This window comes from Nocardioides sp. B129/18 (genome assembly GCF_055282735.1).
Genome location: NZ_JBUZJI010000019.1, coordinates 1,311 through 58,784 on the forward strand (window position 1 = coordinate 1,311; position 57,474 = coordinate 58,784).

General features: G+C 74.7%; 48 protein-coding genes (1 of these 48 cut by a window edge). 19 read left to right on the forward strand and 29 right to left on the reverse strand.

Annotation, left to right across the window (positions count from 1 at the left end):
- The 4 genes from ACZDWJ_RS13625 to ACZDWJ_RS13640 all read left to right on the forward strand — a co-directional run.
- Positions 1-517 (forward strand): hypothetical protein (locus tag ACZDWJ_RS13625; protein WP_463521541.1); only part of this gene is annotated, 517 nt, incomplete at its 5' end.
- The gene (locus ACZDWJ_RS13630; protein ID WP_463521543.1) at positions 514-1,548 is read left to right on the forward strand and encodes an NAD(P)-dependent alcohol dehydrogenase; all 1,035 of its coding nucleotides are present in this window, start codon (positions 514-516) and stop codon (positions 1,546-1,548) included. The genes ACZDWJ_RS13625 and ACZDWJ_RS13630, both read left to right, overlap by 4 nt.
- Positions 1,549-1,620: 72 nt before the next feature.
- Entirely contained in the window at positions 1,621-1,767 is a 147-nt protein-coding gene (locus ACZDWJ_RS13635) for a hypothetical protein (protein WP_463521545.1), read from the forward strand.
- Complete coding sequence (locus ACZDWJ_RS13640; protein ID WP_463521547.1) at positions 1,764-2,399, forward strand: hypothetical protein; 636 nt, start codon at positions 1,764-1,766, stop codon at positions 2,397-2,399. Before ACZDWJ_RS13635 ends, ACZDWJ_RS13640 begins: the two co-directional genes overlap by 4 nt.
- Here ACZDWJ_RS13640 and ACZDWJ_RS13645 read toward each other — a convergent pair.
- The 3 genes from ACZDWJ_RS13645 to ACZDWJ_RS13655 form a co-directional block, all read right to left on the reverse strand.
- The gene (locus ACZDWJ_RS13645; RefSeq protein ID WP_463521549.1) at positions 2,335-3,273 is read right to left on the reverse strand and encodes a GNAT family N-acetyltransferase; all 939 of its coding nucleotides are present in this window, start codon (positions 3,271-3,273) and stop codon (positions 2,335-2,337) included. The two genes, ACZDWJ_RS13640 and ACZDWJ_RS13645, sit on opposite strands and share 65 nt — an antisense overlap.
- A gap of 74 nt (positions 3,274-3,347) precedes the next feature.
- Positions 3,348-3,947, reverse strand: a complete 600-nt coding sequence (locus ACZDWJ_RS13650; RefSeq protein WP_463521551.1) for a YceI family protein — start codon at positions 3,945-3,947, stop codon at positions 3,348-3,350.
- A gap of 286 nt (positions 3,948-4,233) precedes the next feature.
- Entirely contained in the window at positions 4,234-4,374 is a 141-nt protein-coding gene (locus ACZDWJ_RS13655) for a hypothetical protein (protein ID WP_463521553.1), read from the reverse strand.
- 207 nt (positions 4,375-4,581) lie between these two features.
- Here ACZDWJ_RS13655 and ACZDWJ_RS13660 point away from each other — a divergent pair, with 207 nt between their 5' ends.
- The 5 genes from ACZDWJ_RS13660 (at position 4,582) to ACZDWJ_RS13680 (ending at position 13,508) form a co-directional block, all read left to right on the forward strand.
- Positions 4,582-6,693 carry a phosphocholine-specific phospholipase C gene (locus tag ACZDWJ_RS13660; RefSeq protein ID WP_463521555.1) on the forward strand — a complete coding sequence of 704 codons (2,112 nt, stop codon included), beginning with the start codon at positions 4,582-4,584 and terminating at the stop codon, positions 6,691-6,693.
- A 214-nt stretch (positions 6,694-6,907) separates the two neighbouring features.
- The gene (locus ACZDWJ_RS13665) at positions 6,908-8,755 is read left to right on the forward strand and encodes a DEAD/DEAH box helicase (RefSeq protein WP_463521557.1); all 1,848 of its coding nucleotides are present in this window, start codon (positions 6,908-6,910) and stop codon (positions 8,753-8,755) included.
- Between the two features lie 125 nt (positions 8,756-8,880).
- On the forward strand, positions 8,881-10,764 hold the full coding sequence (locus ACZDWJ_RS13670; RefSeq protein WP_463521559.1) for a penicillin-binding transpeptidase domain-containing protein: 1,884 nt from the start codon (positions 8,881-8,883) through the stop codon (positions 10,762-10,764).
- A 234-nt stretch (positions 10,765-10,998) separates the two neighbouring features.
- On the forward strand, positions 10,999-12,474 hold the full coding sequence (locus ACZDWJ_RS13675) for an NAD-dependent succinate-semialdehyde dehydrogenase (protein WP_463521561.1): 1,476 nt from the start codon (positions 10,999-11,001) through the stop codon (positions 12,472-12,474).
- 29 nt (positions 12,475-12,503) lie between these two features.
- Positions 12,504-13,508 (forward strand): DUF2332 domain-containing protein, encoded by a 1,005-nt coding sequence (locus ACZDWJ_RS13680; protein WP_463521563.1) that lies wholly within the window; start codon positions 12,504-12,506, stop codon positions 13,506-13,508.
- A 50-nt stretch (positions 13,509-13,558) separates the two neighbouring features.
- On the opposite strand, the gene ACZDWJ_RS13685 is transcribed toward ACZDWJ_RS13680, so the two are convergent.
- From ACZDWJ_RS13685 to ACZDWJ_RS13695, 3 genes are all read right to left on the reverse strand, one after another.
- A complete protein-coding gene (locus ACZDWJ_RS13685) occupies positions 13,559-14,578 on the reverse strand; it encodes a helix-turn-helix transcriptional regulator (protein ID WP_463521565.1) in 1,020 nt (339 codons plus the stop codon).
- A 61-nt stretch (positions 14,579-14,639) separates the two neighbouring features.
- Positions 14,640-15,287, reverse strand: coding sequence for a maleylpyruvate isomerase N-terminal domain-containing protein (locus tag ACZDWJ_RS13690; RefSeq protein ID WP_463521567.1), 648 nt, complete (start codon positions 15,285-15,287; stop codon positions 14,640-14,642).
- Positions 15,284-16,309, reverse strand: coding sequence for a sigma-70 family RNA polymerase sigma factor (locus ACZDWJ_RS13695; RefSeq protein ID WP_463521569.1), 1,026 nt, complete (start codon positions 16,307-16,309; stop codon positions 15,284-15,286). The genes ACZDWJ_RS13690 and ACZDWJ_RS13695 overlap by 4 nt, the downstream gene beginning before the upstream one ends.
- Before the next feature lie 124 nt (positions 16,310-16,433).
- On the opposite strand from ACZDWJ_RS13695, the gene ACZDWJ_RS13700 reads away from it, so the two are divergent.
- Positions 16,434-17,354, forward strand: coding sequence for a diacylglycerol/lipid kinase family protein (locus ACZDWJ_RS13700; protein WP_463521571.1), 921 nt, complete (start codon positions 16,434-16,436; stop codon positions 17,352-17,354).
- Between the two features lie 61 nt (positions 17,355-17,415).
- On the opposite strand, the gene ACZDWJ_RS13705 is transcribed toward ACZDWJ_RS13700, so the two are convergent.
- Positions 17,416-18,090: a pirin family protein gene (locus ACZDWJ_RS13705; RefSeq protein ID WP_463521573.1), complete on the reverse strand. Its 675-nt coding sequence runs from the start codon at positions 18,088-18,090 to the stop codon at positions 17,416-17,418.
- Positions 18,091-18,106: 16 nt separating this feature from the next.
- Between ACZDWJ_RS13705 and ACZDWJ_RS13710 the strand changes: the two genes are divergently transcribed.
- Complete coding sequence (locus ACZDWJ_RS13710; RefSeq protein ID WP_463521575.1) at positions 18,107-19,471, forward strand: glycoside hydrolase family 1 protein; 1,365 nt, start codon at positions 18,107-18,109, stop codon at positions 19,469-19,471.
- A 168-nt stretch (positions 19,472-19,639) separates the two neighbouring features.
- Here the strand turns inward: ACZDWJ_RS13710 and ACZDWJ_RS13715 are convergent, their stop codons facing one another.
- From ACZDWJ_RS13715 to ACZDWJ_RS13770, 12 genes are all read right to left on the reverse strand, one after another.
- Positions 19,640-20,803 carry an acyl-CoA dehydrogenase family protein gene (locus ACZDWJ_RS13715; RefSeq protein ID WP_463521577.1) on the reverse strand — a complete coding sequence of 388 codons (1,164 nt, stop codon included), beginning with the start codon at positions 20,801-20,803 and terminating at the stop codon, positions 19,640-19,642.
- Complete coding sequence (locus ACZDWJ_RS13720) at positions 20,800-22,704, reverse strand: acetyl/propionyl/methylcrotonyl-CoA carboxylase subunit alpha (RefSeq protein WP_463521579.1); 1,905 nt, start codon at positions 22,702-22,704, stop codon at positions 20,800-20,802. The genes ACZDWJ_RS13715 and ACZDWJ_RS13720 overlap by 4 nt, the downstream gene beginning before the upstream one ends.
- Positions 22,701-24,314 (reverse strand): acyl-CoA carboxylase subunit beta, encoded by a 1,614-nt coding sequence (locus ACZDWJ_RS13725; RefSeq protein ID WP_463521581.1) that lies wholly within the window; start codon positions 24,312-24,314, stop codon positions 22,701-22,703. The genes ACZDWJ_RS13720 and ACZDWJ_RS13725 overlap by 4 nt, the downstream gene beginning before the upstream one ends.
- Positions 24,311-25,477 carry an acyl-CoA dehydrogenase family protein gene (locus tag ACZDWJ_RS13730; protein ID WP_463521583.1) on the reverse strand — a complete coding sequence of 389 codons (1,167 nt, stop codon included), beginning with the start codon at positions 25,475-25,477 and terminating at the stop codon, positions 24,311-24,313. Before ACZDWJ_RS13730 ends, ACZDWJ_RS13725 begins: the two co-directional genes overlap by 4 nt.
- Positions 25,474-27,216, reverse strand: a complete 1,743-nt coding sequence (locus ACZDWJ_RS13735; protein WP_463521585.1) for an acyclic terpene utilization AtuA family protein — start codon at positions 27,214-27,216, stop codon at positions 25,474-25,476. Before ACZDWJ_RS13735 ends, ACZDWJ_RS13730 begins: the two co-directional genes overlap by 4 nt.
- Positions 27,213-28,028: a TIGR03084 family metal-binding protein gene (locus ACZDWJ_RS13740; RefSeq protein ID WP_463521587.1), complete on the reverse strand. Its 816-nt coding sequence runs from the start codon at positions 28,026-28,028 to the stop codon at positions 27,213-27,215. Before ACZDWJ_RS13740 ends, ACZDWJ_RS13735 begins: the two co-directional genes overlap by 4 nt.
- Positions 28,025-28,654, reverse strand: a complete 630-nt coding sequence (locus tag ACZDWJ_RS13745; RefSeq protein WP_463521589.1) for a TetR/AcrR family transcriptional regulator — start codon at positions 28,652-28,654, stop codon at positions 28,025-28,027. Before ACZDWJ_RS13745 ends, ACZDWJ_RS13740 begins: the two co-directional genes overlap by 4 nt.
- 156 nt (positions 28,655-28,810) lie before the next feature.
- Positions 28,811-31,780, reverse strand: a complete 2,970-nt coding sequence (locus ACZDWJ_RS13750) for a S8 family serine peptidase (protein WP_463521591.1) — start codon at positions 31,778-31,780, stop codon at positions 28,811-28,813.
- A gap of 267 nt (positions 31,781-32,047) precedes the next feature.
- The gene (locus ACZDWJ_RS13755; RefSeq protein ID WP_463521593.1) at positions 32,048-34,705 is read right to left on the reverse strand and encodes an FtsX-like permease family protein; all 2,658 of its coding nucleotides are present in this window, start codon (positions 34,703-34,705) and stop codon (positions 32,048-32,050) included.
- A 1-nt stretch (position 34,706) separates the two neighbouring features.
- Positions 34,707-35,429, reverse strand: coding sequence for an ABC transporter ATP-binding protein (locus tag ACZDWJ_RS13760; RefSeq protein ID WP_463521595.1), 723 nt, complete (start codon positions 35,427-35,429; stop codon positions 34,707-34,709).
- Entirely contained in the window at positions 35,426-36,244 is an 819-nt protein-coding gene (locus ACZDWJ_RS13765) for a phosphatase PAP2 family protein (RefSeq protein WP_463521597.1), read from the reverse strand. The genes ACZDWJ_RS13760 and ACZDWJ_RS13765 overlap by 4 nt, the downstream gene beginning before the upstream one ends.
- Positions 36,241-36,861 (reverse strand): PadR family transcriptional regulator, encoded by a 621-nt coding sequence (locus ACZDWJ_RS13770; protein WP_463521599.1) that lies wholly within the window; start codon positions 36,859-36,861, stop codon positions 36,241-36,243. Before ACZDWJ_RS13770 ends, ACZDWJ_RS13765 begins: the two co-directional genes overlap by 4 nt.
- A gap of 257 nt (positions 36,862-37,118) precedes the next feature.
- Here ACZDWJ_RS13770 and ACZDWJ_RS13775 point away from each other — a divergent pair, with 257 nt between their 5' ends.
- On the forward strand, positions 37,119-37,898 hold the full coding sequence (locus tag ACZDWJ_RS13775) for an SDR family oxidoreductase (protein WP_463521601.1): 780 nt from the start codon (positions 37,119-37,121) through the stop codon (positions 37,896-37,898).
- Positions 37,899-38,023: 125 nt separating this feature from the next.
- On the opposite strand, the gene ACZDWJ_RS13780 is transcribed toward ACZDWJ_RS13775, so the two are convergent.
- From ACZDWJ_RS13780 to ACZDWJ_RS13825, 10 genes are all read right to left on the reverse strand, one after another.
- A complete protein-coding gene (locus ACZDWJ_RS13780) occupies positions 38,024-38,704 on the reverse strand; it encodes a histidine phosphatase family protein (protein WP_463521603.1) in 681 nt (226 codons plus the stop codon).
- A gap of 8 nt (positions 38,705-38,712) precedes the next feature.
- A complete protein-coding gene (locus tag ACZDWJ_RS13785) occupies positions 38,713-39,819 on the reverse strand; it encodes a phosphotransferase family protein (protein WP_463521606.1) in 1,107 nt (368 codons plus the stop codon).
- Positions 39,816-40,595, reverse strand: a complete 780-nt coding sequence (locus ACZDWJ_RS13790) for an SDR family NAD(P)-dependent oxidoreductase (protein WP_463521608.1) — start codon at positions 40,593-40,595, stop codon at positions 39,816-39,818. The genes ACZDWJ_RS13785 and ACZDWJ_RS13790 overlap by 4 nt, the downstream gene beginning before the upstream one ends.
- Positions 40,592-41,890 (reverse strand): acyl-CoA dehydrogenase family protein, encoded by a 1,299-nt coding sequence (locus ACZDWJ_RS13795; RefSeq protein WP_463521610.1) that lies wholly within the window; start codon positions 41,888-41,890, stop codon positions 40,592-40,594. Before ACZDWJ_RS13795 ends, ACZDWJ_RS13790 begins: the two co-directional genes overlap by 4 nt.
- A gap of 147 nt (positions 41,891-42,037) precedes the next feature.
- Positions 42,038-42,943 (reverse strand): transglutaminase family protein, encoded by a 906-nt coding sequence (locus ACZDWJ_RS13800; protein WP_463521612.1) that lies wholly within the window; start codon positions 42,941-42,943, stop codon positions 42,038-42,040.
- The gene (locus tag ACZDWJ_RS13805; protein ID WP_463521614.1) at positions 42,940-45,528 is read right to left on the reverse strand and encodes a circularly permuted type 2 ATP-grasp protein; all 2,589 of its coding nucleotides are present in this window, start codon (positions 45,526-45,528) and stop codon (positions 42,940-42,942) included. The genes ACZDWJ_RS13800 and ACZDWJ_RS13805 overlap by 4 nt, the downstream gene beginning before the upstream one ends.
- A gap of 7 nt (positions 45,529-45,535) precedes the next feature.
- Positions 45,536-48,850, reverse strand: coding sequence for a transglutaminase family protein (locus ACZDWJ_RS13810; RefSeq protein WP_463521616.1), 3,315 nt, complete (start codon positions 48,848-48,850; stop codon positions 45,536-45,538).
- Positions 48,851-49,014: 164 nt separating this feature from the next.
- Positions 49,015-50,094, reverse strand: a complete 1,080-nt coding sequence (gene hisC / locus ACZDWJ_RS13815; protein ID WP_463521618.1) for a histidinol-phosphate transaminase — start codon at positions 50,092-50,094, stop codon at positions 49,015-49,017.
- 36 nt (positions 50,095-50,130) lie between these two features.
- Entirely contained in the window at positions 50,131-50,751 is a 621-nt protein-coding gene (locus ACZDWJ_RS13820) for a VanZ family protein (protein WP_463521620.1), read from the reverse strand.
- A 115-nt stretch (positions 50,752-50,866) separates the two neighbouring features.
- On the reverse strand, positions 50,867-51,814 hold the full coding sequence (locus tag ACZDWJ_RS13825) for a dimethylarginine dimethylaminohydrolase family protein (RefSeq protein ID WP_463521622.1): 948 nt from the start codon (positions 51,812-51,814) through the stop codon (positions 50,867-50,869).
- A gap of 77 nt (positions 51,815-51,891) precedes the next feature.
- Here ACZDWJ_RS13825 and ACZDWJ_RS13830 point away from each other — a divergent pair, with 77 nt between their 5' ends.
- From ACZDWJ_RS13830 to ACZDWJ_RS13860, 7 genes are all read left to right on the forward strand, one after another.
- The gene (locus tag ACZDWJ_RS13830; RefSeq protein ID WP_463521624.1) at positions 51,892-52,590 is read left to right on the forward strand and encodes a GntR family transcriptional regulator; all 699 of its coding nucleotides are present in this window, start codon (positions 51,892-51,894) and stop codon (positions 52,588-52,590) included.
- A gap of 95 nt (positions 52,591-52,685) precedes the next feature.
- Positions 52,686-53,078 (forward strand): phage holin family protein, encoded by a 393-nt coding sequence (locus tag ACZDWJ_RS13835; RefSeq protein ID WP_463521626.1) that lies wholly within the window; start codon positions 52,686-52,688, stop codon positions 53,076-53,078.
- A 2-nt stretch (positions 53,079-53,080) separates the two neighbouring features.
- Entirely contained in the window at positions 53,081-53,635 is a 555-nt protein-coding gene (locus tag ACZDWJ_RS13840) for a low molecular weight protein-tyrosine-phosphatase (protein WP_463521628.1), read from the forward strand.
- Entirely contained in the window at positions 53,632-54,507 is an 876-nt protein-coding gene (locus ACZDWJ_RS13845) for a fructosamine kinase family protein (protein WP_463521630.1), read from the forward strand. The genes ACZDWJ_RS13840 and ACZDWJ_RS13845 overlap by 4 nt, the downstream gene beginning before the upstream one ends.
- Positions 54,508-54,560: 53 nt before the next feature.
- On the forward strand, positions 54,561-55,265 hold the full coding sequence (locus ACZDWJ_RS13850) for a response regulator transcription factor (protein ID WP_463521632.1): 705 nt from the start codon (positions 54,561-54,563) through the stop codon (positions 55,263-55,265).
- Positions 55,262-56,665 (forward strand): sensor histidine kinase, encoded by a 1,404-nt coding sequence (locus ACZDWJ_RS13855; RefSeq protein ID WP_463521634.1) that lies wholly within the window; start codon positions 55,262-55,264, stop codon positions 56,663-56,665. The genes ACZDWJ_RS13850 and ACZDWJ_RS13855 overlap by 4 nt, the downstream gene beginning before the upstream one ends.
- Positions 56,666-56,674: 9 nt before the next feature.
- On the forward strand, positions 56,675-57,474 hold the 5' portion of the coding sequence (locus tag ACZDWJ_RS13860; protein ID WP_463521636.1) for a thioesterase family protein. Its footprint extends 79 nt past the window's final position; the window shows 800 of its 879 coding nt (coding positions 1-800); it begins with the start codon at positions 56,675-56,677; its stop codon lies beyond the right edge, outside the window.

A 57,474-nucleotide genomic window follows, 5' to 3' on the forward strand; every position in this document is an offset into this window, starting at 1 on the left:
CCCCCCCCCCCCCCACGACTCCGAGCTCATCAACACCGGCCTGGCCACCGACGCCGGCTACCGCGGCACCTTCCGCCACGAGGCCGAGAAGGACCTCGACGAGCTGCGCGAGACCTTCAAGCGCAAGGCCCACACCGCGGCGATGGAGCGCTCGCTCACGGCGCTGCTGCGCGCCGAGCCCGACCGCGACGTCGCCACGCTGGTGGAGGTGCGCCTCGGCGACCTCCCGGACGACGCCACCACCGGCGGGCTGCGTCGCCGCCGCGAGGCCCTCGGCCTGCGGCTCGACGACGACGCCCCGGTGCTGGTCGACCACGCGGGCGCCGCCTACCCGGCCGAGCAGGCCGACGCCGTGCTGCGTCGAGCCCGCTCCACCCGGGTCTCGATCGAGGGCAACGCCCACTTCTGCCGGGGCCTGCTCGGCACCCGCTACCCCGACGAGGAGGCGTTCGTCCCGCTCTCCTCGCTCACCGCCACCCGCCCGCCCCACACGCACCCCTCAGAGGAGTCCGCATGAGCACCATGCGCGCCGTCCAGGTCGTCGGCTACCACCAGGGCCTGGAGATGACCGAGCTGCCGATCCCCGAGGCCACCGGCCCGCTCGACGTCGTCGTGCGGATCGGCGGGGCCGGGGTCTGCCGCACCGACCTGCACATCCTCGAGGGCCAGTGGGCCGAGAAGTCCGGCGTCACGCTGCCGTACACGATCGGCCACGAGAACGCCGGCTGGGTGCACGCGGTCGGCTCGGCCGTCACGCACCTGCGCGAGGGCGACCCGGTGATCCTGCACCCGCTGGCCACCTGCGGCCTGTGCCGGGCCTGCCGCCGCGGCGACGACGTGCACTGCGAGACCAGCGCGTTCCCCGGCATCGACACCCACGGCGGCTACGCCGACTACTTGAAGACGACGGCCCGCAGCGTCGTGCGCATCGACGACCGGCTGCATCCCTCCGACGTCGCCGCGCTCGCCGACGCCGGCCTGACGGCCTACCACGCGGCGGCCAAGGCGGCGCGCCGGCTGACCCCGCGCGACCGCTGCGTCATCATCGGCGCCGGAGGCCTGGGCCACATCGGCATCCAGGTGCTCAAGGCGCTGAGCCCGGCCGAGCTGATCGTCGTCGACCGCAACCCCGAGGCCGTCAAGCTCGCGCTCTCGATCGGCGCCGACCACGGCGTCGTCGCCGAGGGCGGGCAGGTCGAGGAGGTGCTCGGCCTCACCGGCGGCTTCGGCGCCGAGGTGGTCGTCGACTTCGTCGGCGAGAACGGCTCGACGTCCGAGGGCCTGGCGATGACGCGTCGCGCCGGCGACTACCACGTGGTGGGCTACGGCGAGAACGTCGACGTCCCGACGATCGACCTGATCTCGGAGGAGAAGAACGTCATCGGCAACCTCGTCGGCTCCTACGACGACCTGTGCGAGCTGATGGCGCTGGCGGCCCGGGGCGCCGTCACGCTGCACACCCAGAAGTACGCGCTCGACGACTTCGCCACCGCCGTCGGCGACCTCGACGCCGGCCAGGTCCGCGGCCGCGCGATCCTCGTGCCCTAGTCGCCTCGCGCGAACGACGGGGGCCCGGTGCGTCTGCGCGCCGGGCCCCCGCCCACGTGGGATCCTCGGGCGGTGAGCACGACCCGGAGCACCACGGACGCCTACTTCGCCTGTCTGGCCTGCGGCCACGAGTTCGACCCCATCGCCACCCGGTGGTTCTGCCCGCAGTGCAAGTTCAAGGCCAACTGCTGCGAGGGCGAGGCCCTGCCGTTCGCGTGAGCACGCGGCACCGGTTCGGCGGCGCGATCGCCGGCGTCGGCTCGACGTCGGGCGTGCGCGTCGTCGTCGGCCGCTGGGACGAGGGCCCCTGGGGGCCGTTCGCCGACGTCATGGTGGCCACCGCCGAGGGTCGACGCGTGCTCCTGGCTCCCGACGCCCGGGTGCGCGACTTCGTCGCGGCCACCTACTCCTTCGACGAGGTGCGGCTCGAGCCCGTCGAGGTCACCGCGACCCCCGACGGCTGGCGGGTGCGCACGACGTCGCTGAGGCTCGACCTCACGCTCGGACGCCGCACCGCGCTCGGGTGGCTGCTGCGCCTGGTGCCTGCGCCGCTCGCCCGGGCGCCCTGGTTCTGCGCGCTCACCGACCCGGTCGCCCGGCTGCTGGTGCGCGGCGTGCGCACCCGCGGCTCGGCCGGTCAGGGGCGTCGCGAGTGGTACGGCGCCACCGACCTGCGCGCCGTCGTCGCGATCGAGGGCGCCTGGGACGGCGTCCCGCTCGGCGCGCTGACGCCGGTGCGTCCGCAGCCCGGCTTCGGGTTCTCCTCCACCCCCGAGCGGCCCGGCGTCACGACGGTGACGACGACGGTGGAGGTGCCAGGCGCGCCGCCCGGTGGCGCCAGGTCGAGCTGACGACCATCCCGACGCGCTCGTAGAGGCCCAGGGCGCCCGTGCGCGAGTCGGTGGACAGCGAGCAGCGAGGGGCGCCGGCGTCCCGGGCCAGGCCGAAGGCGTCGGCGAGCAGCGCCTGCGCCAGGCCGAGGCCACGGCGGTCGGCCCGGGTGGCCAGCCGGTCGACGTATCCCTCGGCCCAGCCGCCGTCGGCGTCGGGCACGCGGACGAGCAGGGCCAGCGCCAGCACCTCGCCGTCCCGGTCGACGACCACGCGCAGGTGCTCGGGCTCGAAGCCGGGACGCTCGACGGTGCGTGCGGCCCAGTCGCCGTAGGGCTCCGGCCCGCGGTCGGGCCACTCGCCGAAGGCGGCCTCGGTGAGGCGCCAGCAGGCCTCGTGCTCCTCGACGCGGGCAGGGCGGAGCGTGCAGCCCGGCGGCAGGTCGCGGGGCGCGATCCGGGCCTCGGGGGGCAGGTCCAGCACCCAGCTCTCCCAGCGCACCTCGTGTCCGAGCGCCGCCAGGAGCCGGTCGCCCGCAGAGCCGGCGGGCACGGGCATGCCGGCCCAGGCGGCGCCGGCCGCACGGGCGCGCTCGGTGCGCCAGTGGGCCAGGGCGGTGCCGAGGCCGCGGCCCTCCCAGGCGGGGTGCACGCAGGCGTCGCCCCGCTCGCCGTCGGTCTCGGCGTAGGCCACCAGGACGTCGTCGACGAGCACGCCGACGCTGCCGGCGGCCAGGTCGAAGGAGGGACGCTGCCAGTCGGCCTCGATGTCGGCGAGCTCGATGACCGTCTCGCCGAGGTCACGCTGCTGCTGGGCCGCCATGACGGCGACGACCGCTGGAGCGTCGGCCGGCACGAGCGGGCGGGCGTCGAAGCCGGCGGGGAGGTCGATCATGATCCGCATCCTGGCCCGCAGGCACGAGGGGCCGCACCCGGATATCCGGGTGTGGCCCCTCGGGGGGTCGTGCGTCAGGCGTTCTTGATCGCCGAGATGTCGAACTCGAGCTTGACCTTCTCCGAGACGAGGACGCCGCCGGTCTCGAGGGCGGCGTTCCAGGTGAGGTCCCAGTCCTTGCGGTTGATGGCGGTGGCGCCCTCGAAGCCGACGCGGGTGTTGCCGAACGGGTCCTTCGCGGAGCCGGTGAAGTCGAAGTCGATGGTGACCGGCTTGGCGACGCCCTTGATGGCGAGGTCGCCGGTGATCGTCCACTCGTCGCCGTCGCGGGAGACCTGGGTGGAGACGAAGGTGATCTCGGGGTTGGCCTCGGCGTCGAAGAAGTCGGCGGAGACGAGGTGGCCGTCGCGGTCGGCCACGCCGGTGTCGATGGAGGCGGTCTTGATGGTGAGGCTCACCGTGGAGGCGGCGGGGTTGGCGGCGTCGATGTGGGCCGTGCCGCTCCACTCGCCGAACTGGCCGCGGACGGTGGTGACCATCGCGTGCCGGGCGCTGAAGCCGAGGCGGCTGTGGCTGGCGTCGATGGTGTAGTCGCCCGAGATGTCCTCGAGGACGGTGGTGCCGGCGTCGAAGACGTCGGTCTCGGCGGTGTTCTTCTTGCTGAAGATGCCCATGGTGCGCTCCCTGGAGGATCGTGGTTAGTAGAAGTTTCAACCACCGTAACGGATCGGTGGGCCTGCCGCATTCCCGGCTCAGCCTGCTGGCCCGGGTGTGGTCTGGACCACCCTAGGTCGGGGAGCCCTGGATGAACGTCGGGCGACGGCCCGGGAGAGCGCGGCACGGTCCTGAGGCGCCCCGGGAACGCCGAGAGCCGCATCCGACGTCTCGGATGCGGCTCTCGGCGGCTCGTCCTCGGGGACGAGCGGGGGTCGGACGCGCGGGGCGTCGCGACGGCTGTCGTCAGGCAGCGTGCGTGGCGTGCAGTGCAGCGGCCATGTCCGGAGTCACCCAGCGGGACTCCAGGCGGCTGCGGCCGTCAGCGTCGGTGACGTTGATCCAGACCTGCACGATCTCCGTGGTGATCACTCGAGAGTGGGCCATGAGACACCTCCTGTTCACTTTCCGTTCACCAAAGGTAGCACGGCTCCACCTGCGCGGGCTCTTTTTGGCGGAATCCTGACGGCTCGCTCCACCCGGACCCGCGCCACGCGGGCTCAGAGCGCCACCGCGCTCCACCCCGGGGGGCGAGGGTCGTCGTGACACCCGCCGTTCAGCCGCCGGACGCCCGGAGGTGCTCGGCTGCGCGCCATGACGTCCCTCTCGGGTCCCGCCCGTCCGTCGCGCCGCGCCGTCCTCGCCGCCGGCGGCGTCGGGGCCACCGCCTCGCTCCTGCCCGACAGCCTCCACCGCGCCATGGCCGCCCCGCCCCGGGCCGGTGGCCTGCGCGCCGTCGAGCACGTGATCCTGCTGATGCAGGAGAACCGCTCCTTCGACCACTACTACGGACGCCTGCGCGGCGTGCGCGGCTACGGCGACCGCCACCCCCTCCCGCGGCCTGCGGGCAGTGCCAGCGTGCTGCGCCAGCCCGACGGCGCGGGGGAGGTGCTGCCGTTCTCCCTGCGCGAGGCGGCGGCCGCGGCCGGGCGTCCCGCCGGCGACATCCAGTACCTCGGCGCGCTGCCGCACGGCTTCAGCGACGCCACCGCGGCCTGGGCCGACGGCTGGTGGGACGGGTGGGTGCCGGCCAAGGGCCGCGCCACCATGACCTACTACGACCGCACCGACGTGCCCCTGCAGTACGAGCTGGCCGAGACCTTCACGACCCTCGACGCCTACCACTGCTCGGTCTTCGGCTCGACGAACCCCAACCGCAACTACTTCTGGACCGGCACCACGGGCGTCGAGCCCGCCGGCGGCGGCCGCGCCGTCACCAACGCCGCCTACTCCTACGACCACCCCGGCTACGCCTGGACCACCTACCCCGAGCGCCTCGAGGCCGCCGGCGTCGACTGGCGGATCTACCAGGAGTGGGACAACTTCACCGACAACGCGGTGGAGTACTTCGTGCCGTTCAAGCGCATCGGCGCCAAGGCGCTCACGTCGGTCTCGGAGACCTTCCGCACCACCGAGGAGCTCTACGACTCCCTCCACGACCGCACCCCGGCCGAGCAGGACCGCGTGCTCGCCGAGCTGGAGCGCGGCCGCGCGTCGCTCACCACCGCCGAGCGCTCGCTGTTCGACCGCGGCATGGCCCGCAGTCGTCCCGGCACGCTGCTCGAGCGGCTGCGCGCCGACATCGAGGGTCGCACCCTGCCGCGGGTGAGCTGGATCGTGCCGCCGGCCTCGCTCTCGGAGCACCCCGGCGCCTCGACGCCGGTGGGCTCCGCGCACCTCGTCCACGACCTGCTCGACCTCGTCGCCTCCGACCGGCACACCTGGGAGCGCACGGTCGTGCTCATCAACTTCGACGAGAACGACGGCTTCTTCGACCACGTCCCGCCGCCGGTGGCCCCGCGCCCGGCGTCCGGGGAGGGCGAGGACTGGACCGCCGGACGCCCCATCGGGCTCGGCCCGCGGGTGCCGATGACGATCGTCTCGCCGTGGACCGTCGGCGGGTTCGTCGACTCCGCCACCGCCGACCACACCTCCACGCTGCGGTTCCTCGAGCAGGTCACCGGCGTGCGCGAGCCCAACATCTCCGCCTGGCGCCGCGAGGTCTGCTCCGACCTCACCGGCGCCTTCGACTGGGACGGCCGCCACCGCCCGCCCGTGCCGGCCAGCCCCGGCCCGGTGCCCGAGCCGATCGACCGCTGGAAGCCCACCCCGCCCGTCGACCAGTCCCTGCCCACGCAGGAGGCCGGACGCCGTCCGGCGCGCGCCCTGCCCTACCAGCCGTCGGTCTCGGCGGTGCTCGACGGCGACGCGCTGCGCCTGCGGCTGGGCAACGCGGGCCGCCGGGCCGCCTCCTTCACCGTCTACCCCTACGCCGGCACCCTCGAGGGGGCCGCGCGTCCGGTGGCCCGTCCCGTGCGCGGCCGGGAGGAGCTCGACGTCGCGCTCGCCGACGGCGCCTGGGACGTCCTCGTCCAGGGCCCGGCCGGGTTCTGGGCCGGCTTGCGCGGACGCCGCGACGGTGCCGCCGCCGGCGTCGACGTGCTCGCCGCCACCCGCCGCTGGCGCGGCGGGCTCGGCCTGACGCTGCGGACCACCGGCGCCCGGCCGGTGCGCCTCGTGCTCGCGCCGCGCGCCTACGCCGGCCGGCGCACGGAGGTGCTGGTGCGCCGCGGCCGGGCCGTCGAGCTCACCTGGCCCACCGACCACGGCTGGTACGACCTGGAGATCACCAGCCCCGACGACCTCGCCTTCGCCCGCACCCTCACCGGGCGGGTCGAGACCGGACGGCCCACCCGCACCGCCTGAGCCGCAGCCCGAGCGTCGCGACGGCCCCGGGTGACCACCCACACACCGCGCCCCGCAGCGCGGTGTGGGGGGTGGCATCGGCGCAGGTCAGCGCCGATGCGGTGTCGATCGCGCTGCGTCATCGCAGGCGCGACGCCGTCCCTCGACTCCTCCCGGAGCGCCTCCGCGCCCGCGGGGAATGCGCCGGGGGCCCCTGCGCCACTACCGTTGTCGGGTGAGCGACCCCGTGGACCAGACCGACGACCGCCCCGAGGACCGTTCCGACGCCCCCGAGCAGACCACGACCTTCGCCGACCTCGGCCTGGGTCCGAAGGTGCTCAAGGCGCTGCGCGACGTCGGCTACGAGACCCCGTCGGCCATCCAGGCCGCGACCATCCCGACCCTGCTCGACGGCCGCGACGTCGTCGGCCTGGCGCAGACCGGCACCGGCAAGACCGCCGCGTTCGCCCTGCCCGTGCTCGACCGGCTCGAGGTCTCCCAGAAGACCCCGCAGGCCCTCGTCCTGGCCCCCACCCGCGAGCTCGCGCTCCAGGTGTGCGAGGCGTTCGAGCGCTACGCCGCCCACCTCACCGGCGTCCACGTGCTGCCCGTCTACGGCGGCCAGGGCTACGGCGTCCAGCTCTCCGCGCTGCGCCGCGGCGTCCACGTCGTCGTGGGCACCCCCGGCCGCATCATGGACCACCTCGAGAAGGGCACCCTCGACCTCTCGGCGCTGCGGTTCCTCGTGCTCGACGAGGCCGACGAGATGCTCAACATGGGCTTCGCCGAGGACGTCGAGACGATCCTCGCCGAGACCCCCGTCGACAAGCAGGTGGCGCTGTTCTCGGCCACCATGCCCGCGCAGATCCGCCGGCTCTCGCAGGCCTACTTGCGCGACCCCGCCGAGATCACCGTCAAGGGCCGCACCTCCACGGCGTCGAACATCACCCAGCGCTACCTCGTCGTCAGCTACCCGCAGAAGGTCGACGCCCTCACGCGCATCCTCGAGGTCGAGAACTTCGACGGGATGATCGTCTTCGTCCGCACCAAGAACGAGACCGAGACCCTCGCCGAGAAGCTGCGCGCCCGCGGCTACTCCGCCGCCGCCCTCAACGGCGACGTCGCCCAGGCGCAGCGCGAGCGCACGGTCAACCAGCTCAAGGCCGGCAAGCTCGACATCCTCGTGGCCACCGACGTCGCCGCCCGCGGCCTCGACGTCGAGCGCATCAGCCACGTCGTCAACTACGACATCCCCACCGACACCGAGTCCTACGTCCACCGCATCGGCCGCACCGGCCGCGCCGGACGCAGCGGCGACGCCATCTCCTTCATCACCCCGCGCGAGCGCTACCTGCTCAAGCACATCGAGAAGGCCACCCGCCAGCCGCTGGCCGAGATGCCGCTGCCCGGCGTCGACGAGGTCAACGCCACCCGCCTCGCGCGCTTCGACGACGCCATCACCGAGGCGCTCGCCCAGACCGAGCGGATCACCGCCTTCCGCGACATCGTCGACCACTACGTGCGCCACCACGACGTGCCGCAGGCCGACGTCGCGGCCGCGCTGGCCGTCGTCGCGCAGGGCGACACCCCGCTGCTGCTCGACCCCGCCGCCGAGCCGCCGCGCCGCACCGAGCGTCCCGAGCGCGCCGACCGGGGCGAGCGGCCCGCGCGCGGCGAGCGCTCCGAGCGTCCCAACCGTCGGGCCGACGGCCCGCCGCTGGCCAGCTACCGCATCAGCGTCGGCAAGCGGCACCGCGTCGAGCCCCGCCAGATCGTCGGCGCCATCGCCAACGAGGGCGGCCTGCGCCGCGCCGACTTCGGGGCCATCTCCATCCGCCCCGACTTCTCCCTCGTCGAGCTCCCCGCCGATCTCGCCCCCGAGACCTGGGCGGCGCTCGCCGACACCCGCATCAGCGGCAAGCTCATCGAGCTGCGGCTCGACGACGGCCCGCCCGGACGCTCCGGCGGCCCCCGCCGCTCGGGCGGTCCGAAGCGGTACGACCGCGACGGCTCGGGCCCGGCCTCCGACGGCGGCTCCGACGGTGCTCCCCGCAAGCCGCGGCACCGCAAGAGCCACGACTGAGCGGGCCCGGGACGCGCCAGAAGTTCCCCGGCTGACAGGGGAACTTCTCAAAGGTCAGGGAAACTTCGGGGCCCTGACGCCCAAGTTCCCCTGACCAATCGCGGCGCGCTGATAGAAACGGCACGGTGAAGCGTCTCGGTGCCGTCCTGCTCTCCGTCGCCGTCGTGGGGGGCCTGCCGGCCTGCTCGGGCGACGACGATCCCGACCCGCGTCCGGTCGCCGAGGCGTGGGCCGAGGGCCTGGCCTCCGGCGACCTCGCGAAGGTCGCGCTGAGCCCGTCGAGCAGCGGCGCCACCACCGGTGCGGCGCTGACGAAGGACTACGAGGCCGCCGTCAGCGGCATGGACGGCCTGACGCCGAAGGTCGCCGTCGGCTCGATCAGCGAGGGCGAGCGGCCGGCGGCGACGCTGCGCTGGACCTGGCCGATCGGGCCGCAGGGCTGGACCTACGAGACCACGCTCCCGTTGAAGGAGGCCGACGGCGCCTGGACGGGCGTGTGGAGCGAGGCCGTCGTCGAGGGATCCCTGAAGGACGGCGAGCACCTCGCGGTGCAGCGCACGGCCGCGACCCGCGGCGACATCGTCGGCGCCGGCGGCACGACGCTGGTGACCGACCGCGAGGTCACCCGCTTCGGCATCGACAAGGCGCGGGTCAGCGCCGCCACCGCGCTCGCCTCGGCCCGCCGCCTCGCCGCGCTGCTCGACATCGAAGCCGCCGGGTTCGTCGCCCGCGTGAAGGCGGCCGGCGCGAAGGCGTTCGTCGAGGGCATCGCCTACCGCACCGAGGACGTGCCGAGCCGCGTCGGCGCCGGGTACGCCGACATCGACGGCGCCGGGGCGGTGCGCGACGAGGTGCCGCTGGCGCCGACGCGCACCTTCGCCGCGCCCATCCTCGGCAGCGTCGGGCCCGTCACCGCCGAGATGGTGAAGAAGGACCCCGACGCCTACCGGTCCGGCGACGTCGCCGGGCTCTCGGGCCTGCAGGCGCGCTACGACGAGCAGCTGCGCGGCACGCCCGGCGCCGTCGTCACCGCCGTGCCGCAGGGCGAGGACGCCGAGTCCCGCGAGCTGTTCAGCGTCGAGCCGAAGGCGGGGTCCACGCTGCGGATCAGCCTGCAGGAGCGGCTGCAGCGCGAGGCCGAGACGGTGCTCGCCGGCGTGCGTCCCGACAGCGCGATCGTGGCCATCCGACCCTCCGACGGCGCGATCCTCGCGGCGGCCACCGGCCCGTCGAGCAGCCAGAACCTCGCCACCTACGGCCGGTTCGCGCCCGGCTCGACGTTCAAGATCGTCAGCAGCCTGGCCCTGCTGCGCGCCGGGCTCACGGCCTCGAGCACCGCCAGCTGCCCCGCGACGCTGACCGTCGACGGCAAGCGCTTCAAGAACTACTCCGACTACCCCGCCTCCGGTCTGGGACGCATCACGCTGGCCCAGGCGGTCGCGAACTCCTGCAACACCGCCTTCATCGGCCAGCGCGGCAAGGTGAGGGGCACCGCCCTCGCCGACGCCGCCGCCTCGCTCGGCCTCGGCGTCGACCACGACCTCGGCTTCCCCGCCTACTTCGGCCAGGTCCCCGCCCCGCGAAGCCAGACCGAGGCCGCCGCCGACCTCATCGGCCAGGGCACCGTGCTGGCCTCCCCGATGGCCGTCGCGACGACGATGGCCTCGGTGGAGGCCGGACGCACGGTCGTCCCGTGGCTGGTCGACTCCGCGAAGCCGAAGGCCGGGGACGTCACGCCGCTCACGAAGGGCGAGGCCGCCACGCTGCGCTCGCTGCTGCGCGGCGTCGTCACCCAGGGCTCCGGCCGCGCGCTGGCGAGCCTGCCGGGCCCCGAGGTGATCGCCAAGACCGGCACCGCCGAGTTCGAGCGGGGCGGGAAGGTGCTCACCCACGCGTGGATGGTCGCGGGCCAGGGCGACCTCGCCGTCGCGGTGTTCGTCGACGAGGGCGAGTCCGGGTCCGGCACGGCCGGACCCCTGCTGCGGCGCTTCCTCGCCGCGGCCCGCTGAGCGGTCCGACGGGCGCCGGAAAAGGCGTGAGCCCCGCGCTGCATGGGGTCAGCGGGGGCTCACCGTCGCTTCTGAGTGCTCCCTCCGAAGTGACGTCGACGATCATGCCACGTCGTGCGAGGCGTCGTGACCGAAACGCGGCAAGCACAGGGCCGGCTCCGGCGCGACGAACCCGGGTTGACCCGGGAGGGGGGTGCGTCGACGGCGCCGCGGGCCGGTGACAGGATCGGCTCCATGAGCCGACTCGACGCCCTCACCGACCTGCTCCCCGCCGACCACCGCGGCCTGCTCATCGGCGGCCAGTGGCGTCCGGCCTCCGACGGCGCCACCTTCGACGTGCTCGACCCCGCCGACGGCTCGGTGCTCACCGCCGTCGCCGACGCCAGCGTCGAGGACGCCGTCGCCGCGCTCGACGCCGCCGTGTCCGCTCAGGCGTCCTGGGCCCGCACCGCGCCGCGCGAGCGGGGCGAGATCCTGCGCCGCTCCTTCGAGGCGATCGCCGCCCGCGCCGACGACCTGGCGCTGCTCATGAGCCTGGAGATGGGCAAGACCGTCGCCGAGGCCAAGGGCGAGGTCGGCTACGGCAACGAGTTCTTCCGCTGGTTCTCCGAGGAGGCCGTGCGCATCGCCGGCCGCTGGATGCAGGCCCCCGCCGGCGGCAGCCGGCTGCTCACGATGAAGAAGCCGGTCGGCCCGTGCCTGTTCATCACGCCCTGGAACTTCCCGCTGGCCATGGGCACCCGCAAGATCGGCCCCGCGATCGCCGCCGGATGCACGATGGTCGTCAAGCCGGCCGCCCAGACCCCGCTCACCATGCTGGCCCTGGCCGGCATCCTCGCCGAGGCGGGACTGCCCGACGGCGTGCTGAACGTCGTCCCCTCGCTGCGGGCCGCCGACATCAGCGAGCGGCTCCAGGCCGACGACCGCCTGCGCAAGGTGAGCTTCACCGGCTCCACCGGCATCGGCAAGGTGCTGGTCAAGCAGTCCGCCGACCAGCTGCAGCGCGTCTCGATGGAGCTCGGTGGCAACGCGCCGTTCCTCGTCTTCGAGGACGCCGACGTCGACGCCGCCGTCGAGGGCGCGATGGTGGCCAAGATGCGCAACATGGGCGAGGCCTGCACGGCCGCCAACCGGTTCCTCGTCCATGAGGACGTCGTCGAGGAGTTCGCCGAGAAGCTAGCCGCCCGGATGGGCGCGCTCGTCGTCGGGCGCGGCCAGGACGACGGCGTCGACGTCGGCCCGCTCATCGAGGCCAAGGCCCTCGACGGCGTCCGCGCGCGCGTCGAGGACGCCGTCGCGGAGGGCGCCCGCGTGCTCACCGGCGGCAGCGACGCCGAGGTCCCCGCCGACGGCTACTTCTACCCGCCGACCGTGCTCGTCGACGTGCCGGCCGACTCCGCGCTCAACCGCGAGGAGATCTTCGGGCCCGTCGCGCCCGTCCTCGCCTTCCGCACCGAGGAGGAGGCGATCGCGCGCGCCAACGACACCGAGTACGGCCTGGCGTCCTACGTCTACACCCGCGACCTAGCCCGCACGATCCGTCTCGCCGAGGCGCTGGAGTACGGCATGGTCGGCGTCAACACCGGCCTGATCTCCAACCCGGCGGCGCCCTTCGGCGGCGTCAAGGCCAGCGGCTTCGGCCGCGAGGGCGGCTTCGAGGGCATCGAGGAGTACCTCGAGACCACCTACGTGGCGCTCCCCGCCACCTGACCCACCCCAGAGAGGTCCGTGATCTCGGCATGGATCCCCACGGAGAGACCCGCCAGCAGTACCGCGACTTCGTCGACCACGCCCGCGACTCGCCCGCCCTGTCCGCCTGGGCGGCCGGCGTCGTCGACGACGACGAGGTGCTCGCCTGGATCGGCGCGCTGCCCGGCATCAAGACCCAGCCGAACCTGGTGTTCGGGGCCGCGCGTCACCACGGCGTCGCCGCACCCGGCCCCTACGCGGCGCTGCGCGAGGCGCTCCTCGGCGACGACGGCACGATCCGCACCACCATCCTCGAGCGCTCCACCCAGACCAACGAGGCCCGCCGCAGCGCCACCCTCCTCCCGGCGTTCTCCCTCCTGGCCGACCAGCTGGACGACGGACCGGGCGACGGAGCCGCGGTCTCGCTCCTGGAGGTCGGCGCCAGCGCCGGACTCTGCCTCTACCCCGACCGCTGGGACTACCGCTGGAGCACGGCCGACGGCGACGTCGTCCTCGACGCCGGGCAGGGCCGCGAGCTCGCCTGCGTCGTCGAGGGCCCGGCGCCGCTGCCGAGCCGTCCGCTCCAGGTGGCCTGGCGCGGCGGCGTCGACCTCAACCCCCTCGACGTCGCCGACGCCGACCAGGCGGCCTGGCTGGAGACGCTGATCTGGCCCGAGCACGACGACCGGCGCGCGCTCCTGCGCGAGGCCGTCGCCGTCGCCCGGGCCGAGCCCGCGATGATCGTCGCCGGCGACCTCCTGGAGGAGACCGAGGCGCTCGTCGAGCGGGCCGCGGCCCACGGCCCGGTGATCGTCTTCCACACCGCCGTCATCGCCTACCTCTCCGACGCCGACCGCGAGCGGTTCCACGCCCTCATGACCGGTCTCGTGGCCCGGGGGGCGTGCCACTGGGTGAGCAACGAGGCGCCGCGGGTGCTGCCGGCCGTCACGGCGACGGCGCCGTCCGGTCCCGTCGACGGCTCGTTCGTGCTCGGCATCGATGGCGTGGCCCGGGCCTTCGCCCACGGTCACGGGCGCCGGCTGACCTGGCTCTGACCGAGCTCTGAGCCGGCTCTGAGCGCCCGCTCCGCGGCGGCGCGCGGTCCTCAGGCCAGGCCGAGGGCGCCGGCGAGGCGGGCGCGGGAGGAGATGCCGAGCTTGCGGTAGACGTGGGAGAGGTGCCACTCCACGGCCTTGACGCTCACCGCGAGCTCGGCGGCGACCAGCCGGTTGGTCAGACCGCTGGCGGCGAGGTCGGCGACCCGGCGCTCGGTGGCGGTCAGCGTCGCGACGCCGGCGCTGGGCGCCATCATCGGCTGCTCGCCGGCCCGGGCCAGCAGGCGCTCGACGCGCTCCTGCAGCGGCCGCAGGCCCTGACGATGGGCGTAGCACTCGGCGCCGCGGAGCAGGGTCACCGCGCGGGCCCGCTCGTGGTCGGCGAAGCCGAGGAGCAGCAGGCCGGCGAGGTCGGCGTCGAGCTGGGCCTGCAGGCGTGCGGCCGGCACGTCCTCGACGAGGACGCGAGCCTGCTCGAGGAGGTCGACGCGGTGCTCGCCGGCGTCGACGGCGGCCAGGGTGCGCAGGGCCTCGGCCCGCACGCGCGGGGACGCGTCGGCCACCGCCGCGGCGTGCTCGCGGGCGACCGCGCGGGCCTCCCCGCGCTGTCCGTCGCGCAGGAGGGCCAGCGCCAGGGCGGCACGCCAGGGCACCTCGGCGGCGTCGGCGCCCGCGGCGAGGAGTCCGGCGGCGGTGCAGTGGCCGATGGCCTCCTCTGCGGCGCCGTAGGCCGAGGACAGGTCGGCGCGCACCAGCTCGAGGCGGGCGGCCTGCACGGGCGCCGACGGCGTCCCGAGGGCGACGAGGAGGCCCTCCGCGGCCTCGACCTCGCCGCGGGCCAGGCGGACCTCGGCCAGCGCGAGGGTGGCGCGGTGCCGCACCGGCGCCTCGGCGGAGGCGTCCGCGGCGAGCGGGATGAGCCCGACGAGCGCGTCGATCAGGCGCCCCTCGACCTGCGCCTCCAGGGCGCGGGCCAGCCGCTCACGGGCACCGGCCGGCCGCGCGGACCGGGTCCGCGGGCCCGGGGGTGCGACTGGGGAGGACGGGACGAGGGCCCCGGCGGCCTGCATGCGTCCATCCTCGCGGGCCGGTGCCCGCGCCGAGGCGGGTTTGCCCGAACTCGTGGACCCCTCACCCGTCCGGTCCAGTCCGCGCCGGCGGCCGCTCGACGCGGCCGAGCCGGGCCAGCAGCCGGGCGGGCGCGGCGGCGTCGGGACGCACCGCCAGGGGGGCGGCGAACTGAGGGGATCGATCCCCGTCGGCGCCGGTGTCGACGAGGAGGCCCGCGATCGGGAGCAGGTCCGCGGCCAGCGCGGGGGCCAGACGGGGGCCGCCGACGACGCCGGCGAGGTCCTGACCGTGCACGGCCAGCTCGAGGGCCGCGGTCGAGACCACGAGCGGGGCCGCGAGATGCAGGTCCGCGAGCGCGACCGACGTCGGGGCCGGGGCGTCGAGACGGGCCACCCAGGTCTCGAGCAGCCGCCGGGCGCGCAGCGTCAGATCGCCCGCGACGCCGTGCGCCGGCGGGACGCCCGCCCGTCGGGTCGGAGCGCCCATGCACCCGGTCGCGGCCTCGGTGAAGGCCTCGATCCCGTCGTCGAGGTGGTCCAGGAGCGTCACGACCGACCAGCCGACGCAGGGCGTCGCGCGCGGCAGGTCGTCGTCGACGACGCGGGCGAGCACCGCCGCCAGCGGCACGAGGGCGCGCTCGAGCAGCTCCACCGCCGCGGCGAGGTCGACCAGCGCGCCCGGGACGGGGGTCCCCGGGCCCGCGCTCATGGCCGGTGGACGGCGGGGAGGCGGGTCGGCAGGCCGAAGGTCGCGAAGAGCCGGGGGTCGAAGAAGGCGTCGACCTGGGAGACCTCGTCGCCGGTGAAGGTGAGCACCTGCAGCTGGAAGGGCACGAACCCGCCGGCGGGGTCGCGCATGTAGAGGCCGAAGGCGGACTGGCCGTTGGCGCGCGTCGGCAGCATCGGCATGTCCTCGCTGCCGCCGGGGCACTCGTTGCCGATGAGCCAGGCGATGTTCGAGCGGCCCTGGAACCAGCTCGTGAACGGCGGCATCTCCCAGACGGCCTCGGCGGTCAGCAGCGAGACGATCGTGTCGACGTCCTTGCGCCAGAACGCCTCGACGTAGCGCTCCAGCAGGCGCTCCTGGCCCGGCGTCAGGTCGGCCTCGACGGTGTCCTCGGTGAGGCCGCGTCCCTGCATCTGGGCGTGCGCGCGCTGGAGGGCTGAGTTCACGGCCGCGACGGTGGTCTCGAGCGCCTCGGCGGTCTCGGCGGCCGACCACCGCAGCACGTCGCGCAGGATCAGCACGGCCCGCTGGCGCGCCGGGAGGTGCTGCAGCGCGGCGACGAAGGCCAGCCGGATGGAGTCGCGCTCGCCGACCAGCACGGCGGCGTCGGGCACCGGCTCGAGCCAGGTGATCTCGAGGTCCTGCTCGAGCGCCGTGCCGGCGGGCTGGTCGGGAGCGCCGAGACCGGCCGGCAGCGGGCGCCGGGGGCGGCCCTCGAGGTTGGTCAGGCAGACGTTGGTGGCGATCCGGTAGAGCCAGGTGCGCACCGAGGAGCGGCCCTCGAACGCGCCGGCGGCCTTCCAGGCCCGCAGCAGGGTCTCCTGGACGAGGTCCTCGGCCTCGTGCACCGAGCCGCTCATCCGGTAGCAGTGGGCGAGCAGCTCGCGCTGGTAGCGGCCGGCGAGAGCGTCGAAGTCGTGCAGCTCGCCTGCCGCGACGGGACTGGTGGCGGGGCTGCTGGCGGGGCTGCTGGCGGGGCTGGTGGCGGGCGTGCTGGTGCTCATGGTGCTCCCTGGGTGCCGAGACGTCGGGTCGATCCTGCCGTCTGAGGGGGTGGACCCCGCAAGACCCCCGGACTCATCGCCTCGCCTCGACGCGGGGGTGCGGCGTCTGGGATCGTTCGGCGCGATGACCCCCGCCTCGCGCTCCTTCGCCGTCCTCCTCAACCCCGCCGCCGGCGGGGGCGATGCTGCCGCGAGCGCTGCCGCGGTCGTCGACCTGCTGCGACGTCGCGGAGCCGAGGTGCGCCTCCTCGACTCGCCCGGCCCCGACCGCCTCGCGCCGCTGGTGGAGGAGGCCGCCGCCCGGGGCGAGGTGGTGGTCGCCGCCGGCGGTGACGGGATGATCTCCCACCTCGTCGGACCGGCGTCGCGGGCCGGGGCACTGCTCGGCCTGCTGCCCGCGGGCCGCGGCAACGACTTCGTCCGGATGCTCGGCCTGCCCACCGACCCCGAGGGCATCGCCGACACCCTGCTGCGCGCGCCCGAGCACGCCGTCGACCTGCTGGCCTGCACCCGCCCCGAGATCGGCGAGGAGCGCGTCGCGGGCTCGGTCTACTGCGGCATCGACGCCCACGCCGCCGCGCTCGTGCACCGGATGCGGCGCACGCCCGGACCGCTGCAGTACCCGACCGCGGCGATCCGCGCGATCTGGTCCTACGCGCCGGGGCGCTTCCGCGTCGAGATCGACGACGTCGTCCACGAGGTCGAGGCCGGCATGGTCGTCGTCGCGAACTCCGGCTACTACGGCCAGGGCATGCGGATCGCGCCGCACGCCTCGGTGACCGACGGGGTGCTCGACGTCGTCGTCGTGGCGGCCACCTCGCGCACCACCCTCCTGCGGGCCTTCCCGAGCATCTACGCCGGACGCCACGTCGAGCGGCCCGAGGTCAGCCTGATGCGCGGACGCCGGGTGCGGATCAGCGCCGACGCCCGCCCGCCGGTGGAGATGGGCGCCGACGGCGAGCCGCGCGGCGTCCTGCCGCAGCGCGACGCCGAGCCGGTCGTCGTCGAGGTGCTGCCCGGCGCGCTGCGGGTCGTCGGGGGCTGATGCGCTGGTTCCACGTGGAACCAGCGCCGGTGGATCTCGGAGCAGACCTCAGGGCCAGATCTCAGGGCAGGGTCAGCACCAGCAGCTCGGTGTCGACGGCGGCGCGCACCTCGTGGGCCGGCTCGTCGGCGAGCAGGAAGGCGTCCCCGGCCTGCAGCGGCTCGGCGAGGGAGGAGCGCAGCAGGGCGCCGCGGGTGAGGGCGGCGTAGACCCGGGGGCCGGTGGCCAGGGTCAGCGTCTCCTGCGGGCCGAGCCGGGCCAGGCGGAGCGTGACGCCGGGCAGCCCGAGGTCGGGGGAGTCGACCCAGGTGCCGCGGGCGGCGTCGAGGGCGGTGCCGAGGTCGGCGACCTCGTGGATGACGCCCTCGCGGTCCTCGGGATCGGAGATCCACAGCTGGACGAAGCGGGTGCCGGTGCGGCCGATCTCGCTGTGCTCCGCGCCGTCGCCGGGGCGGAACACCCCGAGGGTGCCGGCCGGCAGCGCCACCGGCTCGCCGTCGTCGTGGCGGTGCTCCAGGACGCCGTCGAGCACCCAGGAGACGATGACGACGCCCGCGTGGTGGTGGGTCTCGAAGCCGGTGCCGGCGGCGAGCAGATGCTCGTCGTGGCAGACGAGCGCGCCGAAGCCGAGGCGCTCGGGGTCGTAGTGGGCGCCGAAGGAGAAGGCGTGACGGGTCTGGCGACCGACCTCACGGGTGAGGAAGCGCGCTGAACCTCTGCGGATCTCCACGGTCATGGTGGACGATCGTGCCATGCCCTTCCCCGCGGCCGATCTGCCGCTGCCGGTCCTGCGACCGGTGCTCCCCCCGGGCTTCCGCTTCGGCGTCGCCACGGCGGCCTGGCCCACCGAGGGCGCGGTCGACGGGCGGGGCACCTCGATCTGGGACTCCTTCGCGGCCCAGGGCCTCGTGCGCGGCGGCGTCGGTGCCGAGCCCGCGGCCGACGCGCTGCGCCGCTGGCCCGAGGACGTCGCCCTCCTGCAGCGGCTCGGCGTCCAGGGGCACCGCCTCTCGATCTCGTGGCCGCGGGTGCAGCCCGGCGGCAGCGGGCCCGTCTCCGCGGCCGGCCTCGACCACTACGAGCGGATCGTCGACGCCCTCCTCGCCGCCGGCGTCGACCCGATGGTGACGCTCTACCACTGGGACCTGCCCGAGGAGCTCGAGCAGCGCGGCGGCTGGCTCGACCGCGACACCGTCGACCGGTTCGCCGCCTACGCCGAGACCGTCGCCGCCCGGCTCGGCGACCGCGTCGCCCAGTGGGTGCCGGTGCACGAGCCCGGCGTGGCCGCCCTGCTCGGCTACGGCGTCGGCATGCACGCGCCGGGCCGCTCCCTGCTCTTCGACGCCCTCTACGCCGCCCACCACCTGCTGCTGGCCCACGGCCGGGCCGCGATGGCCGTGCGGCAGCACAGCCGCGGCGAGATCGGGTGCGCCAACAGCCATGCCCCGATGTGGCCGGTCAGCGAGGACGCCGCCGACGTCGGCGCCACCAAGCTCTTCGACGCCCTGTGGAACGGCTTCTTCCTCGAGCCGATGCTGCTGGGCCGCTACCCCGCCGACCTGCTGCCGCTCATGGAGGACGTCGTCGCCGACGGCGACCTCGCCACCATCCGCCAGCCCCTCGACTTCTACGGCGTCGACTACTACGCGCCGATGCGCATCGGCGCCGCCCCGCTCGAGGCCGACCTGCCCTTCGAGCTGTGCGACACCGTCGGCCACCCCGTCACCGACGCCGGCTGGCCGGTGGTGCCCGAGGCGCTGCGCGAGTGGCTGATCATGCTGCGCGCCCGCTACCGCGCCGCGCTCCCGCCGATCGTCATCACCGGCAACGGCGCGTCCTACGTCGTCGAGCCCGACGCCGACGGCCGGATCGTCGACACCGAGCGGGTCCGGTTCCTCGACGGCCACCTGCGCGCCGTCGCCGACGCCGTCCAGCGCGGCGTCGACATCCGCGGCTACTACGCCACCTCGCTGCTCGACGGCGTCGAGTGGACCGAGGGCTGGACCCAGCGCTTCGGGCTCGTCCACGTCGACCCCGCCACCGGCGTCCGCACGCCCAAGGAGTCCTTCGACTGGTACGCCTCGGTGATCGGGGCGCAGACGCGGTCGGTGGGGTAGGGCTCCCGCTGGGCTGGGCGGGGGGACAATTACCCGGCTGACCGGGTAACTGTCCCCCGTGTGACGTGTCCGGCAGGTTCGCGGGCCTCAGAACCTGCGGGACACGCCCCACGGGAGCAGCTTCCCCGGATGTCCGGGGAAACTGGCATGCCCCCGGGGCACCCACCCTCAGTACGACTTCGGCAGCCCCAGCGAGTGCATGGACACGAAGTTGAGGATCATCTCCCGGCTGACGGGGGCGATCCGGCCGACGCGGGTGGCGACGAGGAGCGAGGCCAGGCCGTACTCCTGGGACGCGCCGTTGCCGCCGTGGGTCTGGATGGCGCGGTCGACGGCGTCGCAGGCGGCCTCGGCGGCGGCGTACTTGGCCATGTTGGCGGCCTCGCCGGCGGCGAGCTCGTCGCCGGCGTCGAAGAGGGCGGCGGCCTTCTGGTTCATCAGGCGCGCCATCTCCAGCTCGATGTGGCTCTGCGCCAGCGGGTGGGCGATGGCCTGGTGGGCGCCGATGGGGGTCTTGAAGACCGCGCGCTCCTTGGCGTACGCCACCGCCTTGTCGAGGGCGTAGCGGCCCAGGCCGGTGTTGAACGCCGCGGCCATGATCCGCTCGGGATTGAGGCCGGCGAAGAGCTGGGCCAGGCCGCCGTCCTCGTCGCCGACGAGCGCGTCGGCGGGCAGCCGGACGTCGTCGATGAAGACCTGGAACTGCTTCTCGGGGCTGATCAGCTCCATCGGGATGGCGCGGGCCTCGAAGCCGGGGCTGTCGGTCGGGACGACGAACAGGCAGGGCTTGAGGCGACCGGTCTTCGCGTCCTCGGTGCGGGAGACGACGAGGACGTTCGAGGCCTCGTCGACCCCGGAGATCCAGATCTTGCGACCGTTGAGGATCCACCCGTCGCCGTCCTTGCGGGCGGTGGTGGTGATGTTGTGGGTGTTGGTGCCGGCGTCGGGCTCGGTGATGGCGAAGGCCATGGTGCCGGTGCCGTCGCAGATGCCGGGCAGCCACCGCTGCTTCTGCTCCTCGCTGCCGTAGCGGGCGATGATCGTGCCGCAGATCGCGGGGCTGACGACCATCAGCAGCAGGGGGCAGCCCTGCGCGGCGAGCTCCTCGCAGACCGCGGCGATGTCGCCGATGCCGCCGCCCCCGCCGCCGTACTGCTCGGGCACGTTGACGCCGAGGAAGCCGTGCTTGGCGATGTCGAGCCACAGGTCGGTGGTCTTGCCGCCGCTGCGGGCCTGACCGTCGAAGTAGTCGCGTCCGTACTTGGACGCGAGGGCCGCGACGGCCTTGCGGAGCTCCTGGCGCTCCTCGGACTCGGTGAAGCTGACGCTCATTCCTTCTCCTCCACGACGGCGAGCACCTCTCCGGCGGCGACCTGCGCGCCCGGCTCGACGTTGATCTCGGTGACGACGCCGTCGGTCGGCGCGCTCACGGTGTGCTGCATCTTCATGGCCTCCATGACCAGCACGGGCTGGCCTGCGGAGACCTCCTGGCCCGGGGCCACCGTCACGCTGACGACGGTTCCGGGCATGGGCGCCAGCAGCGAGCCACTGGCGAGCTGGTCGGCCGGGTCGACGAACCGCGGCACGCGGGTGAGGCGGGTGTGCCCGCCGGGACCGTCGACGTCGAGGGCGGCCCCGTGGACGGTCACCGCGTAGGTGCGGCGCACCCCGTCGACCTCCACGGTGACGGTCTCGGCACCGGCCTCGACGACGCTCACGCCCGCCGGCTCCTCGACGACGTAGCCGTCGCGGCCGCCGAACCAGGCCACCTCGGCCTCCTCGAAGACCGTGCGCTGCGCCTGGCTGACGACGTTGCGCCACGCCACGGGCAGGCGGGTCTGCACGCGGCGGGCGGCCACCGACCGCTCGGCCAGCGCGACGGCGGCGGCGACGGCGGCACCGGCGTCGGGCTCGCGCGCCGGCATCGCGGCGACGATGCCGGGCAGCCGGTCGGTGGAGACCTCGCCGGCCAGGAAGCCGGGGTCGCGCAGGGTCGTGACGAGGAGGTCGCGGTTGGTGACCAGGCCGTGCAGGCGGGCCCGCGAGAGCGCGCCGGCGAGCTTGCGGGCGGCCTGCTCACGGGTCGGGGCCCACGCGATCACCTTCGCGAGCATCGCGTCGTAGAACGTCGAGACGGTGCTGCCGGTGGCGAAGCCGGCGTCGACGCGCAGCCCCGGCTCCTCGGGGATCTCGAAGGCGGTGAGCAGCCCGCTCTGCGGCTGGTAGTCGGCGGCCGGGTCCTCGGCGTAGAGCCGCACCTCGATCGCGTGGCCGTGCACCGGCGGGGCGTCGAGGCCGGGCAGGCCCCGGCCCTCGGCCACCGCGATCTGCAGGGCGACGAGGTCGACGCCGTGCACGAGCTCGGTGACGGGGTGCTCCACCTGGAGGCGGGTGTTCATCTCCAGGAAGAAGAACCGCTCGGCGTCGCCGTCGTAGAGGAACTCCACGGTGCCGGCGCCGCGGTAGTCGATGGCCTCGGCGGCCCGCCGGGCGGCGTCGTGCAGGGCGCTGCGGACGGCCTCGGGCAGCCGCGGCGCGGGCGACTCCTCGACGACCTTCTGGTGGCGGCGCTGCAGGGAGCAGTCGCGCTCGCCGAGCACGAGGACGCCGCCGGCGCCGTCGCCGACGACCTGCACCTCCACGTGACGGCCGGTCTCGATGTAGGGCTCGACGAACACGGTGCCGTCGCCGAAGGCCGACGCCGCCTCCGCGCGGGCGGCCTCGATCTCGCCGTCGAGCGCGGCGAGCTCGCGCACCACGCGCATGCCGCGGCCACCGCCGCCGGCCGACGCCTTCACGAGCAGCGGCAGATCGGCGTCGGTGGGCTGCTCCGGCGCCTCGAGGACGGGCACGCCGGCGGCGCGCATGAGGTCCTTCGAGCCGATCTTGGAGCCCATCGAGACGATGGAGTCCGGCGTCGGCCCGACCCAGGTGAGTCCGGCGTCCTCGACGGCCCGCGCGAACTCGGCGTTCTCCGAGAGGAAGCCGTATCCCGGGTGGATCGCGTCGGCCCCGGCCCGGCGGGCGGCGTCGAGCACGAGGTCGACGCGCAGGTAGGTCTCGGCCGGGGCGTTGCCGGGCAGCCGGACCGCATGGTCGGCCTCGGCGACGTAGGGCAGGCCGGCGTCGGCGTCGGAGTGGATCGCGACGGTCTCGACGCCGAGCTCGCGGCAGGTGCGGAAGACGCGGCTGGCGATCTCGGCGCGGTTGGCGACGAGGAGGCGGGTGATCACGGCCTGAACACTCCGAATCGGTCGGTGCCCTCGATCGGGCGGGAGTCGATCACCGAGAGGCAGATGCCGAGCACGGTGCGGGTGTCGCGCGGGTCGATGACGCCGTCGTCGTAGAGCATCCCGGAGAGGAAGTGCGGCAGCGACTGCTCCTCGACCTGCGCCTCCACGAAGGCGCGCATGGCGGCGTCGCCCTCCTCGTCGTAGGCCTGGCCGCGACCCTCGGCGGCCGCGCGGGCCACGATCGAGAGGACGCCGGCCAGCTGCGCAGGGCCCATGACGGCCGACTTCGCCGAGGGCCAGGTGAAGAGGAACCGGGGGTCGTAGGCGCGGCCGTTCATGCCGTAGTTGCCGGCGCCGTAGGAGGCGCCCATGATCACCGTCAGGTGCGGCACGGTGGAGTTGGAGACCGCGTTGATCATCATCGCGCCGTGCTTGATGATGCCGCGCTGCTCGTAGTCCTTGCCGACCATGTAGCCGGTGGTGTTGTGCAGGAACAGCAGCGGCACGTCGATCTGGTTGGCCAGCTGGATGAACTGCGTGGCCTTCTGGGCCTCCTCGCTGAACAGCACGCCCTGGGCGTTGGCGAGGATGCCGATCGGCCGGCCGTGCAGCCGCGCCCAGCCGGTGACCAGCGAGGTGCCGTAGAGCGGCTTGAACTCGTCGAACGCCACCGGGTTCGAGGCGCTGACGCCGTCGCAGACCCGCGCGATGACCTCGCGGGGGTCGAAGGGCTCCTTGAGGTCGCTGGGGATGAGGTCGAGCAGGCCGTCGGGATCGGCGTCGGGCTCGGCGTAGCCGGTGGGCTCGTCGGCGGCCTTGCGCCAGTTGAGCCGGCCGACGATGCGGCGCCCGATGCGGATCGCGTCGTGCTCGTCCTCGGCGAGGTAGTCGGCCAGGCCGGAGGTGCGGGCGTGCATCTCGGCGCCGCCCAGCGACTCGTCGTCGGACTCCTCGCCGGTGGCCATCTTCACCAGCGGCGGCCCGCCGAGGAAGACCTTCGCCTGATTGCGCACCATGACGACGTAGTCGCTCATGCCGGGCACGTAGGCACCGCCGGCGGTGGAGTTGCCGAAGACCAGCGCGACGGTGGGCAGCTTGGCCGCCGACGAGCGCGTGAGGTCGCGGAACAGCTTCCCGCCGGGGATGAAGATCTCCTTCTGCGTGGGCAGGTCGGCGCCGCCGGACTCCACCAGCGAGACCGTCGGCAGCCCGTTCTCGGCGGCGATCTGCGCGGCGCGGAAGATCTTCTTCACCGTCCACGGGTTCGAGGCGCCGCCCTTCACCGAGGGGTCGTTGGCGGTGATCATGCACTCGACGCCCTCGATGACGCCGATGCCGGTGACCACGCTTGCCCCGACGGTGAAGTCCGAGCCCCAGCCGGCCAGCGGCGAGAGCTCGAGGAAGGCCGAGCCCTCGTCGATGAGCAGCTCGATGCGCTCGCGGGGCAGCAGCTTGCCGCGGGCGTGGTGCCGCGCGGTCTGCTTCTCCCCGCCGCCGGCGACGGCCTTGGCCTGCTCGGCATCGAGCGCGGCGAGGCGCTCGAGCATCGCCTCGCGGTGGGTCGCGGCTGCGGGCGCGGTGTCGGTCTCGACGCCGATGTCCGCGCTCATGCGGTGTACCCCAGCAGCTTGGCGGAGAGGTCGGCGAGCACCTCGGTGGCGCCGCCGCCGATCGGCAGGATCCGGGCGTCGCGGTAGTGCCGCTCGACCTCGGTGCCGTTCATGTAGCCCATGCCGCCGTGCAGCTGCACCGCGGCGTCGACGACGGCGGTGGCGGTGTTGCAGGCGGTCTCCTTGGCCAGGCAGGCCTCGGCGATGACGACGTCGCCGGCGTCGTGGCGGCGGGCGACCTCGTGGGTGTAGATGCGGGCGACCTCCACCTGGCGGTGCATCTCGACGAGCTTGTGGCGCACCACCTGGTTGGCGATGAGCGGCTTGCCGAACGTCTCGCGCTCGCGGCACCACTGGGCGGTGAGCGCCAGCGAGCGGGCGGCGATGCCGTAGGCGTGCACGGCCAGCGCGACGCGCTCGACGACGAACTGCGCGGCGATGGCGTAGAAGCCGCTGTTCTCGGCGCCGACGAGGTTCTCCGCCGGCAACCGGACGCCGGCGTAGCCGAGCTCGGCGGTGTCGGAGCAGTGCCAGCCCATCTTCTCCAGCTTGCGGTCGACGGTGAAGCCGGGCGTGCCCTTCTCGACGACGATCAGCGAGACGCCGCCGTGGCCGGGGCCGCCGGTGCGGACGGCGGTGGTCACGAAGTCGGCGCGGACGCCGGAGGTGATGTAGGTCTTCGCGCCGTCGACGACGTAGTGGTCTCCGTCGCGGCGGGCGGTGGTGCGGATGCCTGCGACGTCGGAGCCGCCGCCGGGCTCGGTGACGGCCAGCGAGCCGATCATCTCCCCGGCCAGGGTCGGGCGCACGAAGCGGTCGATGAGGGCGGCGTCGCCGCTGGCGACGATGTGCGGCAGCGCGATGCCGTGGGTGAACAGCCCGGCCATCAGGCCGCTGGAGGCGCCGGCCTCGTACATCGCCTCCTGCAGGACGACGGTGTCGAGGACGTTGCCGCCCTGGCCTCCGACCTCCTCGGGGAAGCCGACGCCGAGCAGGCCCTGCTTGGCCGCCGCGACGTGCAGCTCGCGCGGGATGAGGCGCTCGTCCTCCCACTGCTGCAGGTGCGGGACGACCTCGCGGCGGACGAACTCGCGTCCGAGCTCGCGCAGGTCCTCGTGGTGGTCGGTGCTGGTCGGGGCGGGGGCGGTCGGGGCAGTGGTCACAGCAGTCCCTCCTGGACATGGACGGTGCGCGAGCGCACCCATTCGCCCAGGCCCTTGGCCTGGGGGTCGAAGCGGGTCGAGGCGGCCACGCCCTGTCCGAGCAGGCCGTGGATGACGACGTTGGCGGCGCCGAGGTTGGGCAGCAGGTGCACCTCGACGTCGAGGTCCGCGGCCTCGGGGACGAGCTCGCGGACCTTGCGGGGGCTGAGCAGCTTGGCCAGCCAGGTGATGCGCTGCTCGCGCAGCGGCGAGCCGTCGTGGGCCACCCAGAGGCCGATGTTGGCGTCGCCGCCCTTGTCGCCGGAGCGGGCGTGCACGAACGTGCCGAGCGGGACGCGCCGGTTGAGGGTGTCGGCGGGCGCCGGGAACGGCGAGGGACGCAGCCCGGCGGCGTGGTCGGCCTCGGAGAACGCGGTGGGCTCGGGCACGACCTCGCGTCGGCCGTCGGCGTGCACCACCGCGTGCTCGACCATCGAGCGCTCCACGTAGACGGGCCGGTAGACGCCGTAGGGGGTGGGCTGCGCGGGCGGGCCGGTCATCGTGAAGCCGGGGTAGGACGCCAGGGCCAGCTCGACCAGCGGGCCGGTGAAGCCCTTGCCGACGGGGCCGGGCTCGGGATCCTGGACGGTGCAGCGCAGCAGCACCGAGGCGCCCTCCTCGGTGTCGGCGTCGACCGGCGGGCGGGTGGTGGCGCTCCACGCCACGGTGGCCGCGCGCAGCCGCGGGGAGAGCTGCTCGCGCACCCAGTCGGCCTTGGCCTCGACGTCGAGGCCGGTGAGCACGAGCTCGGCGCTGTTGCGCCACCCGCCGAGCTCGTTGACGCAGACCTTGAGGGTGCGCGGCGGCGCCTCGCCGACGACGTCGCTGATGCGGACGCGGTCGGGCCCCTCCTGCTCCAGGCGCACGGAGTCCAGGCGCGTGGTGACGTCGGGGTGGAGGTAGCGCGTCGACTGGATCTCGTAGACCAGCTGCGCGGTGACGGTGTCGACGGTGACCGCGCCGCCGGTGCCCTCGTGCTTGGTGATGACGCTCGAGCCGTCCTCGTGCAGCTCGGCGAGCGGGAAGCCCAGCGGGAGGCGGGGGTCCATGCCGGCGCGGATCAGCTCGCGGAAGCCGCTGAAGTTGCCGCCGGTGGCCTGGGCGCCGCACTCGAGCACGTGGCCGACGACGACGGCGCCGGCCAGGCGGTCGTGGTCCTCTGGAGCCCAGCCGAAGTACGCGACGGCCGGGCCGACGACGAGCGAGGCGTCCGCGGTGCGTCCGGTGACGACGACGTCGGCGCCGCCGCGCAGGGCCGCGGCGATGCCGAACCCGCCGAGGTAGGCGTTGACGGTGAGCGCGGCCGGGCCGAGGTCGAGCTCGGCGGCGCGCGGACGCAGGTCGTCGCCCTCGACGTGGGCCACCTGCGGGTCGAGCCCGAGGCCGCGGGCGACCTCGCGGATGCGCTCGGCGAGGCCCGCGGGGTTGAGGCCGCCGGCGTTGGAGACGATCCGCACGCCCTTCTCCAGCGCGGTGCCGAGGCAGTCCTCGAGCTGACGCAGGTGGGTGCGGGCGTACCCGGCGGCAGGGTCCTTCATGGTGTCCTTGCCGAGGATGAGCATCGTCAGCTCGGCCAGGTAGTCGCCGGTGAGGACGTCGAGCGGCCCGCCGTCGAGCATCTCGCGCATGGCGGTGATCCGGTCGCCGTAGAAGCCCGAGCAGTTGCCGATCCGCAGGGCGGGAGCATCAGGGCGGTTCATCGGGGGCTCCTCCCCTCGCCGGCGGGGCCGGCGAAGCACTGGGCGATGTCGAGCCAGCGGTCGGCGTCGGCACCGACGGCGACGAGGTCGGTGTCGTCGCGGTGCACGCGCTGGGTGGCCAGCAGGCACAGGTCCCAGGCCGAGCCGGTGACCCGCTGGGCGGCGTCCTCCGGGCCGTAGGCCCAGGTCTCGCCGGACGGCGCGGCGAGCTCGATGCGGAACGGCTCGGCGGGCGGGGTGAGCTCGTGCACGGTGAAGGCGAAGTCGCGGGTGCGCACGGCGATGTGGGCGACGTGGCGAATGCGGTCGTCGGCCTCGGCGCGGCTCTGCTCGGCGCTGACGCCCAGCGCCTCGGCGACGTCGAGGCTGTGCGCCCAGGTCTCCATGAGGCGCGCCGTGCCCATCGACACCGGCGACATCGGGGGCCCGAACCACGGCAGGCGGACGCCCTCGGGCACCGCGCGCAGCGCCTCGCCGAGGCTCGTGCGGGCGGCGTCCCAGCGGGCCAGGAGGGTCGTGGGCTCGAGGCGGCCGATCTCCAGCGCCGTGGCGTCGACGAAGCCGTCGGGGTCGGCGAAGGCGGCCAGGACGACCTCGTCCCAGGCCGCCTTGCCCTCGGGCGTGCCGGCGCGGGCGGCCAGCACGGCGACCTCGTCGGTCCACAGCAGGTGGGCCACCTGGGTCGCGACGTCCCAGCCGGCAGCCGGGGTGGGGGTGCGCCATCCGGCCTCGTCGAGGTCGGCGACGCGCGCGCGGAGGCGCTCGCCCACCGCGGCGAGGTCGAGGAGCAGGGGCTCGAGCAGGTCGCTCACGCGGAGGCCTCCGGGGTCGTGGCGGGACGCACCAGCGCGGCGTCGAGGGTGCGCGCCCACTGGTCGAGGATGCGACGTCGACGGCGGCCGTCGTCGGAGATGGTGTTGGCCAGGCCCAGGCCGCGCACGAGGTCGAGGGTGGCCTGGATGAGCTCGCGCTGGCCGGGAGCGGTCTCGTCGACGCCGAGCAGCTCGACGGTGAGCCGGTGCACCTCGCGGCCGACGCGCTGCTCCAGCGGGCCGACCGCCGCGAGCAGCTCGGCGTCGGTGCGGGCGGCGACCCACAGCTCGAGGGCGGCGGTGAAGACCGGCGAGGTGAAGTGGTCGCCGAGCATCTCGAGCACGGCGCGGGTGCGCTGGGTGCCGGCGGGCAGCCGAGCGGCGGCGTCGGCCAGCGCGTCGCCGCGCACCCGGGTGAGGTGCTCGACGGCGGCGACGACGAGGTCGGCCTTGGTCGGGAAGTGATGCAGCTGGGCGCCGCGGCTCACGCCGGCGCGCTCGGAGACCAGCGTGGTGGAGGTGCCGGCGTAGCCCCGCTCGATGAGCACCTCGACGCAGGCCTCGAGCAGCCGGGCCCGCATGACGCGGGTGCGCTCCTCCTGCGGGACGCGCGTGGTGGTCGACACGCGCTCAGCATGGAGCGGCAACTAACAAACAGTCAAGCCTGACTTTTAATGCGTGGGACAGGTCCGGAACGCGACGGTGCCCGGACCCTCGAGGAGGATCCGGGCACCGTCGGTGCTGCGGGTGAGGCTGCTGATCAGCCGGGGATCAGCCGGGGATCAGCCGGCGGGCGGGACGTCGACCGTCAGGACGGTCGGCGCCAGCGCGCCCTCGTAGTCCACCAGGCCCAGGTAGCGGGCGCCGGCGTCGAGGCCGGACCAGCCGAGGGTGAAGGTGGCCGGGGTGCCGGTGGTGACCGGAACCGGGTTGGGCGTCGCGGTGAACGAGCCCAGCGTGGTGCTGCCGTCGACGACGTAGGTGTCCAGGCGGTAGGGGATCGGGGATCCCGAGGCGCCCGGGGTGTACCCGTTGACGTCGACGATGTATGCACCGGCGTCCGGGGCCTCGAGGTCGACGCGCTCGTCACCCGACGCCGTGGCCGACTTGCCGGCCTCGGCGGTGATGGTCGCCGGGTCGCAGCTCTGCGCGGCGTAGACCGTGAGGTCCAGGTCGGCGTCGGCGTCGGTGGCGTCGAGGTCGAAGCGCGCGAGCTTCGCGCCGTCGCCCACCGTCACGCAGGTGAGGTTGTCCTCGCCCGCGCCCACCGCGTCCTGCACGGTGTCGGCCTTCGCGAGGCCGGACAGCGTGAGGTCGAGGTCGCCGGTGATGCCCGGGTTGACCGTGACGTCCTTGGTGCCCTCGGCGCCGGTGCCCGACACGTTCGTCGGGGCGTCGACCGCCACCGGACGCAGGGCCACGGGCAGCTTCAGGCTGGTGGGACCGGTGAGGGTCACGTAGCCCTTGGCGTAGGTGGCCAGCTTCGCGGTGGTGCGGGTGAAGGTGAACCTCACCGTGATGAGGTCGCCCTTGCGCTTGGAGACGATCGTGGACGGCGAGGTCTTGAGCGTGAAGCCCTTGACCGTGCTGGCGATCTTCCAGGTGCCCGTCTTTTGCGCGAAGATGGTGCGCGTGAAGGTGATCGGGCCGGCGCCGGAGCCCTCGGCCAGGGCCGGGGTGTTGATCTCGTTGGCGCCGATCGGCTTGACGCCGGTGTTGTAGCCCTGGTCGGCCAGGAAGCCCTTCCACTCCTGCGGACGGGAGGTGATGAACAGGCCGGGGTCGAACATCGCGGCCGGGTCGACCTCGCCCGCGCCCTGTGCGAACACGTCCGAGCTCGGGTAGCCGCCCGGGGTGCGGGTCGGCGTCGCCGTGGTCATCATGGCCGACTTGATCGTCATCGGGCCCCAGGTGGGGTGCTTGCCGATGAGGAAGGCGGCCAGGCCCGCGATGTGCGGGGCGGCCATGGAGGTGCCGGAGTAGAAGTCGTAGGCACGACCGCCGTTGGACGGCGGGGCCACGGCCGCGAGCACGCTCACGCCCGGCGCCGCGATGTCGGGCTTGAGGACGTCGCCGCCGGCGACGTCGGTCGGACCGCGCGAGGAGAAGCCCGCGACCTGGGGGATCGGGGTCTTGCTCACGAGGTTGCCCAGCACGAAGGAGGCCTTCGCGTTCGCACCGGCCGAGGCGAGGTAGGCGGTGACCTTCTTGCCGTCGACGTCGTCGAGGTGGACCGTCGGGATGACGTGGGCGTCAGAGTCGAGGCTGCTCGGGACGGCGTTGATGAGCACCATCGCGATGCCGCCGGCCCGCTTGACCTCGGCGGACTTCTCGGTGCGGGCGTTCACGCCACGCGTGCAGACGACGATCTTGCCGGCGACCTTGGCCGGGTCGAGGGTGTCGGTCTTGCACAGGTTGGCGTCGGCGTCGGCCGCGGAGGCGAGCTTCACCGAGGTGGAGGAGACCAGCGTGGTCTTCGGGACGGCCCGCGAGGCCAGCGAGGCGCCGGCCAGCTTGGTGCCGTCGCCCAGGACGACGGTGTTCTCGGCGTTGTAGGACGTCGACGCGGCGACCGTGGTGAGCCACGGACCGGCGTGGTCGAGGGTCGTGGCGCCCGGGCCGGAGTTGCCGGCGCTGGCCGCGACGAAGATGCCCGCCTCGGCGGCCGCCTCGAACGCGATGTCGTCGGGGCCGAGCTCGGAGGACGCGCCGCCGCCGATGGAGAAGTTGATGACGTCGGCGTTGTCCTGGATGACGTCGTCGATGGCGGCGAGGATGTCGCTGGTGGTGCAGCCGTCGTCGTCGGGGTTCTTCGCGCTCCAGCAGACCTTGTAGACCGCGATCTTCGCGCCCGGGGCCATGCCGGCGAGGTTCTTGTAGGTGGTGTCGACGACCTTGGTGCTGACGCCGGTGTTGCCGGCCGCGGTGCTCGCGGTGTGCGAGCCGTGGCCGCCGCCGTCACGCGCGGAGAGGTACTCGTAGTCGGCCAGGCCCTCGGGGCCCTTGACGTTCTTGAGGAAGCCCTCGCTGTAGACGCGGGCGCCGATCACCTTGGTGTTGCAGGTGGTGGAGGGGAACTCCGGGCCGGCCTCGCAGCGGCCGGTGAACAGGCCGCCGTCCTTCTTCTCCATGCGGGTGGCGTCGCCCTCCTGGGAGATGTCCCAGGGACCCTGCGGGGTCGAGGTGAGCTTCGTGCCCTTGAAGGAGGGCGCCTCGGGCCAGATGCCGGTGTCGATGTCGGCGATGACGACGCCGTCGCCGGCCTTCGCGGCTCCGCCGTTCTTCAGCCACAGGCCCTTGGAGCCGGTGAGGCCGAAGTAGTCGGGCGTGGTCTGGTAGGCGTCCGGCTTCTGCAGGGCGTCCTTGGAGACCATCAGGACGCGCTTGTCCTGCGAGAGCGCGATGGCCTGCTTCTTCGACAGGTCGGCGCTGAAGCCGTTGACCGCCACGGTGTAGCGGTCGTCGACCGAGACGCCGTAGTCCTTGGCGACGTCGGACTGCTGGGTCCTCAGCAGCGAGGTGTAGCGCGCGGTGCTCGAGGCCTTGGCGCGGAAGTCCGTGCCGGTGACCGACGGGGACGTCGCGGCGATGCCGTCGGTGCCGCCCTTGTAGGTGGCGGCGCTGGCCTGCTTGAGCAGGACGACGTAGTGGCCCGCGGTCAGCGAGCTCGGTGCTGCGGACGCTGCCTTCTCCGACGCCGGCGCGCCGGGTGAGGCGACTGCCGCCGAGATGCCTGCCAGGCCCAGGGCCAAGGCAGACGAGAGGGCGAGTCCGACGGTCGCGATCTGCGGCCGCCGTCCCCGGATGAGGTACGACAACGTGGGCTCCCTCCACGTGAGATGCGCCGTGTCCCCGAGTGAGTCACGGCCGACAAGGGTTCATCCGAAACCCCCGGGACCTGCCGCGTCAAGCATCTGGCCCTCATGAAATGCACAGGAAATCCTTCGGTGACCTGGGCCGACGGCCGGTGACCGGCCGTCGACGGGCGTCCTCGATGCCCCGGGGCGCACGTCGGCCGCTCAGGTGCGGCGGCCCAGCGGCAGGCGCGAGCGCGTGAGGGCGGCCGCGGCAGCGGCGGTGAGCACCGGCAGCCCCAGGACGACGATCGCGAGCAGGCCCCAGGGGATGTCGAGGTAGTGCGTGGCGCTCTGACCGTCGCCGAGGCCGAGGTCGCGGGTGAGCGGGTAGGTGACCGCGATGCCGGGCACGAGCCCCACGAGGAGGCCGAGGATCGCCCCGAGTCCGGCCAGCAGCAGCGCGTAGGCGCCGGCGACCAGGCGGCGCAGCCGTGGGGTGGCGCCGACGGCGCCGAGGGTGGCGAGGTCGGCCCCGGCGTCGGCCAGGGCGAGCAGCGTGGCGGTCAGGGTGCCGCCGAGCATCAGCACCGCGCCGAGGACGACGAGCACGAGGCGCACGCGCGCCACCTCGGGCGGCGTCTGGTAGCCGCGCTCGACGTAGACCGTGGCCGCGGTGTCGACGGCCGCCGCGGCACCCGTGATGCGGTCCTGGGCCGCGCGCGAGGGCATCGCGCCGCCGGCGTCGCGCCAGGTCAGCGCGGTGACGCCCGTGCGCACGCCCGCCTTCTCCAGCAGGCCGGGCGGCGCGAGCGCCACCGCACGCAGGGTGCCCTCGCCGGCGACCTCGACCCCCGTCGCCGGGATCAGGACGGTGCGCGCGCGGCCGCGCGGCTCGTAGGTGACCGCGTCGAGCGTGGTGAGGGTCAGCGACACGGCGCGCGGCCGGAACGGACGCTGCACGAGCACGGCCATCCGGCCGCGGGAGAGGGCGGCGTCGACGCCCGCGCGCTCGGCGTCGGTGAGCCGCAGGTCGGTGGGCGCCTGCTCGACCACGCGCACCGGGGTCTCCCCGAGATCGGTGGCGTACGGCGCGACCTCGAGGTTGCCGTCGAGGTCGACCTGGAGCGTGGTGTCCGGCGCGGCCGAGGGCGAGATGCCGCGCACGGCGGCGATGCGGGCGCCGGGCTGGGCGGCGGCGACGGCCTCGCGCAGCCGGCCCCACTGGGCGTCGTCGAGCGCCGTGGCCGAGCCGATCCGGCCCTCGCCGAGCGGCAGCGTCTCGGCGTAGATCGCGCGGCTCTGCTCCTCGTCGCTGGTGGCGCCGATGCCGAGCGCGGTGACGCCGGCGACGGTGGCGGCCACCGCGGCGACGGCGGACGCGGTGCGCACCCGGTGGCGGGCGGCGTCGCGGGCGGCGTAGCGCAGCGGGAGCGGCAGGCGGGCGGCCAGCCGCGAGGTGGCCACGACGAGCACCGGCACGAGCAGCACCATCCCGAGGACCATGAGGATCGCCGAGCCCGCGATGGGCAGCTCGCCGCCGGCGCCGCGGGCGCCGAGCACCGCGCCGCCGACGCCCAGGCCGATGAGGACCAGGCCGGCGACGGGGCTGCGTCGCGAGGGAGTGGCGTCGGCGGGGCGTCCGGCGAGCACGGCGACGACGTCCTGCCGCGAGGCCAGCAGCGCCGGGACCGCAGCCGCGAGCAGTGCGCTGAGCAGCCCGAGGACCGCGACGACGACCACCTGCAGCACCGGCACCTGGAAGGGTCCCAGCCAGCTCGACGAGCGCTCCTGCAGCGGTCCGGTGAGCAGCCGGGCCGCGACGATGCCGAGCCCGGTGCCGAGCACCGAGGCCAGGGTGCCGAGGACGACCGCGGTGGCGAGGACGACCCGGCGCGACTGCGCCGGCGTGCCGCCCGCGGTGGCCACGAGCGCGAGGTCGCGGGCCTGGCGTCGGGCGCCGACCGCGAACGCCGGGCCGGCCAGCAGGACGACCTGGATGAGGATCATCGTCGCCAGCAGCGCCACCACCGTGAGCAGCGTGGTGTCGATGCGGTCCTGGATCGCGCGCACCTGCGGCGGCAGCGGCGGCGGATGCCGCACGACCTCGCGGGAGACCACCAGGCCGCCTGCGGCGTTGAGCGCGCGCACCTGGGTCCAGGTGACCTCGGGACCGTCGACCAGCCAGGCCCGCGAGCCCACCGGCTCGGCGACGGTGCTCGCCAGGCCGGCGGCCATCGTCAGGTCGCGCGCGCTGGCGTCGTCGGCGATGCCCACGACCGGCATCCGCGCGCAGGGCTGGCGATCGCCGCTGAGGACGAGGTCGTCGCCGAGGCCGAGCCCGGTGTCGGCGGCCAGGCGCGGGGTCACGGTGACCTCGCAGCGCGCCGCCGGCAGCCGTCCCTGCTCCAAGCGCACCAGGCCGCGGGCCGCCGGGGTGTCGAAGGGCGCGCCGAGCAGCTGGACGGCGACCGCGCCGTGGTCGGTGCGCGCGGCGCCGAGCCCGCGTCGCAGCTCCTGGACGCGAGCGCCGGGCACCACCCGACGGATCATCGCGGCGTCGACGGTGCGGTCGGCGGGCAGCTCGTCGCCGTAGGACACCGACGCGTCGTCGGGGTCGGGGGCCTGGATCTGCGGCCCCGCGGGGAGGCTCACCGACACCAGCGCCTGCGCCTCGCCGATGCGCCGGTCGAGCCCCTCGCTGGAGGAGACGTCCTGGGTGCGCAGCAGCGTCACCGCGCACACGATCGCGGTGACCGGCAGCGCGATCATCACCAGGACGAGGGCCGAGCGCGCCCGCGCGCGGGCGGCGTCGCGTCGGGCGACGCGGAGCGCGAGGAGCCAGCCCGACCGCCAGGCGGCCAGGCGTCCGGGGGCGCCCACGTCAGAGGCCGTCCGCGAGCAGCAGGGAGGCGTCGGGGCGGGAGCCGGACTCGTCGACCACGACGCCGTCGCGCAGGAAGACCACGCGGTCGGCCCAGGCGGCGTGCCGGGCCTCGTGGGTGACCAGGACGCCCGCGGCGCCGGCGTCGCAGCGCTCGCGCAGCAGCCGCAGGATGTCCTCGCCGGTCTGGCTGTCGAGGGCGCCGGTGGGCTCGTCGGCCAGGATCAGCCGGCGCTCGCCGACCACCGCGCGGGCGATCGCCACGCGCTGCTGCTGACCGCCGGACATGTGGTCGGGGAAGCGATCGGCGAGGTGCTCGATGCCGACCTCGGCGAGCGCCTCCCGGGCCAGCCTGCGGGCCGCGCCGGTGCGGTGTCCGGCCAGCTCGAGGGGCAGCGCGACGTTCTCCGCGGCGGTGAGCGCGGGGATGAGGTTGAAGTCCTGGAAGACGTAGCCCAGGCTCGTGCGGCGCAGGCGGGCGCGGGCGTCGGCGCCCATCGCGGTGAGGTCCTGGCCCTCGACGAGCACCTGGCCCGAGCTCGGCTGGTCGAGCCCGCCGGCCAGCGTCAGCAGCGTCGACTTGCCCGAGCCCGAGGGGCCCATGACGGCGACGAGCTCGCCGGCCTCGGCGTGGAAGGAGACCTCGCGCAGCGCCTGGACGGCCGTCTCGCCGCTGCCGTGCACCCGGACGACGTCGCGCAGCTCGAGGACGGCCGCGCTCACGCCGCGCCCTGCGTCGGTGCCTGGGTGGGCTCCGGAGTCGGCGCCTCGGCCTCGCGTCGCCGACTCAGGCGCACGGTGATGCGGTCGGCGATGACGAAGCCCGCCAGCACCACCACCCAGCCGAGCAGGGCGTCGATGACCCAGTGGTTGCCGGTGCCGACGATGACGACCGCGGTGACCAGCGCGTGCAGCCAGCCCAGCCAGCGCGAGACCCGGTGGCGGGCGTGGCGCTGGACGACGATCGCGACCCACAGCGCCCAGCCGGCGTGCAGCGACGGGAACGCCGCGAGCTGGTTGGTGAGCTGGCCCAGGCCGCGGGGCGCCGAGGCGTCCGCACCCCACCAGCCGTCGGCGGAGTGCAGCTGCAGGACGTCGGTGTAGCCGCCGAGGAACCGCGGCGGCGCGGTGGGCAGCGTCAGGTAGAACGCGAGGCCGATGAGGGTGGCGGTGACCAGCGCGCGGCGCGCCGGGAGGTAGGCCTCGGGGCCGCGACGGAACAGCCAGACCAGGACGCCCGCGGTGACGACGTAGTGGGCGGTGGCATACCAGTAGCTGCCGAGGAGGCCGAGCACCTGCACCTCGACGAAGACCTGGTTGAGGGTGAGCTCCCAGTGCAGTCCGAGCAGGCGCTCGACGTGCACGAGGTCGAGGGCGCGCTGCAGGGCCGGGGCGATCGCGTCGGAGGCGATCATGCGCGAGGCGCTGTAGGCGACGTAGAGCACCGCGATGAGCGAAACCTCGCGGGCCACGCGCAGGAGGCGCTCGCGCATCGTCGGGCGCGGGCGGACGGCCGTCTCGGCCACCGGGGCGCTCATCGGACGACTCGCAGGGAGGCGGGCGCGTCGGTGCCGGGGCCGGTGCCGGCGTCGCGGCGGGTCGCTCCGGGCTGCGAGGCCCGCTCGAGGGCGGCGCGGCGGATGCGGGTCTCACAGTGGTCGAGCCAGCGCACCTCGGCCTCGGCGTCGAAGACCAGGGAGTCGAGGACGAGGCTCCAGGCGAGGTCCTCGGGGCCGCGGGGTCGGGCCGCGCGGTCCTCGCGCTTGAGACGCGTGTAGTCCTGCAGCGCGCGGATCGTGGCGGCCCGCTGCTGCTGGATGACCGCGCCGACGTCGATGCCCGGGACGGTGACCGCCAGGGCCAGCTTGATGGCGAGCTCGTCGCGCGGGGGCTGGGTGCGGGCCACCGGGGTGGCGAACCAGCCGGCGACCTCCTCGCGTCCGGCGGAGGTGACCTGGTAGCGCACGTGGCCCTCGTCGTCGGCGCCGTCGGAGCTGACGAGGCCGTCGCGCTCGAGGCGGGCGAGGGTCGTGTAGACCTGGCCGACGTTGAGCGGCCAGGTGGAGCCGGTGCGCTGCTCGAACTCCGTGCGCAGCTGATAGCCGTACATCGGACCGGTCTCGAGCAGCGCGAGGAGCGCCTGCTTGACGGACATGACGTGACCTCGGGGCGGTGTGGGGCGGGTGGGGAGTGGTGCGGGGGTGCTGGGGGCGGCGGGCCGTTCTCAGGGGATACCCAGGATGCATACGGAGTATGCCTGATGTGTGCATACGCAGTATGCATCAATCGGGTGAGGGCCGTCCCGACGGGCGTCCGCGGGGTGTCGCGGCGTGTCGGGGAGACGTTCGGAGCCGTCGCGTCGGCGGATGGACGCCCCCGTCCGCGCCCTCCTGCGGCCGTAGGCTGCCGCGCGTGTCCCTCACCCGCCGCACCGTCCTGATCACCGGCGCCTCCTCGGGGCTCGGCGCCGAGATGGCCCGCCAGCTCGCCGACCGCGGCCACGACCTGGCCCTGTGCGCCCGCCGCACCGAGCGGCTCGAGGAGCTGAGCGAGGAGATCCGCGCCCGCCCCGGCGTCCGCGCCGACCTCCGCATCGCCGTCCGGCCCCTCGACGTCACCGACGACGACGCCGTCTTCGCGACCTTCCGCTCCTTCCGCGAGGAGCTCGGCAGCCTCGACCGCGTCATCGTCAACGCCGGCCTCGGCAAGGGCGCGCCCCTGGGCACCGGCCGCTTCGACGCCAACCGCGAGACCGCGATGACCAACTTCGTCGCCGCCCTCGCCCAGACCGAGGCCGCGATGGAGGCCTTCCGCGAGCAGCGCGCCGGCCACCTCGTCATGGTGTCGTCGATGTCGGCCATGCGCGGCCTGCCCAAGACCCTCACCACCTACGCCGCCACCAAGGCCGGCGTCGCCCACCTCGCCGAGGGGCTGCGCACCGAGCTGCACGGCACCGAGCTCGGCCGCACCGTCAAGGTCACCGTGCTCTACCCCGGCTACATCGCCTCGGAGATGAACGACCAGGTCGCGCAGTCGACGCCGCTGATGGCCTCCACCGAGAAGGGCGTCCGCTCGATGGTGGCCGCCATCGAGAAGGAGGTCGCCGACGCCTGCGTCCCCGCCCTCCCGTGGGCGCCGCTCTCGGTCGTCATGAGGCACGCCCCGCTGCCGGTGCTGAAGCGGTTGATCTGAGGGCGGGTGTCGGGTGCGGAGCGCCAGGAAGTTTCATCGGTTGACCGATGAAACTTGCGCCTGCACGGTGAAGTTTCATCGTCCAACCGCCAGTTTCATCGGCTAGCCGATGAAACTGGCCGACCTCACCGGTACGTCAGCGCCCCCGCATCCAGGTGCTCGTGCTCGTTGAACGTCAGCAGCCGCGGGCCGGAGGAGCCGACGACGACGCCGCTGACGCCGGTGTTGACGCAGACGGCGTTGAGCCGCTGCCAGGCGCCGGCGAGGACGTCGTCGCGGACGGGCGGGGCGGTGAGGTCGACGTCGAGGATCAGCGCCGCCGCGAGGGCGGCGATCACGCCGCCGGAGGTGACGGCCAGGACGGTGCGACCCGGGCCGGCCTCGTCGGCCAGTGCGAGCAGACCGGCCTGCACGCGGGTGCGGAAGGCGAGGTAGGACTCGCCCGCGCCGGCGTCGACGCCGGCGGCCCAGCGGGTGGTGGCCTCCTCGAAGAGCACCTGGAACGAGCGACGGTCGTGGTCGGCGCCACGGGCGGCGAACTCCGGGTGCGCGGCGACGACCGAGACGTGGTCGAACTCGTCGAGGCGGGCGTCCTCGCGCGGCGGCGTGGTCCAGCCGGCGCCCTCGCAGACGGCCTCGAGGGTCTCGCGGTGGCGGCGCATCGCGCCCCGGGCCAGCGACGTCGGCGTCAGGCCGGCGGCGGCGAGGTGGCGGCCGAGCATCCGGCCCTGCTCCCAGCCCACCGGCGAGAGGACGTCGTAGTCGTCGGCGCCGAAGGACGCCTGGCCGTGGCGGACCAGCAGCACCCGCCCCATCAGGCGCCCGCGCCGGGCTGGGCGGCGTCGCCGAGGGCGAGGCGCCGGCAGCGCTGCTCGAGGTAGCCGACGACCTGGCCCATGACGGCGTAGGACTCGTTGGTGGTCTGGCGGTGCACGTAGCGGTACCAGATCTGCTGGGCGATCACGGCGAGCCGGAACAGCCCGAAGACCTCCAGCCACAGCGCCTGGCGCGCGTCGATCCTGCGCCCGGTGGCGGCGGCGTACCGCTCGACGAGCTCGGCGCGCGTCCACATGCCGGGGGCGTGCGTGGGCTGGCGGCGGAAGAGCTGGAAGAGCTCGTCGTCGTCGGCCTGCACCCAGTAGGCGAGCGTGGAGCTGAGGTCCATGAGCGGGTCGCCGACGGTGGCCATCTCCCAGTCGAGGACGGCCTTGACGTGCAGATCGTCGTCGAGGACGAGGTTGTCGAAGCGGAAGTCGTTGTGCACCACGACCTGGGCGACGTCGTCGGGCTGGTGGGCGCGCACCCACTCCAGGACGTCGGACCAGTCGCCGGTGTCGTCGGTGCGGGCGCCGTCGAGGCGGGCGATCCAGCCCGACACCTGACGCTCGACGTAGCCCCAGCCGCGCGAGAGCGCGGCGAGGTCGGGCACCGCGGTGACGTCGACGGAGTGCAGCGCGACGAGCACGTCGAGCGCCTCCTGGCACAGCGCGGAGGCCCGCTCGGGGGAGACGTCGCCGAGCTCGGCGGGCCACTCGGCGCGGAGGATGACGCCCGGCACCCGCTCCATCACGTAGAACTCCGAGCCGATGACCGACGCGTCGTCGCAGTGGCCGATCTGCGGGGCCACCGGCGGGAAGACCGGCGCGAGGGCGGCCTGGATGCGGTGCTCGCGTCCCATGTCGTGCGCGCCGGCGGCCTTCCGGCCGGCCGGGGGACGCCGCAGGATCAGGGCGCGCGTGCCCGCGGAGGTGTGCACCGTCAGCGCGTAGGTGAGGTTCGAGGCGCCGCCGCGGAACTGGCGCACCTCCTCGATGCGCACGCTCTGGTCGGCCAGCGCCGTCGCGAGCCACCCGGTGAGCGCCTCGACGTCGAAGGCGTCCTCGTCGCGGACCCGACCGGCGGGGTTGAGGTCGAGCGTCACGAGCGGGCCTCCAGCTTCGCGGCCTGGGCGCGCAGGAGCGCGTCGTAGGCGGGACGGTCGTCGCGCTTGAGGGCGACGGCGGCGCGGGCGGCGTCGTCGGGGACGATCAGCTCGTCCCCGCGGTCGAGGCCCTCGAGCACCGCCGCGGCGATCTCCTCCGCGCCGAGCGGCGCCTGCTCGACGAGGTGGGCCATGACGCCGCCGAGCGCGGTGTCGGCGCCGCGCAGCGAGCTCATCAGGTTGGTGCGGAAGTAGGACGGGCACACGGCGTGCGCGGTGACGCCGTAGGCCGCGAGCTCGTGCCCGGCGGTCTCGGTGAGCGCCACCATCGCGGCCTTCACCGCGTTGTAGGAGCCCATGCCCGCGGGGTGCACCAGCCCGGCCAGGGAGGCGACGTTGACGATGCGCCCGGAGCGCTGCTGCTTGAGCATCGGGACGAACGTGCGCAGGCCGCGGACGGCGCCGAGCAGGTTGACGTCGAGGATCCACTGCCACTCCTCGACCTCGGCGACGTCGAGCCGCCCGCCGCCGGCCACGCCGGCGTTGTTGACCAGCAGGTCGAGCCCGCCCCAGGCGTCCTCGACCCAGGCGCGAGCGACCTGCCAGTCGGCCTCGGAGGTGATGTCGAGGCGCAGCAGCCGGCCGTCGGGTCCGTGCGCCGGGCCGGCGTCGTAGGAGCGGTCGGTGCGCAGGACGTCGTCGCCGCGGCGGGTCAGGGCGTCGGCCAGCGCCGCGCCCAGGCCCGAGGCGGCGCCGGTGACCAGGACGCGGCTCATCGACGCGCCCCGTGCTTGCCCAGCTCGAGGCGGGCGACGACGCCACGGTGCACCTCGTCGGGGCCGTCGGCCAGCCGCAGGGCGCGGGCGGAGGTCCAGGCGCCGGCGAGCGGGAAGTCGTCGGAGAGCCCGCCGCCGCCATGCAGCTGGATGGCCATGTCGATGACGTCCTGCGCCATCCGGGGCACCGCGACCTTGATCTGCGCGACCTCGGAGAGGGCGTTGAGCGGGCCGCCGACGTCGAGCCTCCAGGCCGCGTTGAGCACCAGCAGGCGCGCTGCGTCGATGGCGATGCGGGCCTCCGCGATGCGCTCGCGGTTGCCGCCGAGGTTGACCAGCGGCTTGCCGAACGCGGTGCGCGCCAGGCCGCGGGTGCAGGCCAGCTCGAGCGCCCGCTCGGCCAGGCCGATCAGCCGCATGCAGTGGTGGACGCGGCCGGGGCCCAGACGCCCCTGGGCGATCGCGAACGCCTCGCCCGGTCCCGAGAGGATGTTCTCCACCGGCACCCGGACGTCGGTGAAGCTGACCTCGCCGTGACCCAGCGGCTCGTCGTAGAGGCCCATGACCGGCAGCAGCCGCTCGACCTTCACGCCCGGCGCGTCGCGGGGCACCAGCAGCATCGTGTGCCGGTGGTGGCGGTCGATCGCGTCGTCGGCGGCCAGCGCCTCCGGGGTGTCGCGCAGGCCCATGAACACGAAGACCGCGCAGTCGGGGTGGCCGACGCCGGTGCTCCACCACTTGCGGCCGTTGACGACGACCTCGTCGCCGTCGACCACGGCGGTGGCCTCCATCGTCGTGGCGTCGGAGGAGGCGACGCCCGGCTCGGTCATCCCGAAGGCCGAGCGGATGCGGCCCTCGAGCAGCGGCTCCAGCCAGCGGTCGCGCTGGGCCTGCGTGCCGTAGCGCAGCAGCACCTCCATGTTGCCGGTGTCGGGGGCGTTGCAGTTGAACACCAGCGGCGCGATCGCCGAGGCGCCCATCGCCTCGGCCAGCGGCGCGTAGTCGACGTTCGTCAGGCCCTCCCCGCCGTCGACGCCGAACCGCGCGGCGTACTCGCCGGCGTGCTCGGCGGGCAGGAAGAGGTTCCACAGTCCCTGCGCCCGGGCCTTGGCCTTGAGCTCCTCGAGCACCGGCTGCGGCTCCCACGCGCTCGGCACCCCCGGGTCCCCCGCCCGCTCACGTCGCCGCGCGAGCTCCGCGTGGTACGCCGGCTCGATCGGATCGACCTCCTCGGCGATGAAGGCCCGGACGCGGGCGGTGAGGTCGGCGGCGCGGGGTGACGGAGCGAAGTCCATGGTCGCGACCCTAGTCCGGGGTGGGGCGTCAGAAGTTCCCCGGTCAGCCGGGGAACTTCTGATTGGTCAGGGGAACTTCGGGCCCCTGACGCCCAACTTCCCCTGACCGATCTCCGGTCCGTCCACAGATCGACGACGCCGGCTTGCTCAGGACGACGACCGCGTGCTGCCCACCTCGAGCGGGGCGACGTCGACGGAGACCCGCAGCGTCGAGGTGGACGCCTCGGTGAAGATGACGCCCTTCACCGGCGGGACGTCGCCGTAGTCGCGGCCCCAGGCGACGGTGACGTAGCGCTCGCCGGCCACCTGGTCGTTGGTGGGGTCCAGCGCCAGCCAGCCCCCTGACGCCGGCAGCCAGACCGCCACCCAGGCGTGCGAGGCGTCGGCGCCGACGATGCGCTCGCGTCCGGGCGGCGGGTCGGTGGCGAGGTAGCCGCTGACGTAGCGGGCGGCGAGGCCGTGTGCGCGCAGGCAGGCCAGCGTCAGGTGGGCGAAGTCCTGGCAGACCCCGGCGCGCTTCTCGAGGGTGTCGGCGACCGTGGAGGTGACAGTGGTGGCGGTCTTGTCGTAGTCAAAGTCGCGGTGGATGCGGTGCATGAGGTCGACGACGGCCTCGCCGATCGGCCGTCCGCGCGTGAGCGACTGCGCGCCGTACGCCGCCGCGCCCACGGTGTGGTCGGCCTGCGGGGAGGGCAGCGCGAAGTCGGTGACCTCCCACGCGCCCGGCAGGCGCGGATGCGCCAGCGGACGGGCGCGCTCCCACGGCTGGGCGAGCGCGGCCTCGTCGTGGACGACGTCGTCGACCTCGACCTCGCTGACGGCGTCGATCACCAGCCGCCGGTGCGGCGAGGTCACCTGGAACCAGGTGGTGGTGTTGCCGTAGCAGTCGACGTCGTCGCGCCGGTCGCCCGGCTCGGGCTCCACGACGACCAGGCTCGAGCGCACCCGCTGCCAGGCCAGCGCGCGCGGGGTCAGGTAGGCGACGCCGTAGGAGTCGGTGACGTCGTCGTCGTAGCCGTAGGCGGTGCGGTGCGTGACGCGGTAGCGCCTCATCCGGCCTCCTCTTCGGCGGCCTCGGCGGCCTCGGCGGCCTCGGCGGCCGGCTCCGGGCCAGCCTCGACAGGAGCCTCCGGCGCCGCCGGGCCGGCGTCGGGGCCCTCCGGTCCGGAGGTGGGGACGAGGGTGGCCTGGGCGAGCAGCCGCGGCGGCGGGCCGGAGGCGAAGTGCACCTCGGCGATGGCATCGGAGACCCGCACGACCTGCTGGGTCATCCGCTCGAGGAACGCCTCGAGGTTCGGACGCCCGACGCCGCCGATCGCGACGAGGGTGGCGACGTCCTGGGCCTCCACCTCGGCGAGCAGGTCGGCGACGAGCCGCTCGGGCCGCGAGGACCCGGTGGAGCCGGGCAGCGCGACGAGGTGGTCGCGCACCTCGCGCAGCGAGAACGCCAGCGAGCGCGGGTTGTCGGCGTCGAGGACGAGCAGGTCGAAGACGCTGGCCGGGCGCACGTAGCCCCGGTAGCGACGCCGATGGGTGACGGCGCTCTCCGAGGCCTGCAGCACGCAGCCGAGCACGGTGCGGTCGACGTCGATGCCGCGTCGCTCGGTGACGCCGGCCCGCAGCAGGTGGCAGATCTGCAGGGCCCGCTCGAGGGAGCGTCCGGCGCCGATCATGTGCCACCCGGCGTCGCGCATCATGCTGGCGGTGACGCCCTGCAGCGACAGGATGCCGGTGAGCGCCCGCCCGGCGGACTCCGCGATCTGGTGGCTGTGGGGGTTGGCGCGCAGCGCGTCGGCGGCGCGGTCGGTGGCGCCGAAGACCCGCCAGATGTCGGGCGAGAGCTGGTCGCGGACGCCGGCGAGGGCGTCCCAGAGGCCGCCGAGGGCGTGGGCGAGGGTGCCGCTGCGCTCGCCGTCGAGGAGCAGGGAGCGGAACTCCTCGTCGACGTCGTCGTGGCGGCGTCCGGCCAGGCGCGCGGTGGCGCCGAGCAGCACCTCGAGGCTGACGGCTCCGGTGGTGCCGGGGCGGGTCTTGTAGTCCTCGGCGACGGCGTGGGTGGCCAGCACGAGCCGGATGAGGTCCTCGGCGCGCTCGCTGTAGCGGCCGAACCAGAACATGTCCTCGAGGATGCGCGGCACGGTGACCGACGCCGAGCGGGCGCTGGTGGTGGAGAGCACCTCGGCGAGGTTCTGGTCGGGCTCGCCGGCGCTCTTGAGCACCCAGACGTCCTTGGTGGTGCGTCCGCGCGGGTCGGCGAGGTCGTCGCCGTGCACGGTGGCCAGCCCGCCCACCAGCGGCCGGTAGGACGAGCCGTAGCGCAGCGTGAACGCGCGCAGCGTGAGGGGGCGCGGACGCACCCGGCCCTCGGCGTCCCAGGTGGGGGCCTGCGAGAGCGGCAGCCGCTCCTGGCCGACGTAGCGGTGCGGGGCGGCGAGCACCCGGGCGCGCACCTCGGCGCGACCCAGGCCGCGCAGGGCGTCGCCGGGTCCGTCGAGGGGCCGCACGAGCAGGTCGTCGACGCGGTCGAGCACGTGGTCGAGGGCGTCGGGCTCGCCGCACCACCAGGTGGCGATGCTCGGCAGCCGCAGCGGCTCCCCGAGGAGGTGCTCGCAGGCCGCGGGCAGGTAGGGCAGCAGCCCGGGCGACTCCAGGACGCCGGCGCCGAGTCCGTTGACCACGCGCACCCGTCCGCGGCGCACCGCCTCGACGAGGCCCACGACGCCGAGCTGGCTCTCGCCGTGCAGCTCGAGGGGATCGCTCCAGGCGGCGTCGACGCGGCGCAGGATCACGTCGACGCGCTCGAGCCGGCCGGGCACGCGCATGTAGACCCAGCCGTCGCGCACGACGAGGTCGCTGCCCTGCACGAGCGGGAAGCCCAGGATCGAGGCCATGAACGCCTGGTCGTAGGCGGTCTCGGAGTGCGTGCCGGGCGAGAGGACGACCACGCGGGGGTCGGCGAGGTCGCCGTTGGCGGCCTGCAGCAGCGCCGAGCGCATCGCCCAGAAGTACGGCTCCATGCGGTGCAGGCCGGCCTCGCGGTAGAGCTCGGGCATCACCCGGGAGACCACGCGTCGGTTCTCCATCGCGTAGCCCAGCCCCGACGGCGCCTGCGCGCGGTCGGCGAGCACCCGCCAGCGGCCCTCGGCGTCGCGGCCGAGGTCGGCGGCGGAGAAGACGAGCGGACGCTGGTCGACCGCGGAGTCGCGGGCCACGACGCGCAGGAACCCGGGGTGCCCGCGCACGACGGCGGCCGGCACGACGCCGTCGGCGAGCAGGCGCTGCTCGCCGTAGAGGTCGACGAGGATCGCGTTGAGCAGCTCGGCGCGCTGGGCCAGGCCCACCTCCAGCGGCGCCCAGGTGGCGGCGTCCACGACCAGCGGGACGGGGTCGAGGCGCCACGGCTCGGAGCGGCGTCCGGGCGGGGCGTAGGTGACGCCGTCGTCCTCGAGCAGCCGGACGATGTCGCCGCCGACCCGCGCGAGGTCGTCCGGGGTCAGCGCGACGGCCAGCTCGGCCAGGCCCTTCCACGGCGTGCGCAGCGCGCCGTCGGGGGCGACGACCTCGTCGTACCGGGCGGGCCCGCGGGCGTCGAGGGCCGGCTGCGCGAGCCCGGCGACGTAGTCGCGCAGCGCGGTCACGGGCGGCTCACAGGCGGGGCCCGTGGACGGGGACGCGGCGCAGGTCGAGGGTGCGGGGGTGCTCGGGGCTGGCGGCGCGGGCGGCGGCCTCGCGCATGGCCGCGACGTCGCGGCGTCCGCTGCGGTGGCCGTGGGCCTCGAAGCGGCTGTGGCGGCGGGCCTCGGCCTCGGCGGCGTTGACCGGCGCGGTGGCGTACGCGCGGCCGCCGGGGTGCACCACGTGGTAGGTCGCGCCCCCCAGGCTCAGCCCGTCGACGACGTCGACGACCTCGACGTGCAGGGGCGCGTGCACCGCGATCGAGGGGTGCAGGGCCGACCACGGCTGCCAGGCGCGGTAGCGCACGCCGGCGTAGTGCTCGCCGCTCGACGGGCCGGTCTCGGTCAGGGGCACCGGCACACCCTGACACGTGACGAGGTGCCGCTGCGGGTCGATCCCACGAACCTTCACCTGCAGCCGTTCGACCGAGGAGTCGACGTAGCGGGCGGTGCCCGCGCCGGTGGCCTCCTCGCCCAGGACGTTCCAGGGCTCGATGCCGGCCCGCAGCTCCAGCTCGACGCCGGCCGCCGGCACCGGGGCGATCCCCAGCCGCGGGAACCGGAACTCCAGGAACGGGTCGAGCCAGGCGTCCTCGACGGCGAACCCGGCCGCGCGCAGGTCGGCGAGCACGGCGAGGGCGTCGCGACGGGCGCCCTCGTGGAGCAGGGCGTCGTCGTGCAGCCGGCCGCCCCAGCGCACCAGCGGCGCGCGCTCGGGCCGCTCCCACAGGTGCGCGACGAGGGCGCGCACGAGCAGCGCCTGCACCAGCGCCATCTGCGGGTGCGGCGGCATCTCGAACCCGCGCAGCTCCAGCAGCCCGAGGCGTCCGCGCGAGGAGTCGGGGGAGTAGAGCTTGTCGACGCACAGCTCGGCGCGGTGGGTGTTGCCGGTGAGGTCGGTGAGCAGGTGCCGCAGCGCGCGGTCGATGAGCCAGGGCCGCGGCTCGAGGTCCTGAGCGGCGAGCCTGGCTGTGATCCGGTCGATCTCGCCGAGCGCGATCTCCATCTCGGCCACGGCCTCGGGACGGCCCTCGTCGAAGCGCGGCGCCTGGCTGGTGGGTCCGATGAACCGCCCGGAGAACAGGTAGGACAGGCTCGGGTGCTGCTGCCAGTACGCCACCAGGCCGGCCAGCAGCGACGGCCGGCGCAGCAGCGGGGAGTCGGCCGGGGTGTGGCCGCCGAGGGTGAGGTGGTTGCCGCCGCCGGTGCCGGTGTGGAGGCCGTCGAGGTCGAACTTCTCGGTGGTCAGGCGCGCGCGGCGGGCGTGCTCGTAGAGGTCGAGGGTGCTCTCGCGCAGCGCCGCCCACGACGCGCTGGGCTGCACGTTCACCTCGATGACGCCGGGGTCGGGCGTCACCGAGAGCACCGTCAGGCGCGGGTCGGGCGGCGGCTGGTAGCCCTCGAGCACCACCGGGACGCCGATGGTCGCGGCCGCGCGCTCGACGACGCCGACGAGCGCGAGGTAGTCCTCGAGCCGCTCCACCGGGGGCAGGAACACGTGGACGTGGCCGTCGCGGGCCTCGAGGGCCAGCGCCGTGGTGGCCGCGCCCTCGGGGTCGACGACGCGCACGGCGGGGGCGTCGGCGGGATCGGCGTCGAGCGGCGCCGGGTCGAGGTAGGACTCCTGGGCCGGCGCCTCGGGCGGCGTCCACGCCACGGCGTCCAGGGGCAGCCGCAGGCCGACCGCGCTGGTGCCGGGGGTGAGCACGAGACGGCCGCGGCGGAACCGCCAGGCCGGGGAGGTCCAGCCGTCCTCGCCGGTGGTGAGCGGCAGGACGTGTCCCGAGGCGGTGGTGACCTCGGCGTCGAGGTGCGCGACGCGGTCGGGGTCGAGGGCGGCGTCGTCCTGCGGCGTGGGCGGCTCTCCGACCGGACGCCGCACCTGCTCCACCAGCGCCGCGAGCGGGTCCTCGAAGGCCGGCAGCAGCTGGCCCTCGGGCAGGCCGAGGGCGTCGACGACGGCCCGTCCGAGGGCGAGCGCGTCGGCGTCGGTGCGCGGCTGCGCGGGCGTCGACCACGGGTCGGCCAGCAGCGCGGGGTCGTGCCAGATCGCGACGCCGTCGGCGCGCCACTGCAGGCTGATGCTCCAGCGCGGCAGCGGCTCGCCGGGGTACCACTTGCCCTGCCCGCGGTGCACGAGCCCGCCGACGGCGTGGGCGGCGCGCAGCCGCTCGGCGAGGTCGCCGGCCAGGGCGCGCTTGTGGGCGCCGTCGGCGTCGGTGGCCCACTGAGCCTCCTCGCCCTGGCCCTCGGGGACGTCGTCGAGGGCCACGAACGTCGGCTCCTCGCCCATCGTCAGCCGGACGTCGCCGGCCTCCAGGCGCGCGTCGACGGCCTCGCCGACGGCGTCGATGCGGGCCCACTGCTCGGCGGTGTAGGGCAGCGTGACGCGCGGGTCCTCATGCACCCGGCGCACCTCGTTGCTGAACTCGAAGGACACCTCGACGGGGTCGGTGGCGCCCTCGATGGGCGCGGCGCCGCGCGGGTGCGGGGTGGCGGAGAGCGGCAGGTGGCCCTCGCCGGCGAACAGCGACGACGTCGGGTCCAGGCCCACCCAGCCGGCCCCGGGGACGAACACCTCGCACCAGGCGTGGAGGTCGGTGAAGTCCTCGGTGGGGCCGCTGGGTCCGTCGAGGCTCTCCTGGTCGGCGGCCAGCTGCACGAGGTAGCCGGAGACGAACCGGGCGGCCAGACCGAGGCGTCGCATCATCGCGACGAGCAGCCACGCGGAGTCGCGGCACGAGCCGATCGCCAGCCGCAGCGTCTCGTCGGGGGTCTGGACGCCGGCCTCCATGCGCACCGAGTAGGCCACCGCCGCGTGGACGGCGGCGTTGAGGTCGGCCAGCAGCTGCACCGTCGCGACGCCGTCCTCGGGCAGCGGCGGGAGGGCGTCGAGGAGGCCCTGGACGGCGTCGGCGTCCTCGACGGGCCGCAGGTAGGGCGCGAGGTCGGCGGCGAGGTCGGCGTCGTAGGCGAAGGGGTAGCGCTCGGCGCTCTCCTCCACGAAGAAGTCGAAGGGGTTGATCACCCGCAGGTCGGCCACCAGCCCGACGGTGATCTCGAGGTGGTCGGTGGGCTCGGGGAACACCAGCCGCGCCACCCAGTTGCCGAACGGGTCCTGCTGCCAGTTGAGGAAGTGGTTCGCCGGCTCCACCTGCAGCGTGTACGCCTCGATGGGGGTGCGGCAGTGCGGCGCCGGACGCAGCCGCACCACGTGGGGGCCCACGCCCACCGGCCGGGCGAACCGGTAGGCGGTGCGGTGCTCGAGCGCGACCTTGATCGACATGGGGCACAGCCTGCCTTCGACGTGTTGCGGGGAGGTGAAGCGGGCGGGTCGGGCCCGCAGGCCCATGTAACGCGGGGTTCGCCCCTGCTGGTCACCCCTCACGAGGGGTGCCTGGATGGGGCGAACCCCGCGTCACCTGCTCGATCGGCCGGCGCGGGTCCGGCTCAGACGAACCGGGACGCCACCTCGAGGAGGCGGTCGCCGCCCTCGGACTCGCCGATCGAGACGCGGGCGCCGTCGGTGCCGTAGGGGCGCACGACGATGCCGGCCTCCTCGCAGGCGGCGGCGAAGGCGGCGGTGCGCTCGCCGAGGCCGAACCACAGGAAGTTGCCCTGGGCGTCGGGGAGGTCCCAGCCCTGGGCGCGCAGGGCCGCGCCGAGGCGGTCGCGCTCGCCGATGAGCTCGTCGACGCGGGCCATCAGCTCGCCGTGGGCGTCGAGGGAGGCCAGCGCGGCCTCCTGGGCGACGGTCGAGACGCCGAAGGGCAGCGAGACCGCCCGCAGCGGGGCGGCCACCTCGGGGGCGGCCACGGCGTACCCGACGCGGAAGGCCGCCAGGCCGTAGGCCTTGGAGAACGTGCGGAACAGCACGACGTTCGGGTGCGCACGGTGGGTGGCCAGGCCGTCGACGGCGTCGGGCATGCGCACGAACTCCAGGTACGCCTCGTCGACGACTACCACGACGTGCGGGGGCACGGCGGCGAGGAAGGCGTCGAGCTCGGCCTGGGTGACCGCCGGTCCGGTGGGGTTGTTCGGGGTGCAGACCAGCACGACCTTGGTGCGCTCGGTGACGGCGGCGGCCATCGCGTCGAGGTCGTGGTGGGAGTCGGCGCGCAGCGGCACCGGCACCGACACCGCGCCGGTGGAGGCGATGGCGATCGGGTAGGCCTCGAAGCTGCGCCAGGCGTGGACGACCTCGTCGCCGGGGTCGCAGAAGGCCTGCAGGAGGTGGTAGATCAACGCGACCGAGCCAGTGCCGGCCGCAAGGTGCTCGGCCGGCACGCCGAGGCGCTCGGCGAGGCCGGCGTAGAGGCGCGCGTTGCCCATGTCGGGGTAGCGGTTGGCGAGGTCGACCGCGCGGTGGGCGGCCTCGACGACGCCGGGCAGCGGCGGGAAGGGATTCTCGTTCGAGGAGAGCTTGTACGTCGTCAGGCCGGGCCGCGGGGTGGGCGGCCGACCGGGCACGTACGCTGGGATCTGCGCCAGCGCGGCTCGTGGCCGGGGCGCTGCGGGGACGTCGGTCATGCGCCCAGCCTCTCAGGCCTCGGCTCGGGCCGGATCTCAGGCGCGGTCGCGGCGGCGTCGCAGCGCCCGGGCGGTGCCGCGCTGCGCGGCCACGGTGACGACGACCGCGGCGCCGGCGGCCACCCCGAAGAACGCCCCGGTGACGTTGTCGACGACGTCGGTGACGTCGCAGGCGCGGTCGAGGCGGGCCAGCTCCAGCTGGGTGATCTCGATGCCGGCCGAGTAGGCCGCCAGGCCGATCAGGCCGACCGGCGCTGCGATCCAGCCGACCACCCGCCAGCCCCGGCGTCCGGCCTCCCGGGCCCGCTCGGCCAGGGCGCCGCCGAGGAGCGCGACCAGCACGCCGGAGGGCACGAACAGCGCGGTGTTGAGCGCCCGCTGGCCGCTGGAGAAGATCCAGAACCCGTCGGGCGCGGGGCCGCCGATGTCCCACGAGCAGCCGGGCAGCCGGGTCTCGGCGGAGACGATGCCGGGCGCGCCGTTGGCGGGGATGAGGGTGACCAGGCCGATCACGACGACGCTCCACGTCAGCAGTCCCGCGAGCGTCGCGAGAGGTGCGCCGAGGCGACCGCGCAGCAGCAGCGTCAGGAGTGCGCACAGCAGCCCGGAGCCGGCGGCTCCGAGCAGCATGACGCCGACGCCGCCCACCGGGAACACGTCGAGCACGCTAGCCAAGCGGTGGGTGCGGACGCACACCGGCGCGATCCGCCCACCCGGGGAGGGTGAGGTGGATCGCGCCGGCACCGGCCAGGGAGGACCGGTCGCGGGGGGCTCAGGCCGGCAGGACGACCTCGCCGCCGGCGACGCGCGGCAGGTCGCGGCCGAGGGTGACGTCGAGCGGGTTGGTGAGGCAGCGGATCGAGCCGCCGCCCAGGTGGAGCTCGGAGACGTCGACGAGCACGACCTCGAAGCCCCACTCCTCGAGCTGGGCGCGGACGCGGTCGGGGCAGGCCGGCATGACGACGGCGTCGGGACGTCCCTCGCGGGGCACGACGACGGAGTTGGCGCAGAAGGTGGTGAGCGCCTCCTCCTCGGTGAGCACGAGGGGCTCGGGGACCAGCGCCAGCAGCGCGGCCGCGGAGGCGTCGTCGAGGGCGGCGGGGCAGACCATCGCGCGGCGCTCGTCGAGCGGGCAGAAGGCGAGGTCGAGGTGGTACATGCCGGGGTGGGTGATGCGCAGGCCGCGCACCCGGACGCCGAGGTCCGCGGCGAGGTGCTTCAGCGCCGCCTCCTCGGTGCGGGGGCCGTAGCCGACGACGAGCGCGTCGCCGAAGGCGAAGGCGTCCCCGGCCTCGAGGTGGGGGCCGACGCCGTCGCGGCCGACCTCGCCGAGGGTCCAGCCGCGCTCGCCGAACCAGGCGCGGGCGGTGGCGGTCTCCATGCGGCGCTCGGCGTAGCGCATGTGGGAGAGCACGAGGCGGTCGCCGACCTCGGGGTCGTGGACGGCCAGGCCGAGGTTCATCGCGTAGACCATGTCGGGCGCGTCGGGGCGCTGCTCGAGCACCTCGACGGCGGCGCCGAGGCCGCGCAGGGTCTCGACGAGGTCGTGCCACTGGGCGAGGGTGCGCGCGGGGTCGGGCTGGTGGGAGGGGTCCATGAAGGGGTTGATGACGTACTCGACGCGGAAGTGCGTCGGCTCGACCGCGGCGTAGTGCCGGCCCCAGCCCAGGCTGGTCGGCTGCGGCTGCTCGGTGCGCTCGATCGTCGTCGCCGTGGTCATGACGTCCCCCTCGAAGGTGCGGATCCGGCGCTGATTGCCAGATTGTCCGACAATCCTACACGGCTAGGATGGTGCAGGTGACCCCGGCGGACCCCTCGACCCTCAGCCCGACCTTCGCCTCGCTCAGCGTCGACCTCTCCACCACCGTCGACCGCGTCGCCGAGGAGCTGCGCCGGGCCGTCTTCGAGGGCGAGCTGGAGTCCGGCACCCCGCTGCGCGAGGTCGCGCTGGCCGCCAGCCTCGGCGTCTCCCGCTCCACCGTCCGCGAGGCCCTCGGGCTGCTCGTCGGCGAGGGCCTGGCCATGCGCGAGCCCAACCGCGGCGTGTCGGTGGCCAGCCCCGACGCCCCCGCCGTCGTCGACCTGTGCCGCTCGCGGCTGGTGTTGGAGTCGGCCGGCGTGCGCGCCTGGAGCACCGCCGACGCCGCCGCCCGGCAGCACGTCCGCGACCGTCTCGCCGCCTACACCGACTCCGTGCGCGAGGGCCTCGGCTACCAGGCGCTCAACGAGCGCCACCTCGCCTTCCACGTCTCCCTCGTCGAGCTCACCGGCTCCCCGCGCCTGGTGGCGATGCAGGAGAGCCTGGTCCGCGAGCTGCGCCTGGCGCTGGCGCAGGTCGAGCGGATCCGCCGCAACGCCCACGACGAGGCCGACACCCACGCCGAGCTCCTCGCCCTCCTCGAGGCCGACCGCCTCCCCGAGGCCCTCGCCTTCCTCGACGCCCACCTGGCCGGTGCCGAGGCCGCGATCCTCGCGGCGCTCGCGCTGCGGGGGTAGCCGCGTTCGTGCCAAGTCCCCCAGGAGCAGGGCCCGGACCTCACCCCGGACGTCGTCCTGAGCGGACTCTCAGCCGCGTCCGGCAGGATCGGGCCATGACCCGCCTCGTGTCCCGCTTCGTCCCGACCGTCATCGCGCTCGCGGTGGCGGCCTGGCTGGTGAGCGGCATCCGCTTCAGCGGCCCGACCTCCGGCCAGGCCGAGCTCGAGCACAAGATCGTCCCGCTGCTGGTCGTCGCCGCGATCCTCACCGTCGTCACCTCGTTCGTGAAGCCGGTGCTGACGCTGCTCTCGATCCCCTTCATCATCGTGACGCTCGGCCTGTTCCTGCTGGTGATCAACGCCGCGATGCTGCTGCTCACCTCCGCGCTGGCCGACGCGCTCGACATCGGGTTCTTCGTGGACTCCTTCGGCGCCGCGCTCATCGGCGCGCTGCTGATCACGATCGTCACCTGGATCGTCGACGGCTTCGTGGGCGAGGACGACTGAGCGTGACGCCTCCCCGCCCGGCGCCGATCCCGCCGCCCCGCGCCGCCGGCCGCTACCGCATCGCGCTGGTGTGCCTGGGCAACATCTGCCGCAGCCCGATGGCCGACGTCGTGCTCACGCACCTCGTGGACGACGCCGGCCTGGCGGGGTGGGTGGAGGTGCGCAGCGCGGGCACGGGCGGCTGGCACGAGGGCGAGCCGATGGACCGACGGGCGGCGGCCACCCTCCTGGCCGCCGACCACGACCCCAGCGCGCACCGCGCGCAGCAGGTGCAGGCGTCGTGGCTGTCCGAGTGCGACCTCGTGCTGGCCATGGACGCCGACAACCTCGCCGCCCTGCATGACCTCGCCGGCAGCCACGGGCTCGAGGCCGACCCGCAGCGCCTGCGGCCCTACCGCGACTTCGACCCGGTCGGGGGAGGCGACGTCCCCGATCCCTACTACGGTGGGGACGACGGCTTTCAGGAGGTGCTGGCGATGGTGGAGCGGACGTCCGCGTCCCTCGTCGCCGCCCTGGAGCGTCTCGGGACGGCCGAGCAGGAGCACGGCCTGCCGTGACCCGTCAGCCGCTGGTGGCCCGCCGCGTCGAGGAGCTCCTCGGCGTGGCCGTGGCGGCCACGGCGCCGGTGGCCGGCGGCGACGTCGCCACGACCACCCGCCTGCGGCTGGCCGACGGCACCCTCGCCGTCATCAAGACCCGCGCGCACACGCCGCCGGGCTTCTTCGAGGCCGAGGCGGCCGGGCTGCGCTGGCTGGCGGAGGTCGAGGACGGCGTCGAGGTGGCGCCGCTGCTGGCCGCGGCGTCGGACTGCGTGATCCTGCGCTGGATCGAGCCGGGACGCCCCCACGCCGACGCCGCCGCTGACTTCGGGGCGCGCCTGGCCCGCACCCACGACGCCGGCGCCCCGGCCCACGGCAGCGCCCCCTTCGGCGAGGAGCGTGACGGCTTCATCGCCACCCTCCCGCTGCCCCATCGCCCCGCCGACACCTGGGCGGAGTTCTACGCGACCCGGCGGGTGCTGCCCTACCTGCGGCTCGCCCACGACCGCGGCGCCGTCGACGACGACGGCGTCCGCGCGATCGAGGCGATGCTGCGCCGCCTGCACGCCCTGGTGCCCGACGAGCCGCCGTCGCGCCTGCACGGCGACCTGTGGAACGGCAACGTCCTGTGGAGCCAGGACCATCGCGGCCTCCTCATCGACCCCGCCGCGCACGGCGGCCACCGCGAGACCGACCTCGCCATGCTCGCGCTCTTCGGCCTGCCCCACCTCGCCCGCGCCCTGGCGGCCTACGAGGAGGTGCACCCGCTCGCGCCCGGCCTGGAGGAGCGGCTCGGCGTCCACCAGGTCTTCCCGCTGCTCGTGCACGCGGTGCTCTTCGGCGGCGGGTACGGCGCCCGGGCCGCCGAGGCCGCCGGCCGCTACGCCTGAGACCGGACGCCGCTCTCAGCGCGCGCTCAGTCCCTCCTGGCAGCATGGGGCCCGTGAACGCACAGTCCAAGCCCCGCGTGCTGGTCGTCGACGACGACCGGGCCGTGCGCGAGTCCCTGCGTCGCTCGCTGGAGTTCAACGGCTACGAGGTCGTGCTCGCCGGCGACGGCGCGGAGGCGCTGGCCACCATCGGCGCGGGCCCGCACCACCCCGACGTCGTCGTCATGGACGTGATGATGCCGCGCCTGGACGGCATCGAGACCACCAAGGCGCTGCGCAAGGCCGGCCACGAGGTGCCGATCCTCGTCCTCACCGCGCGCGACGCCGTCGGCGACCGCGTCGAGGGCCTCGACGCCGGCGCCGACGACTACCTCACCAAGCCGTTCGCGCTGCAGGAGCTGCTGGCGCGGCTGCGGGCGCTGCTGCGCCGCGCGACCCCGTCGGAGGAGGACCCCACCGAGGTCCTCGCCTTCGCCGACCTCTCGATGGACCTCGCCACCCGCGAGGTCCGCCGTGGCGAGCGGCTCATCGAGCTCACCCGCACCGAGTTCACGCTGCTGGAGATGTTCCTGCGCCGCCCGCGCCGCGTGCTGGAGCGGGCCTTCATCCTCGAGGAGGTCTGGGGCTACGACTTCCCGACCACCGCGAACTCCCTCGAGGTCTACGTCGGCTACCTGCGCCGCAAGACCGAGGCCGAGGGCGAGGCGCGTCTGCTGCACACCGTCCGCGGCGTCGGCTACGTGCTGAAGGAGACGTGAGGGACGAGCGGCCCGACCGCTTCCACTACCGCCGCTCGCTGGCGAGTCGGGTCACGCTGCTGACCACGATCGCCGTGGGCCTGGCGGTGAGCCTGGTGGCGGCGGGCGCGTACCTCACCGCGCGCGTCCAGCTCTACAACAGCCTCGACGACTCCCTCGTCGACCGCGCGAAGGCGGCGGCGTCGGCCGACTACCTGCAGGAGCTCACGGTCTCGCGCCAGCTGCCCTCCTGGGCGCTCGGCGCGGCCGACGTGAAGGTCGTGTTCATCGCCATCAGCGGCGACCGCGTGCTCGCCTACAGCATCGGCGACGAGGGCGACCCGCGGCTGCAGCTGGGCCTGCCGGAGTACGAGATCGCGCAGCGGCACTCCGGCACCAGCGTCCGCACGATCACCTCCGAGGGCACCCGCTACCGCGTGGTCGCCGTCCCGGCCTCCGACGACGGGCAGGCGCTGGTGATCGCCCAGTCCCTCACGCCCACCGAGCGGGTGCTGGCCAAGCTCGGCATCGTCTCGCTGCTCTTCGGCCTCGCCGGCGTCATCGCCGCGGGCGTGGCCGGCTGGGGCGTCGCCCGCAACGGCCTGCGCCCGGTGCGTCGGCTCACCGCGAAGGCCGAGGAGATCGCCCGCACCGAGGAGCTCGACCCGATCCCGGTCGAGGGCGACGACGAGATCGCCCGGCTCTCCGCGGCGTTCAACCAGATGCTCCGCTCGCTGGCCGCCTCGCGCGACCGGCAGCGGCGCCTCGTCGCCGACGCCGGCCACGAGCTGCGCACCCCGCTCACCTCGCTGCGCACCAATCTCGACCTCCTCGACCAGGCCCGGGCCGCCGGCAGCGGCCTGCCCGAGCAGGCCCGCGCCGAGCTGCTCGACGACGTCCGCGCGCAGGTCGAGGAGCTCAGCACCCTCGTCGGCGACCTCGTCGAGCTGGCGCGCGACGAGCCGATGGCCCAGGTGATCGAGTCCGTCGAGCTCACCGAGGTGCTCGACGCCGCCGTCGCCCGGGTGCGGCGCCGAACCCCGCCGGGCGTCGCGGTCGAGGTGCGCTCCGAGCCGTGGGTCACCGTCGGCGATCCCGGCGCGATCGAGCGTGCCTACACCAACGTCCTCGACAACGCGGTGAAGTGGAGCCCCTCGCAGGCCACCGTCCGCGTCGAGCTGATGCGCGGCGTCCTCACCGTCGACGACGAGGGCCCGGGCATCGCCGAGGAGGACCGCCCGCACGTCTTCGAGCGGTTCTGGCGCTCGGAGGAGTCGCGCTCGATGCCCGGCTCGGGCCTCGGGCTCTCCATCGTCGCGCAGGTGGCGGCCCGGCACTCCGGGTCCGTGCGCGCCGACCGGTCGCCGCAGGGCGGCGCCCGGCTGGTGATCGCCCTGCCGGGCGATCCGGCGGCTCGCTAGCCTCGCCCGGTGGCCCCCGCGACGATCGACCCCATCCCGCTCGCCTTCTTCCGGCGCGACGGCGAGGTCTTCCACCCCCTCGACCTCGCCCGCAGCAGCTGGAGCGCCGAGCAGGCGCACGGCGTCGCGGTCAGCGGGCTGCTGGCCCGGGCGGCCGAGCAGGCGGTCGTCGACCTCGGGCGCCGCGACGAGCTGCGTCCGGCCCGCTGGAGCGTCGACCTCTTCCGGCCGGTGCGCATCGCGCCGTGCACGGTGCGCGCCGAGGTCGTGCGCTCGGGCTCGCGGCTCGTGCTCGTCGACGCCGTCCTCGAGCAGGACGGCGAGCCGATGGCCCGCGCGTCGGCCACGTTCCTGCGGCCCTCGGAGAACGCGCCGGGGGAGATCTGGGCTCCCGACGTCGAGCGGCCCACGCCCCCGCCCGCCGAGCTCGCGCCGCCCACCGACCTGCCGCACGTGCCGTTCTTCCGCAGCGACGCCGGCTGGACCCAGCGCTTCCGCGAGCACCAGTCCTCGGCCCAGCACAGCCAGTGGACCACCGCGCCGGGCGTCGTCGCCGACGAGCCGCGCACCGGCTTCCAGTCCGTGGCCGCGGCCGCCGACGGCGCCAACCTGGTCACCAACTGGGGCGCCGCCGGGGTGCAGCACATCAACGCCGACCTGACGCTGACCCTCGTCCGCGAGCCCGCCGGCGCCTCGCTCGGACTCACCGTCGTCGACCGCCTCGAGACCGACGGCATCGTCGTCGGCACGGTCGCGGTCTACGACCGGGAGGGCCCGCTGGGCACCGTCGTGGTCACCGCGCTGGCCAA

Excerpts from the sequence above, each read along its gene's own strand:
- ACZDWJ_RS13630 (WP_463521543.1), top strand. The coding sequence starts at position 514 with ATGAGCACCATGCGCGCCGTCCAGGTCGTCGGCTACCACCAGGGCCTG.
- ACZDWJ_RS13645 (WP_463521549.1), bottom strand. The coding sequence starts at position 3,273 with ATGATCGACCTCCCCGCCGGCTTCGACGCCCGCCCGCTCGTGCCGGCC.
- ACZDWJ_RS13650 (WP_463521551.1), bottom strand. The coding sequence starts at position 3,947 with ATGGGCATCTTCAGCAAGAAGAACACCGCCGAGACCGACGTCTTCGAC.
- ACZDWJ_RS13655 (WP_463521553.1), bottom strand. The coding sequence starts at position 4,374 with ATGGCCCACTCTCGAGTGATCACCACGGAGATCGTGCAGGTCTGGATC.
- ACZDWJ_RS13660 (WP_463521555.1), top strand. The coding sequence starts at position 4,582 with ATGACGTCCCTCTCGGGTCCCGCCCGTCCGTCGCGCCGCGCCGTCCTC.
- ACZDWJ_RS13675 (WP_463521561.1), top strand. The coding sequence starts at position 10,999 with ATGAGCCGACTCGACGCCCTCACCGACCTGCTCCCCGCCGACCACCGC.
- ACZDWJ_RS13680 (WP_463521563.1), top strand. The coding sequence starts at position 12,504 with ATGGATCCCCACGGAGAGACCCGCCAGCAGTACCGCGACTTCGTCGAC.
- ACZDWJ_RS13685 (WP_463521565.1), bottom strand. The coding sequence starts at position 14,578 with ATGCAGGCCGCCGGGGCCCTCGTCCCGTCCTCCCCAGTCGCACCCCCG.
- ACZDWJ_RS13690 (WP_463521567.1), bottom strand. The coding sequence starts at position 15,287 with ATGAGCGCGGGCCCGGGGACCCCCGTCCCGGGCGCGCTGGTCGACCTC.
- ACZDWJ_RS13695 (WP_463521569.1), bottom strand. The coding sequence starts at position 16,309 with ATGAGCACCAGCACGCCCGCCACCAGCCCCGCCAGCAGCCCCGCCAGC.
- ACZDWJ_RS13700 (WP_463521571.1), top strand. The coding sequence starts at position 16,434 with ATGACCCCCGCCTCGCGCTCCTTCGCCGTCCTCCTCAACCCCGCCGCC.
- ACZDWJ_RS13705 (WP_463521573.1), bottom strand. The coding sequence starts at position 18,090 with ATGACCGTGGAGATCCGCAGAGGTTCAGCGCGCTTCCTCACCCGTGAG.
- ACZDWJ_RS13710 (WP_463521575.1), top strand. The coding sequence starts at position 18,107 with ATGCCCTTCCCCGCGGCCGATCTGCCGCTGCCGGTCCTGCGACCGGTG.
- ACZDWJ_RS13715 (WP_463521577.1), bottom strand. The coding sequence starts at position 20,803 with ATGAGCGTCAGCTTCACCGAGTCCGAGGAGCGCCAGGAGCTCCGCAAG.
- ACZDWJ_RS13725 (WP_463521581.1), bottom strand. The coding sequence starts at position 24,314 with ATGAGCGCGGACATCGGCGTCGAGACCGACACCGCGCCCGCAGCCGCG.
- ACZDWJ_RS13735 (WP_463521585.1), bottom strand. The coding sequence starts at position 27,216 with ATGAACCGCCCTGATGCTCCCGCCCTGCGGATCGGCAACTGCTCGGGC.
- ACZDWJ_RS13765 (WP_463521597.1), bottom strand. The coding sequence starts at position 36,244 with ATGAGCGCCCCGGTGGCCGAGACGGCCGTCCGCCCGCGCCCGACGATG.
- ACZDWJ_RS13770 (WP_463521599.1), bottom strand. The coding sequence starts at position 36,861 with ATGTCCGTCAAGCAGGCGCTCCTCGCGCTGCTCGAGACCGGTCCGATG.
- ACZDWJ_RS13790 (WP_463521608.1), bottom strand. The coding sequence starts at position 40,595 with ATGAGCCGCGTCCTGGTCACCGGCGCCGCCTCGGGCCTGGGCGCGGCG.
- ACZDWJ_RS13795 (WP_463521610.1), bottom strand. The coding sequence starts at position 41,890 with ATGGACTTCGCTCCGTCACCCCGCGCCGCCGACCTCACCGCCCGCGTC.
- ACZDWJ_RS13800 (WP_463521612.1), bottom strand. The coding sequence starts at position 42,943 with ATGAGGCGCTACCGCGTCACGCACCGCACCGCCTACGGCTACGACGAC.
- ACZDWJ_RS13810 (WP_463521616.1), bottom strand. The coding sequence starts at position 48,850 with ATGTCGATCAAGGTCGCGCTCGAGCACCGCACCGCCTACCGGTTCGCC.
- hisC (WP_463521618.1), bottom strand. The coding sequence starts at position 50,094 with ATGACCGACGTCCCCGCAGCGCCCCGGCCACGAGCCGCGCTGGCGCAG.
- ACZDWJ_RS13825 (WP_463521622.1), bottom strand. The coding sequence starts at position 51,814 with ATGACCACGGCGACGACGATCGAGCGCACCGAGCAGCCGCAGCCGACC.
- ACZDWJ_RS13835 (WP_463521626.1), top strand. The coding sequence starts at position 52,686 with ATGACCCGCCTCGTGTCCCGCTTCGTCCCGACCGTCATCGCGCTCGCG.